The sequence below is a fragment of the Chondromyces crocatus genome, assembly GCF_001189295.1.
Lineage (GTDB): Bacteria > Myxococcota_A > Polyangia > Polyangiales > Polyangiaceae > Chondromyces > Chondromyces crocatus.
On sequence record NZ_CP012159.1, the window covers coordinates 5,411,831 to 5,469,501 of the forward strand.

The 57,671-nt window shown below is 67.5% G+C and carries 42 protein-coding genes and 1 pseudogene (2 of these 43 running past the window's edge); 24 read left to right on the plus strand and 19 right to left on the minus strand.

All coding sequences use genetic code 11. The features are described from left to right. From nuoE to CMC5_RS19940, 9 genes are all read left to right on the plus strand, one after another. Positions 1-26 carry the end of an NADH-quinone oxidoreductase subunit NuoE gene (gene nuoE, locus CMC5_RS19900; protein ID WP_050431894.1) on the plus strand. It extends 454 nt beyond the left edge of the window, so the window shows 26 of its 480 coding nt (coding positions 455-480); its start codon lies off the left edge, out of view; it ends in the stop codon at positions 24-26. A 4-nt stretch (positions 27-30) separates the two neighbouring features. After that, complete coding sequence (gene nuoF / locus CMC5_RS19905; RefSeq protein ID WP_050431895.1) at positions 31-1,383, plus strand: NADH-quinone oxidoreductase subunit NuoF; 1,353 nt, start codon at positions 31-33, stop codon at positions 1,381-1,383. After that, positions 1,380-1,988, plus strand: a complete 609-nt coding sequence (locus tag CMC5_RS19910) for an NADH-quinone oxidoreductase subunit J family protein (RefSeq protein WP_050431896.1) — start codon at positions 1,380-1,382, stop codon at positions 1,986-1,988. Before nuoF ends, CMC5_RS19910 begins: the two co-directional genes overlap by 4 nt. Next, positions 1,985-2,296, plus strand: a complete 312-nt coding sequence (gene nuoK, locus CMC5_RS19915; protein ID WP_050431897.1) for an NADH-quinone oxidoreductase subunit NuoK — start codon at positions 1,985-1,987, stop codon at positions 2,294-2,296. Before CMC5_RS19910 ends, nuoK begins: the two co-directional genes overlap by 4 nt. A gap of 1 nt (position 2,297) precedes the next feature. Then, positions 2,298-4,856 (plus strand): NADH-quinone oxidoreductase subunit L, encoded by a 2,559-nt coding sequence (gene nuoL, locus CMC5_RS19920; protein ID WP_050431898.1) that lies wholly within the window; start codon positions 2,298-2,300, stop codon positions 4,854-4,856. Beyond that, on the plus strand, positions 4,853-6,745 hold the full coding sequence (locus CMC5_RS19925) for a complex I subunit 4 family protein (protein WP_050431899.1): 1,893 nt from the start codon (positions 4,853-4,855) through the stop codon (positions 6,743-6,745). Before nuoL ends, CMC5_RS19925 begins: the two co-directional genes overlap by 4 nt. Next, positions 6,742-8,274 carry an NADH-quinone oxidoreductase subunit N gene (locus tag CMC5_RS19930; RefSeq protein ID WP_050431900.1) on the plus strand — a complete coding sequence of 511 codons (1,533 nt, stop codon included), beginning with the start codon at positions 6,742-6,744 and terminating at the stop codon, positions 8,272-8,274. Before CMC5_RS19925 ends, CMC5_RS19930 begins: the two co-directional genes overlap by 4 nt. Before the next feature lie 231 nt (positions 8,275-8,505). Continuing rightward, positions 8,506-9,453: a hypothetical protein gene (locus tag CMC5_RS19935; RefSeq protein WP_050431901.1), complete on the plus strand. Its 948-nt coding sequence runs from the start codon at positions 8,506-8,508 to the stop codon at positions 9,451-9,453. Positions 9,454-9,874: 421 nt separating this feature from the next. Further along, entirely contained in the window at positions 9,875-11,275 is a 1,401-nt protein-coding gene (locus tag CMC5_RS19940) for an IgGFc-binding protein (protein WP_050431902.1), read from the plus strand. Between the two features lie 68 nt (positions 11,276-11,343). Here CMC5_RS19940 and CMC5_RS48580 read toward each other — a convergent pair whose 3' ends face one another. From CMC5_RS48580 to CMC5_RS19960, 4 genes are all read right to left on the minus strand, one after another. Next, positions 11,344-12,519: a tetratricopeptide repeat protein gene (locus CMC5_RS48580; protein ID WP_156338737.1), complete on the minus strand. Its 1,176-nt coding sequence runs from the start codon at positions 12,517-12,519 to the stop codon at positions 11,344-11,346. Further along, positions 12,516-13,691 carry a hydroxymethylglutaryl-CoA reductase, degradative gene (locus CMC5_RS19950; protein ID WP_082362634.1) on the minus strand — a complete coding sequence of 392 codons (1,176 nt, stop codon included), beginning with the start codon at positions 13,689-13,691 and terminating at the stop codon, positions 12,516-12,518. Before CMC5_RS19950 ends, CMC5_RS48580 begins: the two co-directional genes overlap by 4 nt. 195 nt (positions 13,692-13,886) lie before the next feature. Continuing rightward, on the minus strand, positions 13,887-14,939 hold the full coding sequence (locus CMC5_RS19955; protein ID WP_050431905.1) for a hypothetical protein: 1,053 nt from the start codon (positions 14,937-14,939) through the stop codon (positions 13,887-13,889). A gap of 299 nt (positions 14,940-15,238) precedes the next feature. Continuing rightward, the gene (locus CMC5_RS19960) at positions 15,239-16,174 is read right to left on the minus strand and encodes a mevalonate kinase family protein (RefSeq protein ID WP_050431906.1); all 936 of its coding nucleotides are present in this window, start codon (positions 16,172-16,174) and stop codon (positions 15,239-15,241) included. A 60-nt stretch (positions 16,175-16,234) separates the two neighbouring features. Between CMC5_RS19960 and CMC5_RS19965 the strand changes: the two genes are divergently transcribed. Both CMC5_RS19965 and CMC5_RS19970 read left to right on the plus strand, forming a co-directional pair. Next, positions 16,235-18,295: a hypothetical protein gene (locus CMC5_RS19965; protein WP_050431907.1), complete on the plus strand. Its 2,061-nt coding sequence runs from the start codon at positions 16,235-16,237 to the stop codon at positions 18,293-18,295. A gap of 170 nt (positions 18,296-18,465) precedes the next feature. Further along, positions 18,466-18,948 (plus strand): hypothetical protein, encoded by a 483-nt coding sequence (locus CMC5_RS19970; RefSeq protein WP_050431908.1) that lies wholly within the window; start codon positions 18,466-18,468, stop codon positions 18,946-18,948. Positions 18,949-19,053: 105 nt separating this feature from the next. Here the strand turns inward: CMC5_RS19970 and CMC5_RS19975 are convergent, their stop codons facing one another. Further along, positions 19,054-19,587 carry a hypothetical protein gene (locus CMC5_RS19975; RefSeq protein ID WP_050431909.1) on the minus strand — a complete coding sequence of 178 codons (534 nt, stop codon included), beginning with the start codon at positions 19,585-19,587 and terminating at the stop codon, positions 19,054-19,056. Between the two features lie 386 nt (positions 19,588-19,973). Between CMC5_RS19975 and CMC5_RS19980 the strand changes: the two genes are divergently transcribed. The 3 genes from CMC5_RS19980 to CMC5_RS19990 all read left to right on the plus strand — a co-directional run bounded on the left by CMC5_RS19980 (position 19,974) and on the right by CMC5_RS19990 (position 25,846). Then, positions 19,974-20,414 (plus strand): hypothetical protein, encoded by a 441-nt coding sequence (locus tag CMC5_RS19980; RefSeq protein WP_050431910.1) that lies wholly within the window; start codon positions 19,974-19,976, stop codon positions 20,412-20,414. A 730-nt stretch (positions 20,415-21,144) separates the two neighbouring features. Next, positions 21,145-22,002: an SDR family NAD(P)-dependent oxidoreductase gene (locus CMC5_RS19985; protein WP_050431911.1), complete on the plus strand. Its 858-nt coding sequence runs from the start codon at positions 21,145-21,147 to the stop codon at positions 22,000-22,002. Between the two features lie 481 nt (positions 22,003-22,483). Then, the gene (locus CMC5_RS19990) at positions 22,484-25,846 is read left to right on the plus strand and encodes a S8 family serine peptidase (RefSeq protein WP_082362635.1); all 3,363 of its coding nucleotides are present in this window, start codon (positions 22,484-22,486) and stop codon (positions 25,844-25,846) included. A gap of 106 nt (positions 25,847-25,952) precedes the next feature. On the opposite strand, the gene CMC5_RS19995 is transcribed toward CMC5_RS19990, so the two are convergent. The 7 genes from CMC5_RS19995 to CMC5_RS20025 form a co-directional block, all read right to left on the minus strand. Continuing rightward, complete coding sequence (locus CMC5_RS19995) at positions 25,953-26,612, minus strand: S8 family serine peptidase (RefSeq protein WP_245678537.1); 660 nt, start codon at positions 26,610-26,612, stop codon at positions 25,953-25,955. Between the two features lie 8 nt (positions 26,613-26,620). Further along, on the minus strand, positions 26,621-27,283 hold the full coding sequence (locus tag CMC5_RS20000; RefSeq protein ID WP_050431914.1) for a hypothetical protein: 663 nt from the start codon (positions 27,281-27,283) through the stop codon (positions 26,621-26,623). Beyond that, positions 27,280-29,109 carry a peptidase domain-containing ABC transporter gene (locus CMC5_RS20005; RefSeq protein WP_050431915.1) on the minus strand — a complete coding sequence of 610 codons (1,830 nt, stop codon included), beginning with the start codon at positions 29,107-29,109 and terminating at the stop codon, positions 27,280-27,282. Before CMC5_RS20005 ends, CMC5_RS20000 begins: the two co-directional genes overlap by 4 nt. 1 nt (position 29,110) lies before the next feature. After that, on the minus strand, positions 29,111-32,086 hold the full coding sequence (locus CMC5_RS20010; RefSeq protein ID WP_050431916.1) for a DUF1611 domain-containing protein: 2,976 nt from the start codon (positions 32,084-32,086) through the stop codon (positions 29,111-29,113). 34 nt (positions 32,087-32,120) lie between these two features. Beyond that, complete coding sequence (locus CMC5_RS20015; RefSeq protein WP_050431917.1) at positions 32,121-32,360, minus strand: hypothetical protein; 240 nt, start codon at positions 32,358-32,360, stop codon at positions 32,121-32,123. A gap of 175 nt (positions 32,361-32,535) precedes the next feature. Then, positions 32,536-34,692 (minus strand): hypothetical protein, encoded by a 2,157-nt coding sequence (locus tag CMC5_RS20020; RefSeq protein WP_156338738.1) that lies wholly within the window; start codon positions 34,690-34,692, stop codon positions 32,536-32,538. Positions 34,693-35,800: 1,108 nt separating this feature from the next. Then, entirely contained in the window at positions 35,801-36,430 is a 630-nt protein-coding gene (locus CMC5_RS20025; RefSeq protein ID WP_050431919.1) for a hypothetical protein, read from the minus strand. A gap of 64 nt (positions 36,431-36,494) precedes the next feature. Between CMC5_RS20025 and CMC5_RS20030 the strand changes: the two genes are divergently transcribed. Next, positions 36,495-36,998, plus strand: a complete 504-nt coding sequence (locus CMC5_RS20030; RefSeq protein ID WP_050431920.1) for a hypothetical protein — start codon at positions 36,495-36,497, stop codon at positions 36,996-36,998. Further along, positions 36,995-37,825 (plus strand): hypothetical protein, encoded by an 831-nt coding sequence (locus CMC5_RS20035; protein WP_050431921.1) that lies wholly within the window; start codon positions 36,995-36,997, stop codon positions 37,823-37,825. The genes CMC5_RS20030 and CMC5_RS20035 overlap by 4 nt, the downstream gene beginning before the upstream one ends. A gap of 36 nt (positions 37,826-37,861) precedes the next feature. Here the strand turns inward: CMC5_RS20035 and CMC5_RS20040 are convergent, their stop codons facing one another. From CMC5_RS20040 to CMC5_RS20065, 6 genes are all read right to left on the minus strand, one after another. After that, positions 37,862-38,635 carry a hypothetical protein gene (locus CMC5_RS20040; protein WP_156338739.1) on the minus strand — a complete coding sequence of 258 codons (774 nt, stop codon included), beginning with the start codon at positions 38,633-38,635 and terminating at the stop codon, positions 37,862-37,864. A gap of 74 nt (positions 38,636-38,709) precedes the next feature. Then, positions 38,710-39,429, minus strand: coding sequence for a hypothetical protein (locus CMC5_RS20045; RefSeq protein WP_050431923.1), 720 nt, complete (start codon positions 39,427-39,429; stop codon positions 38,710-38,712). Between the two features lie 140 nt (positions 39,430-39,569). After that, positions 39,570-41,396 (minus strand): outer membrane protein assembly factor BamB family protein, encoded by a 1,827-nt coding sequence (locus CMC5_RS20050; protein ID WP_050431924.1) that lies wholly within the window; start codon positions 41,394-41,396, stop codon positions 39,570-39,572. A 56-nt stretch (positions 41,397-41,452) separates the two neighbouring features. Continuing rightward, a complete protein-coding gene (gene mvaD / locus CMC5_RS20055) occupies positions 41,453-42,448 on the minus strand; it encodes a diphosphomevalonate decarboxylase (RefSeq protein ID WP_050431925.1) in 996 nt (331 codons plus the stop codon). After that, a complete protein-coding gene (gene mvk / locus CMC5_RS20060) occupies positions 42,445-43,449 on the minus strand; it encodes a mevalonate kinase (protein WP_050431926.1) in 1,005 nt (334 codons plus the stop codon). The genes mvaD and mvk overlap by 4 nt, the downstream gene beginning before the upstream one ends. Next, positions 43,446-44,561, minus strand: coding sequence for a polyprenyl synthetase family protein (locus CMC5_RS20065; RefSeq protein WP_050431927.1), 1,116 nt, complete (start codon positions 44,559-44,561; stop codon positions 43,446-43,448). The genes mvk and CMC5_RS20065 overlap by 4 nt, the downstream gene beginning before the upstream one ends. 795 nt (positions 44,562-45,356) lie before the next feature. Here CMC5_RS20065 and CMC5_RS20075 point away from each other — a divergent pair. From CMC5_RS20075 to CMC5_RS20115, 8 genes and pseudogenes are all read left to right on the plus strand, one after another. Further along, the gene (locus CMC5_RS20075; RefSeq protein ID WP_050431929.1) at positions 45,357-46,643 is read left to right on the plus strand and encodes a hypothetical protein; all 1,287 of its coding nucleotides are present in this window, start codon (positions 45,357-45,359) and stop codon (positions 46,641-46,643) included. Between the two features lie 332 nt (positions 46,644-46,975). Continuing rightward, positions 46,976-49,018 carry an AGE family epimerase/isomerase gene (locus tag CMC5_RS20085; RefSeq protein ID WP_156338740.1) on the plus strand — a complete coding sequence of 681 codons (2,043 nt, stop codon included), beginning with the start codon at positions 46,976-46,978 and terminating at the stop codon, positions 49,016-49,018. 226 nt (positions 49,019-49,244) lie between these two features. Further along, positions 49,245-49,817: pseudogene (locus tag CMC5_RS20090) on the plus strand (GTP-binding protein); the annotation flags it as partial. Between the two features lie 731 nt (positions 49,818-50,548). Beyond that, positions 50,549-50,803, plus strand: a complete 255-nt coding sequence (locus CMC5_RS20095) for a hypothetical protein (RefSeq protein WP_050431932.1) — start codon at positions 50,549-50,551, stop codon at positions 50,801-50,803. Positions 50,804-51,031: 228 nt separating this feature from the next. Beyond that, positions 51,032-52,630 (plus strand): serine/threonine protein kinase, encoded by a 1,599-nt coding sequence (locus tag CMC5_RS20100; RefSeq protein WP_050431933.1) that lies wholly within the window; start codon positions 51,032-51,034, stop codon positions 52,628-52,630. A 28-nt stretch (positions 52,631-52,658) separates the two neighbouring features. Then, the gene (locus tag CMC5_RS20105) at positions 52,659-55,475 is read left to right on the plus strand and encodes an FG-GAP and VCBS repeat-containing protein (protein WP_082362636.1); all 2,817 of its coding nucleotides are present in this window, start codon (positions 52,659-52,661) and stop codon (positions 55,473-55,475) included. Then, complete coding sequence (locus CMC5_RS20110; RefSeq protein ID WP_156338741.1) at positions 55,472-56,743, plus strand: PEGA domain-containing protein; 1,272 nt, start codon at positions 55,472-55,474, stop codon at positions 56,741-56,743. The genes CMC5_RS20105 and CMC5_RS20110 overlap by 4 nt, the downstream gene beginning before the upstream one ends. Before the next feature lie 35 nt (positions 56,744-56,778). After that, the gene (locus tag CMC5_RS20115; RefSeq protein ID WP_245678538.1) at positions 56,779-57,543 is read left to right on the plus strand and encodes a carbon-nitrogen hydrolase family protein; all 765 of its coding nucleotides are present in this window, start codon (positions 56,779-56,781) and stop codon (positions 57,541-57,543) included. Between the two features lie 7 nt (positions 57,544-57,550). Here CMC5_RS20115 and hemW read toward each other — a convergent pair whose 3' ends face one another. Next, a protein-coding gene (hemW, locus tag CMC5_RS20120) for a radical SAM family heme chaperone HemW (protein ID WP_050431937.1) crosses the window boundary here: on the minus strand, positions 57,551-57,671 show its end. Its footprint extends 1,064 nt past the window's final position; 121 of the gene's 1,185 nt are visible here — the last part of the coding sequence; the start codon falls outside the window, past its right edge; it ends in the stop codon at positions 57,551-57,553.

The window sequence follows — 57,671 nt, forward strand, 5'->3', positions numbered from 1 at the left end:
CGATTCTCGACCGCCTCACGAGGTGACCGGATGCTGCGCCAGACGAAGTATCTCTCCAAGCACTACGACGTTCCGGATGGTCATCGGCTCTCCGTGTACGAGCGTGACGGCGGGTACCAGCAGGCGAAGCGCGCCCTGCAGATGAGCCGCGACGATCTCGTCACCGAGATGAAGGCCGCGAACATCCGCGGACGTGGCGGTGCCGGGTTCGCGATGGGCGTGAAGTGGAGCTTCATGCCCTGGCCTCCCAAGCCAGAGCGCCCGCACTACCTCGTCATCAATGCGGACGAAGGCGAGCCGGGCACGTTCAAGGATCGCACCTTGATGGAGAAGGCGCCCCACAGCGTGATCGAGGGGTGCATCATCGGCTGCTTCGGGATCGGTGCACACGCCGCGTACATCTACGTGCGCGACGAGCTTCACCTCTCGAAGGAGCGTCTCTGGGGCGCCATCGAGGAGGCGCGGGCCAAGGGATATCTGGGGAAGAAGCCGTTCGGTCTCGACTACCCGGTCGAGGTCTACGTGCACACCGGCGCTGGCGCCTACATCTGCGGTGAGGAGACCTCGCTGCTCAACTCCCTGGAAGGGAAGCGCGGCGAGCCTCGGCTGAAGCCGCCGTTCCCTGCACAGTATGGCGCCTTCGGCATGCCCACGACGGTCAACAACCTGGAGACCATCGCGGCGGTGCCGCTCGCCCTGGAGATGGGCGGTGATGCTTTCTCGAAGCTGTCTTCGCTGCACGATCTCAAGGATGGGGGCTGCCGCCTCTATGGCGTGAGCGGTCACGTCAAGAACCCTGGGGTCTTCGAGGCGTGCGTCGGCCTGACGCTGCGCGAGCTCGTCTACGATCTCGGCGGAGGCGTGAAACACGGCGAGCTGCTCGGCGTGATTCCGGGCGGTTCTTCCTGCCCCATCATCCGCGCCGACGACATGGTCGACGCGCCCGATCCCAAATCGCCGCTCCACCCGTGGCACGGCAAGAGCGCGCTCGACGTCCCGATGGGCGTCGATACGTACCGCGCGCTCGGGACCATGCTCGGCACCTGCTGCGCGATCGTGCTCAGCGACAAGACCGATCCGGTCCTCGCATTCCACAACCTCATGCGCTTCTACCGACACGAGTCGTGTGGTCAGTGCACCCCGTGTCGCGAGGGGAGCGCGTGGCTGTTCAGGATCCTCGATCGGATGGTCGCCGGACAGGCGACCATCGAGGAGCTGGACCGGCTCCACGAGATCGCCGACAACATCATGGGCAACACCATCTGCGCCTTCGGCGAAGGGACGGCGATGCCTGCGATGGGCTTCTTGCGGAAGTTCCGCAAGGAGATGGAGCAGTACATCCGGACGAAGGGTAAGTCGTCCACTGGGGTGCTAGCGCCGTGAAAGTATTCGAACTTGCCTTCTTCGGCCTCGCCTCGCTGATGGTGTTGCTCGGCGGCGTCTCCACGGTCGCCGCGCGCAACCCGATCCGTGCTGCGATGGGGCTGCTGTCGACCATCGTGGGCATCGCGGGGCTGTACCTGATGCTCGCGGCGGAGTTCCTCGCGGCGATCCAGATCCTGGTCTACGCCGGCGCGGTCGTCGTCCTCTTCCTGTTCGTGATCATGCTCCTCGGCCCGTCCGCCACCTCGGGTCGGGACACGCGCAGCGCGGTCCCCCGCTACCTCGGAGCTGGCGTGCTCCTGGCGATCAGCCTCGGATCGCTGGCCCTCGTGCTGTCGGCGAGCGCTGGTCCCTCCGCCCTCCCCGAGGCGCCCAAGTCGCTGGGTACGGTCGAAGGGCTCGGGCGTGAGCTGTTCACCCAGGCGGTCGTCCCCTTCGAACTCGCGGGCGTCTTGCTCCTCATCGCCGTCATCGGCGCCGTCGCCGTGGCGCGAGGTAAGCAGGCGGATTCCACTGGCGTCGCCCCCTCGCCGGAGAAGGACGAGGACAAGGCGTCCACGCCGGCCGTGCTCTCCACCCAGAAGCCCAAGGACGTCCACTCATGAGCAGCGTCCCGATCGAATACTATCTGGTGGTCGCCGCGGTGCTGTTCGTCACGGGAGCGACCGGGTTCCTCCTGCGCAGGAACCTGCTCATTCTGTTGATGAGCATCGAGCTGATGCTCAACGCGGTGAACCTCACCCTGGTCGCGTACAACCGGATTCACCCGCTGAATCACAGCGGTCAGATCTTCACCTTCTTCGTCATCGCCGTTGCTGCCGCCGAGGCGGCGGTGGGGCTCGCCATCATCCTGGCCTTCTACAGGGTCCGACGGACGATGCGCTCTGACGAAGCCGATCTGTTGAGGAGCTAGCGTGGAAGCCCTGAGGACTCTGTTCCCCGAATCGGACTTCACCCTGCTCGCCGCCATTCTGTTGCTGCCCGCTCTGGGCGCGCTCGTGAATGGACTCTTCGGCAAGCGACTGGGGAAGGAGGGCGTCCGTTTGATGGCGCTCTCCGCGCTCGGCGGGTCATTCCTGGCGAGCGTGCTGACGTACCTGCTTCTCCCTGCAGAGGGAAAGCTCTCCTGGAACGCGTGGCGATGGATCACGGTTCAGGGGTGGCACGGTCAGTCGATCCCCATCGACGTCAAGTTCTCGGTCGACGCGCTGAGCGGCACGATGATGCTGGTCATCACCGGGGTCGGCTTCCTCATTCATCTGTACTCGAGCGAGTACATGAAGGAGGACCCCGGCTATCACCGCTTCTTCGCGTACCTGAACCTGTTCTGTTTCGCGATGCTCGTGCTCGTCATGGGCGACAACCTGGCCATGCTCTTCGTGGGCTGGGAGGGGGTCGGCCTGTGCAGCTACTTGCTGATCGGGTTCTGGTACGGCGAGGACAAGAACGCGTCTGCGGGTAGAAAGGCCTTCGTCGTCAACCGCATCGGTGACTTCGGCCTGCTCGTGGCGATGGCGCTCATCGTCTATTACCTGGGCACCGTCAGCTTCGACGGCATCCAGGCCAGTGCGAACGGGCTGCTCCAGAACCTGCAGGTCTGGCCGATCGGCAACCTCTCCGTGAGGACGCTGCCGAGCTGGCTGCACTTCCTCATCCCCGATCAACCGATCACGATCCTGGCTGCCACGGCGGTCGGCTTGACGGTCTTCCTCGGGTGCGCGGGCAAGAGCGCTCAGATTCCTCTCTACATCTGGCTGCCGGACGCGATGGCCGGCCCGACCCCGGTCTCCGCGCTCATCCACGCGGCCACGATGGTCACCGCCGGAGTGTACCTCGTCGCTCGGATGTCGGCGGTGTTCGTGCTGTCCCCGGCAGCGATGGCCGTGGTGGCCGTCACCGGCGCAGCCACCGCCTTGCTGGCGGCCTCCATCGGGCTCTTCCAGAACGACCTGAAGAAGGTGCTCGCCTACTCCACGGTGAGCCAGCTCGGGTACATGTTCATGGGCGTCGGCGTCGGCGCGTTCGCCGCCGGCTTCTTCCACGTCTTCACCCACGCCTTCTTCAAGGCCTGCCTCTTCCTCGGGGCTGGCTCGGTCATCCATGCGATCCACGTCCGTATCCACGACACGGATCGGTCGCAGGACATGAAGAACATGGGCGGGTTGAAGGCTTACATGCCGATCACCCGATGGACCTTCCTGGTCTCCTGCTTGTCGATCGCCGGGTTCCCGTTCCTGGCGGGGTTCTGGTCGAAGGACGAGATCCTCTGGAAGGCCTTCTCGGTCGACGTGCTCGTCGCCAGCGCGCCGGGGATCGCGCCCTGGACCTGGCCTTCCTGGCTGGGCCGCGCGATCTACTGGGCTGGCGTGATCGGCGCGATGCTCACGTCGTTCTACATGTTCCGAGCCTACTTCCGGACCTTCCACGGCGAGTTCCGCGGCTGGAAGATCGATCCCCTCTGGAAGGACCCTGGGCACGGCCACGACGACCATGGTCATGACGACCACGGCCACGGTCACGAGGAGGAGCACGGTGAGATCACCGGGCCCGTCCCCCACGAGTCTCCTGTCGCGATGACGATCCCGCTCATCGTGCTGGGCCTCTTCGCCGTGGGCGCTGGCTTCTTCGTGGCCGAGCCGATCCACGTCGCTCCCCTTGCGCACAAACTCGAGCCCGTGTTCGCGCTGAGTTCCCGAGCCATCGGGGTGCGTGCCGGGGCCGAGGGCTTGATGTGGCCGATGATGCTGCCCGGCGTCGCCGCGTTCCTCATCGGCACCATGGGAGCCATGGTCGTCTACCTGAACCGCCGCGGCGAACCCGAGCGTCGCTTCGCGGCGTCGTTCCCCCGGCTGCACGCCCTCATCTACGACAAGTGGCGCATCGACGAGCTGTACGACGCCACCGTGGTGGGGATGGTGGACGCCCTCGCGGACATCTTCACCATCGCCGACAAGTGGATCATCGACGGCATCCTCGCCAAGTTCACGGCCGCGCTCGTGGGCTTCCTCGGCACGATCCTGCGCGCCTTCCAGACGGGTCGGGTGCAGGTCTACTCGGCCGCGATGGTGCTCGGCCTGGCAGGGGTGGGCTGGTTCATGGTCCGACCGCACGCCACCGCGACCGTGAATGAAGAAGCGCTCCGTCGCAGCGGTGAGGTCAAGCTCTCGGCAGCGCCCGGCTTCGGCTACTCCTACCGCTGGGACGTGCCCGAGACGCCCGAAGGGGCCTTCGCCGCCACGCCAGAGCAGCTCGTGACGCTCAAGCCGGGTGAGACGAAGGAGGTCACGCTGCGTGTTCGCAACGCCTGGGGCAGCGAGTCCAGCAAGACCTTCACGTTGAGCCGACCGACAGGTGGAAACCGTGGCCCGGTCGATCCCGCTGCGCTGCCGATCCCCAAGGTCCCCACGTTGCCCACCGGCACGATACCGGCGGAGCAGATCCCCAATCTGATCCAGCCGAAAGGCCTGCAATGAGTCCGTTCGACCTGGTCATCAAGTACTGGCTGGCGCTCGTGGCCGGTATCGTTGCGGGAGTTCTCCCCCGCGGCGATTTCCCGGCACGCAGGCGCCTCGCGCTGGGACTCATCACGGCGTTGACCGTGGTGAGCGTCCAGTGGCTGTGGCCCGTCGAGGCAGCGGCTGGGCAGGACACCGAAGAGTGGCCGCACCTGCTCAACCTGCTCATCGGGCTCCCCATCGTGGGCGGGGTGGCGCTCCTGTTCATCCCCCGCCAGATGCTGTCGCTCATCCGCGGCTTCACCTTGGCCGTCCTCGGCGTGGGCTTCGTCGCCTCGCTGGCGCTCCTCACCGTGCCCATGACCGCGGGTTGGCACTTCCAGTACATCAAGGACTGGATCCCCTCCGTCGGCATCCGCTGGCACGTCGCGGTGGACGGGATCAGCCTCTGGTTGATCCTGATGACGACGTTCATGGCGCCCATCGCGGCCTATGCGTCGTTCGGATCGATCAAGACGCAGATCAAGGAGCTCGCCATCTGCCTCCTGCTCTTGCAAGGAGCGATGCTGGGCGCCTTCGTCGCGCTGGATCTCTTCCTGTTCTTCGTCTTCTGGGAGCTGATGCTCGTACCGATGTACGTGATGATCGGCATCTGGGGCGGCGCCGAGAAGATCAAGGCCGCGTTGAAGCTCTTCATCTACACGATGGCGGGCTCCATGCTGCTGCTCGCCGGGATCCTGTACGTGGTCTGGGCGCACCAGAAGCTGACGGGAACCTGGTCCTTCGACTACCTCGCCCTCTCTCGGGTGGCGCTCCCCTGGACCGCTCAGGTGGTCTGCTTCTTCGCCTTCTCGATCGCGTTCTTCATCAAGGTTCCCATGTGGCCGGTCCACACCTGGCTGCCTGACGCACACGTCCAGGCGCCCACGGGGGGCTCCGTCATCCTGGCGGCCGTGATGCTGAAGCTCGGGACCTACGCCTACCTGCGCTTCTCGATGGGCCTCTTCCCTGGACCTGCCTGGAAGTACGCCGCGAACATGGCCGCCGTGGCGATCCTGGGCGGCATCCTCTACGGAGCGCTGGTCGCCTGGAAGCAGACGGACGCGAAGCGCCTCGTCGCGTACTCCTCCGTGGCCCACCTCGGCTTCGTGATGCTGGGTCTGTTCGGTGCGACGGCGACCGGCATCCAGGGCGCGGTGCTGCAGATGGTCAACCACGGCATCTCCACCGGCGCGCTCTTCCTCCTCGTCGGCGTCATCTACGACCGCCGCCACACCCGGCTCATCGCCGAGTTCGGTGGGATCGCCAAGGTGATGCCCATCTACGCGGCGCTGTTCGTGGTGGTCACCTTCTCGTCGATCGGCGTCCCCGGGACCAACGGCTTCGTCGGGGAGTTCATGGTCATCATCGGGACGGCCACCTCGAAGGCGCTCGACAGGTTCGCCGGCATCCAGACCATCGGCGCAGCGGCAGGCGTCATCCTCGCTGCCGTGTACATGCTCAGCATGGTCCAGCGGGTGTTCTTCGGACCGCTCACCCACCCGAAGAACAAGGCCTTGAAGGACATCTCTCCCCGAGAGTCCGTCGCGCTCGCTCCGCTCGTGCTGATGATCTTCGTGATTGGCCTCTTCCCGTCGATCTTCCTCGACCGGATGAAGGACTCGGTCGCGATGGCCAGCACCCAGTTCAAGGAACTCTCGGAGCAGTCGATCGTGTACGCGCGTGACACCGCGCAACTCCATCCGGTGGAGGCCTTCCCTCCGGCCTTCCTGAAGGGGGCTCCCGGGTTCGACGGAGCATCTGACGAAAAAGAACCGGAGCACCCGGACGACCATGATCATGGCGCGCATGGTGCGGTTCCTGCGAAACGGGACGGCGCGCTCGCCGAGCGCGGAGGCAACCGATGATAGCTGATGCGTTCCTCGCGGCAGCCCCCCTGCTCGTGGTGGCCCTCGGGGGCTGCCTCCTCATGGTGGCCGAGGCGTTCTCCAAGCACGGCCGGGACGAGCAGGACTCGCGGAGCAGTGGCCCCAGCGCGGATCTCGCGCTGGGGACGACCATCACCCTGCTCGCGGGCGCCATCTTCTCCGCAGGCGTCTGGTTCATCGGGCCCGATCAGCTCCCGGGCGCGAAGATCCTCGCGCCTTACCTGATCCTCGATCGGTTCAGCCTGTTCTTCTCGTTCATCCTCTGCATCGGTGGAGCCCTGTCCGCGCTGCTCGCCGGGGGCTACCTGCCGGAGCACAAGCTCGACCGCGGAGAGTTCTACCCGCTGCTCATCTTCTCCACGATGGGCGCCATGATGCTTGCGTCGGCCGGGGATCTGCTCTCGCTCTTCATCGGGCTGGAGACCATGTCCCTCGGCGTCTACGCGCTCGCCGGCTTCCGCCGCGCGTCTCCGCGGAGCACCGAGGCTGCGCTGAAGTACTTCTTGCTCGGCTCGTTCGCGGCAGCGCTCCTCCTCTACGGCGGCGCCCTCATCTACGGCGCCACGGGACACACCGACCTTGCCGGCATCCGGCAGGCCGTGACGGCGCCCGTCACCTCGGAGAGCGTGTTGAACCCCGCCGTGCTGCTGATCGGCGTGGCGCTGGTCATCGTCGGCCTCGCGTTCAAGGTGAGCGCGGTGCCGTTCCACATGTGGACCCCGGACGCTTACGAAGGAGCGCCGACACCCGCCACGACCTTCATGGCCGTCGCGGTGAAGAGCGCCGCCTTCGCCACGCTCGTCCGCGTGCTCCTCGAGGCCTTCGGCGATCCGGCGCTCGCCTCCTGGGGAGCTGGCTGGCCGCCCATCGTGGCCGTGATGGCGCTGGTCACCATGACCGTCGCCAACCTCATCGCCGGGCGACAGGAGTCGGTGAAGCGCATGCTCGCCTACTCCAGCATCGCCCACGCCGGCTACGTGCTGGTGGGCGTCGTGTCGGCGATCAAGCTGGGGGGAGACGCTCAAGCGAGCGTGCTGTTCTACCTGCTCGCCTACACGGTCTCGACAGTGGGAGCCTTCGGGGCACTCATCCTCTGCGGCAGCCGTGGTGCCGAGGCCGTGAGCTACGAAGACCTGTCGGGCCTGGGTCGACGCCACCCCGCCGCGGCGATGGCCTTCGCCTTCTTCCTGCTCTCGCTCGCCGGGACCCCGCCGACGGCCGGCTTCTTCAGCAAGTTCTACATCGTGAAGTCGGCGATCGGCGCGGAGCACTACGTGCTGGCCGTGGTGCTGGTCCTGAACAGCGTGCTGTCGGCCTACTACTACCTGCGTGTGCTGGTCTTCATGTACATGCGTGAACCCGTCCCCGGCGCGCCGCTGGCTCGACCGATGCGCTCCGGTTACGTGAACACGGCACTCATCGTTGCGGCGGTGGTGGTGCTGGTGCTCGGCGTGTTCCCGTCGACGTACCTGGAGATCGTCGCTCAGTCGGCGCTTGCTTCCCGCTGAGGGAAGTCCCTCCTCTTCGATCCTCCACTCACTCCGGCAGAGCGTGGTAACCCCATGCTTCCAGGTGGCACCTCCCGAGGGACGCAGCTCCGGCGGTGTCGCCACTCACGTCGGTGAAGACCAACTCACCTGGCAGTGTGCCAACAGCGTTGACGCCTTCAGTGCCTCGATGAGGCACGGCAGCCAAGGTCGCAGGTGTGGACCAAAGGTTGCCAGCGAGGAACCACCCCCATGAGCATGCGCAGCCATCATCACGAAAGCGGGAGCAGGTCGGCACGTTCGAGGAACGCGCTTCATCTCGGCGGTGCCGCCCTTCTCTTCGCGGGGCTCGTCGCGTGCGAAGGCAAAGGCAAGGACACAGCTCCCGGCGAAGCGACCTCTCCCTCGGCTTCCGTTGCGCCTCCTGCAGCCGTCGCCTCTTCCGCATCGGCATCGGCCACCTCGCTCGCCGAGATCCCGCTCGCGCCCGACGTGATCAGCAAGGTGGTGAACCCGAAGAACGAAGCGCCTTACAGCGGGCCGACGGGCACCCTCAAAGGACGGGTCACCATCAAGGGCTCACCGCCGCCGGAGACGCCGCACACCTATCCCGTGGGCAAATGCGGTGAGGCTGCGGCGACGTACGGGCGCCTGTTCCGCGTGGGCCAGGACAATACCCTCGCCGACGCGCTCGTGAGCGTGATCGGGTACAGCGGCTACGTCCCCGCGAAAGAGAAGGCCGCGAAGATCACCATCCACGGTTGCGCCTTCGCTCGCAGGACCGTCGCTGCCACCTTCGGCCAGCGGATCGAGGTCTCGAACCTGGACGTCATCGAAAGCTACATGCCCTACCTCGACGGCGCCCGTACGCACGCGGTGCTGGTGGCCATCCCGCGAGGGGACTCCGTGAAGCTCTACCCGCCCCAGGCTGGCCACTACATGCTTCGTGACCAGATGCCGAAGCCGTTCATGACGTCGGACGTCTTCGTCCTCAAGTATGCCACCCACGACGTGACCGAGCTCGACGGCACCTACGAGATCTCGGGGATCCCGGTCGGTAATGTCACCGCTGTTGCCTACCTGCCGGTGCTCAACGACGAGACGCAGAAGGAGATCGTCATCAAGGAGGGCGAGAACAAACTCGATCTCGAGCTCACCTTCGATCTCGACAAGTGGAACGCACGACAGAAGAAAAAGTAGTCGTCACGCCGCGCTGACGGCCCACGAATCCATACCCTGTGCGACACCTCTGCCCGCTGACGCTTCCCTCACCGACCCTGCGTGATTTCGTCCCCTGACCTGCGCGAGGAGCAGCCGGGCCGGACATCGATGCGCGTCAAAAGCCTGCGCCTTCGAGGTTCTTCCTGTGACGAACGCTCAAAAGGGCGATAATCCTCGCATGCCGCGATCGCTTGCTCTTCTCGGTTGGCTCCTGACGGCTGCGACCGTCGCAGCAGCGGGAGCCTGTCTCGGAGACAACCGGGTCCTACCCGGGCAGGGTGGAGGCGGTGAAGGAGGCGGGGCTTCGGGGGATGGCGGGGGAGGGGACTCCTCGGATGGCGGCGGTGCAGCTGCTCGCGAGCCGACGACCTGTGAGGAGGCCGAGAAAGCGCCTTCTCACATGGGATGCGAATTCTGGCCGACGGTTGGGCCCAACCCGGTCTGGAGCGTCTTCGACTTCGGCGTGGGTGTCGTCAACGTGACGGACGAGGAAGCCTTCGTGAAGGTGACCCGTGGCGGACACGAGGTGAGCACCGAGCTGCTCCCGCCCCGCTCATCGCGCACCCTCTATCTGCCCTGGCTTCCAGCGCTCAAGGGCGATGACTGGAACTCGTGCACCAACATGACGCCAGCGAGCCAGAGCCACCGGGCGCAGAACGGGGCCTACCACCTGATCAGCTCCCGCCCCGTCAGCGTCTACCAGCTCAGCGCGGTCCAACCCGGCCCTGCCGCTGGCCCTGAAGGGAAGGACTGGAGCGCGTGCCCGCCAGCGGACAACATGGGCTGCTCCGGGACCCCTTGTTTCTCGTACTCGAACGAGGCGTCCCTGCTGCTCCCGACCAGCTCCCTCACCGGGAGCTACCGGATTACCGGCTACAACGGCAACATCCTCTACAACACGGCGCCCTACCTGACCGTCACTGCGACGGAGGCGAGCACCCTGGTCAGCATCCGCCTGTCCAGCACCGGCCACATCGCCGTTGGGAACGACATCCTCGCTGCGGGCCCTGGCGGATCCATCTCGCTCACGCTGCAGCTGGGCGAGGTGGCGCAGATCCTCGGGACGCCCACCTCCGACTTCAGCGGCAGCTTGGTGAGCGCAAACAAACCCGTACAGGTCCTCGCTGGCCTCCCGTGCACCATGATCCCCATCGAGGAGTTCGGCTGCAGCCACATCGAAGAGGTCGTCCTCCCCGCCGAGACCTTCGGTCGCCGCTACGTCGTCCCTGTCCCCGTCCGACCTGACGGAGAGCCTGCGAGCCACATCGTGCGCCTCTATGGCCATGTCGACGACACCAAGCTCACCTTCACCGGGATCACGCCCCCCAATGCTCCCTCTTCCCTCGATGCAGGAGACATGGTCGAGCTCGGGCTCGTCAGCGACGACTTCGAGGTGAGCGGCGACCACGCGTTCGGCATCTCCATGTTCTCGCTCGTGCGTTCGGAGCTGGACCCGGAAGACGCACCAGGAGGCCCGACGCAGAGCGCGGTGATCCCGGTGGAGCAGTACCGCGCACGCCACAGCTTCTTCACGCCGGCGGGGTACGACGTCGTCTACGCCAACATCGTGCAGCCCCTGGGGGCCACGGTGACCATCGACGGCGCTCCCGTGCACGCCGTCGTCACGCCGATCAACGACGACTTCGGCGTCGCGCGCGCCCTGCTCGGTGCCGGGCAAGCCGGCATGCACGTGGTGGAGGCCTCCGAACCGATCAGCATCCAGGTCCAGGGGTACGGTACACGCGCTGGCTACCAGTACCCCGCGGGGCTGCGTCTCGAGCACCTCGGCGCGAAGGACTGAGTTCGGAGGCTCGCGTCTCTCTGGCCAGCTCGGCGGCGAGTTCGGCCCGAGGGGGTCGGTGCTCGACTCTAACTTCCGCCGGCGGCGCTCCGGATGCCTTGCCCAGCAAGCCGCCGTCGCACCCGCTCCGCCACACCCACCGTCAGCGCATCCCCCGACCCCTCGGGCACCGGCCCCAGCCACGCCTTCGCCGCCTCGCCGTCCACCCGACGCGCGAGCAGCTCGGCGAACAGCAACCTCGCCAGCGTCGACGGGGGCGTGAGGACCTCTCCAGCTCCCGGCATCCCCCTCCACGCCTCGCGGAGTCCCGCTTCATCGCCGACCAGATCCGAGGCCACGGCCAGCGCAATCCGCGCCGAACCGCTGGCCGGATCGGCCCCGAGCACCAGCTCCGCCTGCGCGTGTGCCTCGGCGGTCCGACCCAGCGCCGCCGCGCGGACCGACAGCTCCGCAGGCGACAGCCGCGCCTTGCGAGCGCAGCGCCGCGCCTCCTCCAGATCCCCGCGCTCCAGCGCCGCATCCACCTGGAGCAGCGGCGCGAACCCCGGCAGCTCCTGCGCGAACCCGCCCGCATGACGCGGTGACAGCGCCGCTGCCCGTCGCGCCGCGAGCGTCGCCTCCACCTCGTCCCCCTGCCTCCGCGCGAGCTCCGACAGGGCGACCCATCCCGTCACCGAGCGCGGGTGCCGCACGGTCCACCCCCTCAGCGCTCTCCGCGCCTCATCACCGCGCCCCTGCTTCTCCAGCAGCTCCACCAGCAGCAGCCACGCTTCTTCCTGATCCGGATCGAGCGCCACCGCCTGCTCCGCGAACCCCAGCGCCTGCGCGAACCGACCCCCCTCCCGAGCGCACCGTGCCCGCTCTCGCCACAGCGGCTCGTAACGCGCATCGCGCCCCATTGCCTTCTCGAACGCAGCCTCGGCGTCGCCCCCCAGACGGCACCGCAGCGCACCGATCCGCGTCCAGATCTCCGCGCTCCCCGCGTCGGCGCGCTCCGCCCGACTGAACGCTTCGAGCGCCTCGGAGAACTCCCCTCGCGCCTCGGCGTTCGCCCCGATCGCATAGAGCGTGTACGCGTACGGCGAGATGAAGCGCCCCTCGATCAGCTCCCCACCGATCGACCGGGTCACCGTCGGCGCCGCGCAGCCCACCGCGACCAGCGCTCCTGCCACGCCGATGGCGCAGTGAAGCCCGCTTCCCCAGGAAGACCTGGACCGTGGCCCGCGCGAGGAGCAACCCGTCACGGCGTGATCCTACCCGTCGACGCCCGGTGATGGAGGGACATGTGACCCCGCTGGATCCCCTCCGTCGACAGCGCGCGCAGCGCGGCCAGGTTCGTTGCCAGTCCTGCTGCACCCATCACCATCGCCAGCTCCCCGGCCGACCGCGTCCCGATCAGCTCCAGCGCCAGCCGCGCCCCACGGTGTGCCCGCAGCGCCCCGCCCACGACCCCCACCGACAGCGGCATCTCCAGCTCTCCCACGAGTTCCCCGCCCGCGAGCCGCCACGTCGCCAGCGGCTTGTAGACCCCACTCCGCGCCGCGTACGCGTGGGCTGCCGCCTCGATCGCCCGCGTATCGTTCCCGGTCGCCAGCGCCACCGCGTCCACCCCGTTCATGACCCCCTTGTTGTGGGTCACCGCCCGGTACACATCCAGCTCGGCGAAGCGCGACGCCGACGCGACCCCGTGCGCCGCAACATCCCCCGCGGCCCTGCTGCACCCGAGGGCCTCGAACGGCACCCGCGCCCGGACCCGCACACAGCGCCGATCGCAGTAGTTCGACAGGATCCGCAGCCCCAGCGTCCCCCCCGCGAGCTCTGCCACCCGCGGCCCCAGCGCCTCGGCGATCCCGTTCAGCAGATTCGCCCCCATCGCGTCACAGCAGTCCACCAGCACGTGCACCACCAGGAACCCGTCGCCCAGCGCGCGGAACTCCAGCTCCGTCGCCCCGCCCCCGCGTTCCACCAGCCCCTTCGCCACCTCGTTCGCCCGCCCCAGCAGCTCCGCTTGCGCCTCCCGCAGCCGCCCCAGCGCCTCCTCGGGCTCGGACACATCGTGGACCTCGATCTGCGCCGCCATGATCGACCGATCCACCGATGCCTCGAACCCACCGCCGGCCCGCGTGCGTTTTGCAGCGTGCGACGCCGCCGCGATCACGCTCGGCTCCTCCGTCGCCATCGGCACCAGCACATCGCGCCCGTTCACCTGGAAGTTGAGCGCCACCCCGAACGGCAGCCCCAGCACCCCGATGGCGTTCTCCACCATCGCGTTCGCCGTGGCCTCCTCCAGCCCCGCGTTGGCGAGCGCCGTCGCGAAATCGCCGGGCTCACGCCCCAGGGTCTCGGCCAGGCAGCGCAGACGCTGCTCCAGGGTCATCGTGCGGAAACCGGGGAGCTGGGAAGTGGAGACACTCATCGCTGGCCCCGTATAGCGCAGCAGCGAGGTGTTTTCTTGGAGACTCCGTGGCGTTTCCAGGCAGCGGCCGTCAGACCGCCGCCCGTCTGCGCGCTCAGCACCCCCTGGCGGGCCAGCTCACCTGTCCGGAAAGCCCCACCCCACCAGCGCGCCGTGCGTATCGCGCCTCGCGGCTAGCGCCTCGCGCCTCGCGCCTCAGGGCTGGACCACGTGCTGCCGCCGCGCGCGCATGAACACCCCCACGCTCCCTTCTTTCTTCAGCCTCTCGTCGTTGCACGCCTCTTCCAGCGCCATCACCTCTTCCAGCGCTGCCTCCAGCGGCGCCGGCGCTGCCACGCGGACCGTCGGCGGACATGCCCGCACCTGAGGAACCTCCTCCGACGACAGCGACGCCAGTTCACGCAGCGCGCCCTCGCTCTCCTCCAGCTCGCGGATGAACCGGTCGATCTCTGCCCCCTCGATCGGCGTCTCGTCCGGCGCCAGCGACTGCTCGTGCATCAGCTGAGCCAGCTCCACGATCGTCGCCAGTTGCTGGCCGATCGCGTCCATCCCCTCGCGCGTGCTGCACCAGCAGGCGATGCGCCGGTAAGCCACCGACAGCCGACGCTCCGACAGCTCCCGCATCCGGTCGGTGGAGGACATCCTCACCGTCTCCAGGGACCGGATCGTCTCCATCAGCTCGTGGAAGCTCGTGAGCGCCAGCGACTCTTGCCCGGCCCGGTGCGCGATCGCCAGCCGGATGTAGCTCGCCGTCAGCCGCGACCCGTCCGGCATCTGCCCTGGCCCGAGGGCCCCTCCGGCGCGCCGCGAAAGGTTCTCTCGCGTCCGCTCCAGGAGCCGCTCCATCTTGCAGAACTCCTGCTGATGACGCGGTTCCATCTGCTGCACCAGCGCATCGCGCGCCTGGTCCGTCGTCGCCCGATCCAGCAGATCGAGGTGACCGTCGAGCCGGCTCCTGATTCCCTTCGCCCAGGGGGCGAGCCCGATCAGCAGGCCCTCCAGCGCGAGCCCCACCATCAGGACGGGCAAGCTCCACCCGATGAATGCCACGAGGAGCACGCCCAGGAGCAGGAGCAAATTGCACGGATGGGTCAGCGCCCACCTCATGTAGAGCAGCGGCGTGCGGCGACGGCTGCGCATCTGCAGCAAGGCCTTCCGGACATCGGGGTCGAGCGCCAGCCGCGTGTCGGTCAGGGTCGCGAACATCACGTCCTCGGCGTGGCTGTGCCGTCCGTCACTCCGCGTCATCTGTTCCCCCCTCCTCACCCGATGTGCTGACGGCGCCCCTGTGACGCACCCCTCTCCACCCCAGAGCGGGCGCCGTGCCAGCGCCCCTCCGGCACCGCGCAGCCCAGCTCGTTCCTACTGGAACGAACGCGCGCGCCAGCTCGACGACGCGCGGTTCGCTGCGTCCCCCCGGCGCTGCGCGTCCAGCCGCACTCGCCCCGGACGCGCTGCCCCTGCTTCGTGCAGCCTCTGCTTCGTGCAGCCTCTGCTTCGTGCAGCCGAGTGCCGCCGTCGCCGAGGCGCACGCCGCGAGCGCTCTCTCAGCCTCCGTCGTCGAGCTGAACGCCCCGCGCTCCCACCCGCATCGGCTCCGGACTCAACCCCAGCTCGATCGCCCGAGCGAGGAGCGCGCGTGACGGCGCCTCTTCCCCCACGAGCAGCGTGACGTCACCACCGCCCGCCCCGCTCGGCAACGCCACAGCCCCTTCGGCCGCGGCCACCGGACGCAGCGCCCGGACCGCGGGCGTCACGATCGGTGCCCCCGCGCGCTCTCCCAGCACCTCGAACGCGCGCGCCTGACGCTCCAGCGCTTCCACCAGCGCCCGCACACTCCGTGCCTCGATAGCCGCTTCCGCCCCCCGCGCCACCTCGCCGAGCAGCGACCTGTGCCCTGCTGGATCCACCGCCGCGAACGCCCGCACCTGCGCCAGCATCGCCGACGTGCGCGCCTCCGACGCGCTGGAGAGCACGGTGAACACCACCCCCTCGGGCAGCGCGTGCGGCGCCACCTCGACCCGCGGCCCAGGCCCACCTGCGGCGGGAACACCGAGCCGCAGCGTGCAGCGCATCACCCCACCGAACACGCTCGCCGCCACATCGAGCCCGCTCCCACCCCCTTGCGCCACCCGATGCGCCCACAGCGCCGCGTCGAACAGCGACCCCTGCTCGAGCGCCTCACCCCGCGCCGCCCGCGCCGCTGCCAGTGACGCCACCAGGATCGCCGCGCTCGACCCGAGCCCCAGCTTGCGGCTCCCGCCCCCGGGCACCGCCGCGCGGAGCGCGCTCGCATCGAACCAGGGGACCCTCTCGAGCATCCCCAGCTCCTGCGCTGCCTGCACCTCCTCCGTGAGCCGCTCCCCCACGCGGCGCGTGTCCGCGATCACGTACCGGTCGACGGCCGCCACCAGCGAAGGCGCTCCTTCCAGCACCACATAAGCCCCCGACAGCACGAGTTTTCCAGGCGCACGCGCGATCACGCGGGCACTCTAGTGCAGTCCGCACGAGTTTTCAGGTCAGTCGGAGCGCCTCGACGCGGTTTGCAAGGAGCCCTGGCAAACGCCCTCTTCCTCCTGGTGCGCACCGGCGAACGCATCGTCTCGCCCTCGATCGAACCTGCCGGCCTGCTCGACCCGCTCCGTGACTATTCTGCGACCCCGATGGGCTCCTGGCTGCTTCTCCTCGCCCTCACGACCCTCGCAGCGCTCGCCGCCCTCGCCCTCTCCCTGCGCGCAGAGCCAGCGGGACGCGCAGAGACCGGCGTCCTCTTCACCGCCACCTTCTTCGCCCTGATCGTCACACCCGTCTTCGCCCTGGGCTACACCCACGCGCTCCGCCCGATCCCCCTCGCCATCACCTCACTCCTCCTCTCCCTCAGCACCCTCCTCGCCACCGCCCCCGATCGCAGCGCCAGCGGTCTCCACGCGCACGCCACCACGCTCGCCCGCGCCGCCCTCGCGCTCGCCGGCCTCCCCTTCGTCGCCATCGCCCGCGCCCTGCGCGAGAGGAGCTTCACCGCCCTCGGCCTCGCCGTCGCAGCGCTCGCCATCGCCTTCTCCGCGTGGCTCACGTACCTCGCCCCCTCCGAGTCGTGGGACGGCTTCTTCTACCACGAGCCGATCATCGGCTTTGCCCTCCAGCACCACGGCTTCCGCATGGTCGACCTCCCCCCGCACATGGTCGTCCAGGCCGCCAACGGCTACCCCCGCGCGTGCGAAGCCTTCGCCCTCTGGTTCGTCCTCTTCACCGATCGCACCCTCATCGAGATCGGCAACACCGCCGCCGCGCCCGGCTTGATGCTCGTCACGTTCGTCCTCGCGCGCCGCTACACCTCCGATCGCGTCTCCGCCATGGGCTGGTCCGCCGCCCTCCTGCTCATGCCGGCCATGCTCACCCAGCTGCGCACCTCGCTGATCGACGTGCAGGTCACCTTCTTCCTCCTCGCCGCCGTCCACCACGCCACCCGCCCCACGCTTCGCTTCCGCGACGCTGCCGCTTGCGTCCTCTGCCTCGCCTTGCTCCTCGCCTCCAAGAGCACCGGCCTCGCCTGGGCCCCACCCGTCGCCCTCGTCCTCTTCGGCCGCCTCTTCCTCCACCATGCCCGCACACGCCTCGCCCCCGCGCTCGGCCTCCTCCTCGCCAGCGCCGCCTTCCTCCTCGGCACCGCCGCGCTCACCTTCGCCCGCAACTGGACCGCCTTCGGCAACCCCCTCTGGCCCGTCAGCTACGAAAACCCAGCGCTCCACATCGACTGGCCTGGCCTCGTCACCCTCGACGAGCTCAGCCCGAAGCTCTCCCTCCGCGACCTCATCCAGCTCAAGTACGGCCGCCCCATCCCGGGCATCGCCGACGCCCTCGTCCACGACTACGGTCACGGCGTCCCCTGGATCGTCGTCCCCCTCGCGCTCCTCGCGCTCCTCGCCACCCTCCTCACCGCCCTTCGCGCGCGCCTCACCCGTTCCCCCGAACCCCGCACGGACAACCTGCTCCTCGTCATCGCCCTCGGCGCCGCCCTCCTCGTGGCCTCCCCCAGCCTGGCCATCGCCCGCTACAACGGCCATCTCGTCGCCATCGCCATGGTCACCATCGCCGCCTGGGCTGGCCGCCGCCGCACCCGATGGCGACTCCACGAAGGCGCCATTGCCGCCACCCTCACCTTGACCCTCCTCCCCTGGCTCTGGACCGGCTGGTTCTTCGGCCTCGACCTCGAACCCCGCCACCTCCCGGACCTCCTCCGCAGCACCCCGGAAGAGCGCGCCAGCATGAACGTCGCCACCTTCCAGATGCCCCCCGACGTCGCCCGCGCGCGCGAACAAGAGCTGGGCCCGGGCACGCTCGTCGTCTTCACCCAGGACCTCGCCTTTCCTGGCGTCCTCTGGAACCACGCCATGTCGAACCGCGTCGAGCACGTCCGTTACGACGACGTGGCCAGCTTCCTCTCCCGCCTCGACACCCTGAAGCCCACTTGGGTCGTCGTCGCAGACGGCAGCGCGGCGCGCACCGCACTGAACGCCGAAGCCCACCGCTGGGAGCGCGTCGGCGTCGCCACGAAGGAAGGATCGACCGTCGCGTTCAGGCGTCGAAAGCCGCGCCTCCCTTGATGGGGCATCAACGCCACACCTGCCTTGATGGGGGATCGACGCTGCGCCTCCCTTGATGCGTGCGGCGAGGGCCACGCTTTCCTGCCAGCCACCGTGCCTCCCGGGATCCCCCGACGCCCGTGCGGAGCCTCCCGCTTGCGTCTGCCTCGCCGTGAGCGCATGCGTTGGACATGCGCATCCGCGAATGCCTCGCAGTCTTCATGGCCCCGTGGTTCGTCGCCGGCTGCTCGACCCAAGATGCTTCCCGGGACGACGCCCCCGCGACGACGACCACGACCACCACCACCCCGCCCGTCGGCGCAGACCAGGCCCCGGTCGCCACGGCCGCGGGTGCCATCCCGGTCATCCCGCCCGCGGTCACCGTGACCACCACGGGCACGACGACCACCACGACCACCACCACAACGACGACCACGACCACGCCGCCCGACGCCGGGACCACGCCGCCCGACGCCGGCACGACGCCTGACGCTGGCAGCGGGACGGCGTCCACCGACACCGCCGCGAAGATCAAGGCCTGCTCCGACAAATGCCAGCCCGCCCTCACGAGCTGCCTCACCCCGAGCTTCTCCGACGCAGGCCTCCCGCAGGTGAAGGATCCCGCGGCCTGTCAGTCGGCCTTCCAGGCCTGCATCCAGGGCTGCTCGCCGTAGCCGCGGTGCCCACCTTCAGGGAGCCACGGTGTTCACCTCGAGGGCGCTGCGGTGCTCTCCTTCAGGGGCAGCTCCCGGTGCAGCTCTCCAGGAAGCCGCTGCCCCTCAACCACCCACGATCGCGGTGAGCTCTCCCTGGAGCTGCGGCGCGAGATCCTCGACCCAGCCGAGGCACTCCTCGGGATTCACCTCGATCCCTCGCTGCGCCAGAGGAACGAACGCCTCCGGAATCCAGGACAGCAGCGCCTGCTCACGGCTGCCGTTGCCGAGACGAATCTCTCCCAGGAACTCCACCCAGAGATCGCAGGGCGGGAAGTTGAACTCGCCGTAGAACCCGGCGCTCATGACGTTCGCGGCTCCATCCACCAGGTTCAGCGACGTCAGGAACAGCAAGAACCGCCCCGGCAGCCACGTCGACCGCCAGGATCCAGGCCATCCGGCTTGCTCCAGCAGCGCGGTGCGCCGCTCGACCAGCGCCCGGACGGCGGGTCCTGGCTCGTGGACCGCACCCTCCTCGTCGACCACGAGCCGGCCACGGCGCTGGACGTTACCGCCTGGCTGAACCACCAGAGGCTTCTCCAGCGTCCACCAGACCATGGTCTCCGCGACGTGCACCGCCAGGTTCTCCGCGTGCGTCATCCGTACCTCGTGCGCGACCTGACCGCTCGCTGGCCCGGTCGTGCGCCCAGCAGGGGCCCGTACCCGTGCTCGGCGAGGACCTCCGCGGCGGCGCGGAGGATCGCGTCATCGAGCGTGGGACCGCGGCGGCGTGTGGTGGCGATGGTCGCTCCCTCCTCCAGTCGGTCGTTGAACCTTGGCCGGCGTCCCGTTGTTCCTGGGCTCGAGCTCCAGGTACGGTGTCCACCCTATTCACCCTCGACGAGGAGATCCGTGCTGCGCCGACGAGGCATCACCCACGAACCGGGTTTCCTGAGCGGAGGCGGCACGAGCGGCCCGGCCGTCCTCCTCGCCGAGCGGAACCGGCCCCATGACCTCACGGGCCAGCCCCGTGTCACGGCGGGCGCATGAGCCGTCTCCAGCTCGGTGACCAGAGCTGGACGCTGCGCAAAGCGTCCCTCACCATCTACCACGGCGCTGCCGCCGAGGCCGACTGGAACCTCGCACTCGACCACGCTGGCGAGACGCTCTGGCTGGCCGGCACCATCACCCCTGGCCCGCACGCCCCTGAAGCGCTGCTCGGCGCCGAGGTCACCGTCGATCTGCGCTCGCTCGACGAAGTCGTGTCCCACCTGCTCGGCCGCGCCGTCACCCTCTACCCGAACGGTCAAGAGGTGTGCGCTCTCGTCTTCCGTCTGACGGCCTCGCCGCAAGGGGTCCATTTCGCTGCCACCGCGCCATGCGACTGGGATCGTTACCTCCAGACCTTCGACCACGACCACCCGGTCACCCTGGAGCTGGACATCGACGCCGCCCTCACCGCGCTGCATCCCGGCCGGCTGCCCTGAAAGAGCGCTCCGCGCCGCACGATGGCCACCCGGACCTGGTGGACCGACGCTCTCGGCTCGCTCCGACACCGACTGCAGCATCGAAGGCTGGACCAAGGCCGTCTTCCAAGGAGCGCTGACGGCGAGCCCGACCGTATGGACATCGCCGTGGCGCAGCGGCCTGGCAGGGAGGCGAGACGCGGTGCGCTTGCCGGTGCCGAGGGCTGCGTGTCCTCGATCCACACAGCATCGACCCCCAGCGCCAGCGCGTCGAAGAGGACGGCCCACCCCTTCACCAGGGATGGGTTCGCATCAGAATTGTTGTTTTTCTTACTTCGACGAACGAGCGAAGACACTCTGGACCGTTCCCCGCTGCCTTCACTGCACCAGCGAAGGCGCTCCGGACCGTTCCCTGCTGCCGTTACTGCATCAGCGAAGACGGTCCGGAGCGTTCCCCGCTGCCGTTACTGCACCAGCAAAGGCCCTCTGGACCGTTCCCTGCTGCCGTTGCTGCACCAGCAAAGGTCCTCCGGACCGTTCCCCCCTACGGATACTGGACCAGCAAAGGCGCTCCGGACCGCTCCCTGCTGCCGTTACTGCACCAGCAAAGGTCCTCCGGACCGTTCCCCCCCTTCGTTACGGCATCAGCGAAGGCTTTCCGGACCGTTCCCAGGTGCTCTCCTTCCAACCACCCCCACCCGGCCCGCCGACGGACGCTTGCGCCATCCCGCCCTTCGGCGCAGGGTCGGCCATGACCCAACACCCCGCATTGACCCCCGGCCGTGTCGCCGTGGTGACCGGCGCCGCCAGCGGCATCGGCCTCGCCGCCGCCCAGCGCTTCGCCCGCCTGGGCCTCAAGGTCTGCCTCGCCGATCTCGAAGGACCCGCCCTCGACACCGCCGCCCGCAGCGTCGCCGCCCTTGCCCCCGGCGGTGAGGCCGACGTGCGCGCCGTGCCCACCGACGTGGCGCGCCTCGACGACGTCCAGCGCTTGAAGGAAGCCGCGTACGGCGCCTTCGGCGAGGTCGCGGTGCTGATGAACAACGCCGCCATCGGCGGAGGCGGCAAGCTGTGGGAGAGCCCCGAGCGCTGGCGCCGGCTGATCGAGGTGAACCTCTGGGGCGTCATCCACGGCGTGCAAGCCTTCACCGAGGCGATGACCGCGCAGGGGACGCCGGCCGCCATCGTCAACACCGGCTCGAAGCAAGGCATCACCACGCCGCCGGGCGACACCGCGTACAACATCTCCAAGGCCGGGGTGAAGGTGCTGACCGAGCAGCTCGCCCACGATCTGCGGGGCCTCGCGGGCTGCCAGGTGACGACGCACCTGCTGGTGCCCGGCTACACGTTCACCGGGATGACGGGTCGGACGGAGAAGCCCGAGGCGGCGTGGACTGCCGATCAGGTGGTGGATCTGCTGCTGGAGGCGATGGGCCGCGGGGAGTTCTACATCCTGTGTCCCGACAATGCGGTGACGCGGGAGATGGACGAGCGGCGGATCCAGTGGGCGGCGGATGATCTGATCAAGAACCGGCCGGCGCTGTCCCGCTGGCACCCGGACCACGCGCAGGCCTTCGAGGCGTTCATGGCGGGGGTGAAGAAGCCGTGAGGGGCCGTCCAGCCCCTTATGCTCTCACCCGTCGTGTGAAAACGGCCCAGTACACATTCTAGAGGCGAGGCTGGGGGGACTTCGCAAGTACGCCTGCGAACATCATCGCTGCGTCGTATGACGCGCACGTCGTACTGTTTTGGTGCTCAGGGGCCACTGGCATATGCCCGAACCGCACCCGAGATTTTCTTTTGATTCTGACAGCGTGCGACGGTTGGTGTGCTTGTTTGAGGACGAGCCGACTCCGCTACGCGCAGCTGCCCTAAGGCTGGTTGCGTCCCTTCTCATCACTCCTTCTTCATGCTGAGACCGCGTTACGAGCCAACGTGGACCATGAAGACGAGCCGCTGTGGCAGCCGTGGGTCGAGTATGTACCGGGAGGGACTGTTCTGGTATGCTGGCGCACCTGGCGCTCATGGCCCAGGAAGCACCGTGAGAGCGCCGCCTGACCGACCTTCTGTGATCGCCTGTGAGGTGGTGCATGAACGTCTGCTCTATGTTTCGCACCCTCGGAGTGGTCGTTGGCTCGAGTGCGCTGGTCGCCTGCGGGGAGGCTGAGGCGCCACCCGCTCAAACCTCTCCAAGTCAGCATGCCGATCCGCGCGCTCTCCGGAACGCCTCGGTACATTACGAGAAGCGCATCATCGAAGTCGGTGCCGCCGCCACCCTGGAGCGCCTGCGCGAGCAGGAGGTCTTGGTCGAGGCGGTGGACTACGGCAGCTTTCACCTCGTAATTCTCGATACGAGGCAAGCAACCCAGTCGCTCGGAGAGTCCTATGGCGCGCTGCGGGACGACTTCGACTACATCAAGCTCCACGGTTACACCCTCGATACCCGCCGCCCCCACGAGGTTTACGAACGGCTCCCAGCCGACCTTCGTGCGCTCAACGAACCCGCTGCTCTAGATCCGCTGCGTGATCGCCAGGCCGGACTCTATCTCGTCCAGTTCATCGGTCCCATTCAGTCCTCCTGGGTGGACGAACTCTGCTCCGACGGGATCGAAGTCGTCAGTTATCAGCCTGAGAACGCTTACGTCGTGCGCGTCGATGCGCGAAATTTTGCCCGTCTCGTCGATATCTCGCAGCAACATCACGTGCAGTTCGTCGGGGATTATGCACCGGCGTTCCGTCTGAGCCCCGAAGTTCGCTCCTTGCGTGACGCGCCTCCAGATCGAAACCTGGATCTCACCGTGCAGGTGGTCGACAGCCCCGACGTGCAAAGCGTCATTCGCGACCTTGGGAGGATTGCGCTGGAGCGCGTCCAGGTCCACCACGTGGGGAACCTGTGGAACGCGAGGATCTCGGCGTCACCTTCCAGGCTCACGGAGATCGCGCAGATGCCTGACGTCTACAACGTCGAATTGCGCAATCCCATCCAGCCTCTCGACGAGAGGCAGGGACAGATCCTGGCCGGGAACCTGGCGGGCAATGAACCCAGCGGTCCCGGATATCTGGCCTGGCTCGCGAATCGCGGCTTCTCCAGCGCGCAGTTCACCTCCTTCTCGGTCAATGTCGTTGACGATGCCTATTCGCTCGCAGGTCATCCTGATCTGCCTGCTGCGCGCATTGCTTTCGAGAACAACCCCACATTCCAGCCAGGCCCGCAGGGGGGCCATGGATTCCTCAACGCACACATCGTCGCCGGCTTCAACAATCAGGCCGGAGCACCATACGAAGATGCCAGCGGCTACAACCTCGGCCTCGGCATCGCTCCCTGGGCGCGGGTCGGCGTTACCGCCATCTTCGGAGACTTCTTTTTTGCGACCAACCCAACCCTCTGGGAGTCCGCAGCTTATGCCCAGGGAGCCCGTGTCTCCACGAATGCGTGGGGTGGAATGAGCGGTACCACCTACGATGCGTACGCCCAGGAGTACGACCGCCTCGTACGCGATGCACAGAGCGACACCCCCGGGCTGCAGCCGCTCATCATCGTCTTCGCTGCTGGCAACGACGGAGCCATGGCGGGCACGATTGGCAGCCCCGGCACGGCCAAGAACGTGATCACGGTGGGGGCCAGCGAGAATGTGCGCTCTGGGGGCGCGGATGCCTGCGTTTCGTCCATCGATGATGACGGCGCGGACAGCGCCAACGACATCATCGAGTTTTCCAGCCGCGGTCCAGTCGCTGCCATCAGCGGAGATCTCCGGACCAAGCCCGATCTCGTCGCTCCTGGCACGCACATCCAGGCTGGGGTCCCTCAATCGGATTACGATGGAGCGAGCACCTGCGGCAATCTGAACTGGCCTCCCGGACAGACGCTCTACAACTGGTCGAGCGGCACATCGCACGCGAGCGCATCGGTGGCAGGTAGCGCCGCGCTCGTCTACCAGCACTTCCTCAACAAGGGACGACCAGCCCCCAGCCCAGCCATGGTCAAGGCGTACCTCATGAACGCGGCGGCCTACCTGAGCGGAGCAGGTGCGGGTGATACCTTGCCCTCGAACAGCCAGGGTATGGGCCGGGTGAATCTCGGGCGCGCCTTCGACGCCACCCCACGAATCCTCGTCGATCAGACGCATCTTCTCGGCGCTACTGGCGAGATCTTTACCTCCACGGGCGTGATCGCCTCTGCGAGCCAGCCCCTCCGGGTTACCCTGGCCTGGACCGATGCGCCCGGTCCCACGAACGGCGCTCCTCCCGGCGTCAACAACCTGGACCTCGAGGTGACCGTCGGAGGCGTCACCTACCGCGGTAACGTGTTCTCGGGTGCAAGCTCCACGAGCGGCGGTACGGCGGACGCCCATAACAACGTCGAATCGGTTTTCCTGCCGGCGGGCCTCACGGGGAACTTCACCGTCAAGGTGCGGGCGGCCAACATTGCCGGCGACGGTGTACCCGGGCATGGCGACAGCACGGATCAGGACTTCGCGCTGGTCATTTACAACGGTAACCCCAGCGTCAGCGTTCCTTGCGGAGAATCTGTCTCCAATGGCGGCTTCGAGGTGACGCCCCACCCCTGGGTGCTCTCGGGCAACTCGTATTTCACCACCTCCCCCGCGTGCTACCCAGGCTCGGGCGCTGGCTACAATTATCTCGGAGGCGTCAACTTCGCCTCCGGGAGCACCTACCAGACGATCTCCATCCCTACGGGCGGCAGCCCTGTCCTGAGCTTCGGGCTCAACGTCAACTCCGACGAGAGTGGCTGGGGCACGCTGGAGCATGACCGCCTCTGGGTCGAGCTGCGTGACACCAGCGGCAACCTGCTCACCACGCTGGCCACGTACAGCGATCGCGACAGGGGTCTAGACGGCGTCTACGTCCAGCGCGGTCCGTTCAATCTAGCGCCCTATGCGGGACAGACGGTGCGCCTGCAGTTCCGCGCCACCACCGACGACATCAAGCTCACCACCTTCCGCATCGACAATGTGAGCGTCAACTGCGGCAACCTGGTGAACAACAGCGGCTTCGAGTCGACCTCCAGCCCTTGGGTACTCTCTGGCAACTCGTACTTCACCACCTCTGCCGCCTGTTTCCCCGGCTCCGGCGCGGGATACAATTTTCTCGGGGGTCTCAACAATGCCTCCGGGAGCACGTCCCAGCTCATCTCCCTCCCGACGGGAGGCCTCCCCAGCTTGAGCTTCGGGCTCAACGTCAACTCCGACGATAGCACGCCCACGCAGCAGCGGGACATGCTCTACGTCGAGCTGCGCAGTGTCAGCGGCAACCTGCTCACGACGCTCGCCACGTTCAGCAACCTCGACAAGGGGCCCAACGGCGCTTACCTCCAGCGTGGCCCGTTCAATCTAGCGCCTTATGCGGGGCAGCCAGTACGTCTGCAGTTTCGCGCCACCACCGACAGCGCCGCCATTACCACCTTCAGGATCGACAACGTCACCATCTTCTGATGCCGGTCCTTGTGCGCCTTGAGGATGACATCGCCATCGCCGTGTCGCCGATGCTGTGAACATGGCACTTTGCTGTCGACGTGGAGGGGCAACCGGCGTGATGCTACTACAGCGGCTCACCCCGAATCACTTGGGCGGCCGCCGCAGCGCATGCATAGCTGGTCGTCATGGGCCGCTCCACCCACCGACCCTTCTCGTAGATGCGCACCGCGTGCTCCGTGCGCACATGGTCGATCTTGATGTCGGCCCCCGCGCTCCTCGCCAGCGCTCCATCGGCGACGGCGACGACCCCTTCGAGCTGCGCTGGCCACGTGGGTACGCCGCCAGCAGCACACACGAGCGTCACGCCGCGCGCTACCGCCCGGTTGATCAGCCCCTGCATCCTGTCCGCCAGCGCCATGTTGGCCGTCCCGAGGCTCAGGTTCACCAGATCGACACTCTCATCGTCGACCAACCACGTGAGCGCTTCGACGAAGCATATCGAGGATCCTCGCAGGTGCTCATCGAGCATTCTGGCCACGTAGAGCTCGACGTCGGCAGCGGGGCGGGCCTGGTCGTGGAGGATGCTCAGAATGGCCGTGCCGTGCCCGTGTGTGTCGTTCAGCTCGATCTCTGCCCCACCGCGCTGCCACGCCAAGATCTCCTCCCGACCGTACACGCGGGCTTCGAGGTGCCCTGTTGCCGCCTCCAGGGTGAAGCTGGCGCCTCTCACGAGCGGGAGCGGGTGTCGCCGCAAGAACTCCCGCGCCACCCCGCTGTCGACCACGCCGATCCTCACCGGGGGCCTTCGCTGGTCCGAGCCTGTGCGCCTCGGGAATCGCGCCGGTACAGCCACCCGGTCAGGCTCTCCACGAGGTAGTCCTTCGCGGTCATCGATCCCAGGGTGATGTCGGCATCCACGGGGCGCGCGCTGTCATGCTGGAGCAGGATGCCGACGACGGCATCATCTCGCTCGGGAGCCGCCTCTACGACGACGCGATGGACAGGGGCGGCTTGCTCCTCGGAGCCAACGGCTCCCCCGGTCTCCTCTGCAAAGCCAGCGATCTGCCCGTGAAGCGTCAGCCCTTGGGGCGGCACCCGCAACTTCACCGGCGCTCCGGCGGAGAGGCGCTCGCGGACCGCGTCGTCGACCCAGAGTCGGGCGCACCATCGCTTCCCCGGGCTTTCTCCTTCCGGTGCTGGCATGCGCGGCTGACGCTCCACACCGTCGGTACACGCCGCGGCGCCACCCTCGATGAGCCCTTGAGCGTGGATCGCAATGGTGAGACGCACTGTAGAGCCGAGGAAGAACACCAGTGAGCCCATTGCGGCCAGCAGCGCGATAATGGCAATCCCCACATGGCGGACCAGCAGAACTCCCGGATGCTTTGGATCCGCGAGCACCGGCAACATCGACGCCCGCTTCCGTGCGACGTCGGCCCGAGAAGGCGACTTCATGCGACGCGTTCCTCCGGCATCTCGTCCCCCGCGAGAGAAGCGGTGCCCGTCGAGAGGCGGTGCAGCCGCTGGTACAGGGGCGAAGTCTGGAGCAACTCCGGATGCGTTCCCCGAGCCTCGACGCACCCTTCGCTGACCACCCAGACCTCATCGGCCAGCGCCGCGTTGCTCAACCGGTGGGTCACGAAGAGTACCGTCTTCCCCCGCCTCCGCGCCTGATCGAAGAGCTGACCGACGATGAGCGCCTCCGTCTCCACATCGATGTTGGAGGTGGCCTCGTCGAGCAGCAGGATCGGCGCCTCACGCAGGAGTGCCCGCCCGATGGCCAGCCGCTGCCGCTGCCCACCGGACAGGCTCGCGCCCCACTCCGCCACCATCGTCTCGTAGCCCTTCGGCGCGCTGGCCACCACCGACTCCAGCCCCGAGCGGCGCACCACGTCCTCCAGCGCCGCGTCCGTGACTCCGTCGAGCCCGATCTCCAGGTTGTGGCGCAGGGTGCCGCGGTAGAGTTCGACATCCTGCCACACCACCGCGATCTGCCGCCGCAGGTCTGACAGGGGGATGTCCCGCGCATCCCGCCCATCAAAGAGCACCCGCCCCTGCTGCGGGTCTTCGAGCCGCAACAGCAGCCGCAGGAGCGTCGTCTTCCCCGAGCCGCTCGGTCCGACCACGGCGATGACCCTCCCCGGTTCTACGCTGGCGTCCACGTTCGCGAGCACCGGCGCTCCGGCCGTGTAGCCGAAGGATACGCCTTCCAGCCGGATCCGTCCGAGGAGCCGCTTCGTCACGACTTCCCGCGCCTGCATCGCCCCCGCCGGGTCCTGCTCCGGCGGGTGATCGAGGTGCTCGAACACCCGGTGCAGGTTCACCGCCCGTTGCTGAAGGCTGAAGAGGAACCCGACCGCATCGATGAATGGCCCGCGCAGATAGCCGACGTACGCGACGAAGGCCACGTAATCGCCCAGGCTCATCTCCCCCGCGAGGATCAGACGCCAGCCGAGCCAGGTGAAGAGCGCCATGCCTGTGGCATCCAGCACGCGCTCGACGACGCGCAGGCCCGTCTCCGTGGTCTGGGTGCGCAGGTGCGCAGCCAGAATGGTGTCCACCTGCGCCCGCGCGCGCACGAAGGCAAAGCGCTCCAGGGCGAGCGTCTTGTGGGTGCGGATCTGCCGCAGGGTCTCGACCTGGAGAGACTCGAAATCGGCATAGGCGCGCACCGTCTCTTCCCACACCCCGCCGAGGATGCGCCCGCTCGTGAGCGGGATCAGCGCAGTGAGCGGGACTGTCACCACCGCGACGAGCGCGAGCTTCCATTGCAAGGCGATCAGGAAGGGGGGCACGAGGAGCACGTAGATCCCCTGCCCGAAGAGCAGGCGCAGCAGGCTCGCGACGATGGCCAACCCGCTCTTCATGTCCTGAAACCGGCTCAGGATGTCGCCGCTCTGGCGGCGGTAGAAGAATGCGTCAGGGAGGTGCTGGAGGTGGTTGAACAGGTGGAGAACGGCGGTGTTCTCGATCTTGATGTGGAGGTACGAGGAGTAATAGCCGAGGAGTGACTCGGCGAGCAGCGCCGCCAGGGACGCGGCGAAGATGCCAGCGACGAGAACCTTCATCAAGCCCACGTCATGGCTGACCGCGACGTCGTCGAAGAGCAGCTTGGTCAGATATGGGGCGGCCATGCTCGTCAGGCCGATGGCAGGCCCGAGCAGCGCCCCTTTGATGAGTGACCACCAGTACGGCCGCAGCAGCAGAATCAGTGCCGCGAGCTGACGGAAGATTGCGTGTCGTGTCGGTCGGACCGGCGGCTCGGAGGCCTTGATGGACATGTCACAGACGCCCGAGGACCGCGCGGGCGAGGTGCTGCGTCTCTTCGGGGATCGCGTAGATGGAGAGGCCAGTCGCCCGTTCGAGCCGGCGCCGCGCGGCTTCCAGGATCTCCTCGCGGACGCCGAGGAAGTAGGTCTCGGTCCACCGCCCCCCGTGGAGCTTGCGTCCGCCCATCATGGCCAGTCCGATCACCTCGCAGCGGACGCCGTGGCGCTCAGCGAGATCGCGCAGGTAGGCCATGGTCTCGAGCACGGCTGCGGGCTCGGTCTCGATGGCGACCGTCAGTACGATGAGGGGCGGCAGGAAGGTTTCATATATGTAGGTCGACGCATTGTCCGCGCGGTTGTAGCCCGGAGGGGCGAAGAGCATGGCGTTCTGACCGCCGGTGATTACCAGATCGCTCGTGCGCGAGAGGCCGAGCATCAGCCCGCGCTCCACGGAAAGGCGTTGCGTGAGGTCGATGCCCAGGATGCGCGAGTATGCGATGTCGGCCCCGAGGAGGAGGCCTGTGGGTTCGGTGGCGAGGTGCTTGACGCGGAGGTGCTGCCGCAATGCCTCGCGCAGGTAGATCTGGGTCGTGAACTTCCCTTGCACGGTGTCCGTGCCGAAGACTCCAAGCAGGTTCGCGACGTGGTAGGGCTCTGCGCGCAGAGCGGTGGCTGGCTCGCCTTCGGGGATGGCGATCCGATGGAACGCCGAAGTATCGACGCTCATGTCGAGCAGGTCGTAATGGAGGATGTCGTCGTAGAGCGAGACTACGGGGATGTGGCGGCCTACGGCCTCGTCGAGGAGCGCGCGTACGTACGCCGTCTCGGACGCGAAGTTGAGCGAACAGGTCAGGATCACCGCGTCGAACGAACGCAGCGCGATGTCCTCCAAGGAGGCGCTGACCGGGATGGAGGTGTCGTCGCCACCCATGTACGCGGCCGACTCTTGCGCGGCGAGGCCGTCGTCGAAGACGATGGTAGGGGTGGCAAGAGCCAGGTCCCGGAAGCGCAGCAGAGCGTAGCCCTCCTTGTTGTACTTGAACACCGCGGCCGATCTGCCGCCGAGGACGGGGGCGAGCGCCTCGCGCGTGTACACTTGGTGGCTCCGACGCGACGGGCGGGTCCGGACGGGAGCGCTCGGATCCTCTTCCCAGATGGCCGCAACCTTCCGGTACAGCTTCTCGTGATTGTACTTGGGGACTGGCCGCAGGTCGGTCCCGATGAGCAAAGGGATCCCGAAGTCCGGCGTGTCGATCGTGCACCTTTGCTCCGTGCCGTCGATACGGAGTTCGTACCGGCTTCTGGGCCGCAGAGGGAAGTACTGGAAGTAGATCTGGTATCCCGCAGCGCTGTGGTGCTCCGGTTCGAGGGTCACCTGCCGGGGAGTCGCCTTGCTCCCCTCCGGCAGGGCCAGATGGAGATGGAACGAGGGAGTAGGCTCCGGAACACGCCGGGTCACGTACACGAGCAGGTGTTTGAAGGGATCGACCGGAAATGCCGTGACGACTTCCGAGGCGTGCATGTCCATCTGTTCGATGGTCGCCGTGAAGAGTTCCAGGAACAGCCCTCGGGTGGACGCCTGCTGCGAGGGATCGGGATACATGAAGAGGTAGTCGCTAGCGCTCAGGCGCTCGAAGCTCCGGAACAGCGCGGGATCGGCGTGCGCGTCGAGCTGAGACTCGACCAGCTTGACGAGCGCATACATCCAGCAATTGTCGCGCGTGAGCCAGTGCTCGCTGTAGAAGTCCTGCCCCCACGTGGAGTAATGGAGCCGCGGCACCATGGGGAGGGTGGCAGGCTCGCTGGGCGTTTCAGCGACGGGTGTGGCAGGTTCTGGCGCAGCATCGAGTATGCCTTCGAGCCAAGGGATCCCCTCGTGCCACCAGTGTCCGAAAAGCTCGGTGTCGAAGGCCAGGACGAAGGTCCTATGGTCGTGAACCCATGGCCGGTGACGGTCGAGAAGGTCCCAGAACTCGGGGACGTGATGACGCGCTTGCGCGCGTGCCGCCTCTGGGTCGTAAAGGCGCTTGTCACCCAGAGACACCTCCGCGCCGCTCACGGCATGGTACTTGATGCCTGTCCAGCAATGTCCCCGTCGATGGGCAGGTATCTCGATGCCGAGTCGATCGAAATACTCAGGCACCACATCGAAACCGAGGTCGCGAAAGAACTCACGGTAGAGCGGGTGCGCTGGCAAGGTCTCGCTCGGGGCTTTCCAGAGGTGTAACGCGATCCGGAAGTCGTGGATGAGCACGTCGAGCGCGCCGGCGCGGTAGATCCCGCTCACACTCGTGGGGGCGTAGCTGCCAATTGCATGCAGGCTGAGGGCGGTCCGCGGTACGCCATGGCGGACGAGGGAGCGTTCGATTCCCGGGTAAAAGGCGCACTCCGGCAACCAGAAGCCATCTGGATGGCGGCCGAAGATCTCTGAAAACTCCTCCACGCCGCGGGCAACGAACCGATCGGCTGTCTTGGCGCTGAAAAAAGGCAGGTAGTTGTGGTGTGGGGACGAGGTCCAGAGTTCCAGGCCGTCGATGCATGCCAGCGACCGGAGTACGTCGGCGAAATCATGCTGCGCGATGAAGGCGAGACTGTCCTCGATGCGCTGGACGTAGAAGCTGGCCGAATGCTGGAGGCAGCGTAGCTCCTCCGTGGAAAGCTGCTGAGGGTGCTTTTGAAAGCGATTGAATTCCTCGCGACTTGCGGTGCGCTCGACTTCCGCGCGGGCAATGGCGTGGAGGACGCGAAGGTAGCCGAGATAGCGTTCGCGGGCGTCGCAGAGCTGGCGCGCAAGGCACGGCGTCAAGGACAGCACGAGCTTCCCCGGAAACCGTCGGGGGTCCCAGCGGGAAAGCATCTGGAACAGGGGGATGTAGGTTTCGGTGATGGCCTCGAAGAGCCAGCTCTCGGGTTGGTCGAAAAGAGGGGCACGACCGAGCACCCACGGCATGTGGGTGTTGAGGACGAGGGTCAGCGCAGCGTCACCCAAGGGCGGCGTACTCAGGAGAGGAGCGAACCGCTACTCAGCAACGTGGGGTCGGGTTCGGGTTTGCGCAGGGATTGTTGTCCCCAGGGGTAGCGCACGACGCGCCATCCTCGGAGCAGAGGGCCACGCCGCCGCCCGACCAAAATGTGCAAGGCCCGCTCGTGGTCAGGGTGAGAGTGCCGGGACCGAACGTGGAGGTGGTGGCATGGCCGAAGACGTCACGGTCGCCGCCGACCTCGGCGAGCAGCTCGGAGATGTCCTTGCGCGTGAACTTCATCGTCGCACTCCTTCGCTGCGCGGGGGCTTGCGGTACAGGTGGTCCAGCCAACGATGGAGGTTAGGAGAGGCTTCTGGTGGCTGTCAATCGGCCCTTGAGGGAGAGGGGCATGAAGGGAGCACTGTGTCTCCCTTCATGCGCTTTCAGGATGGGAGAGGCACGTCGCGGGGAGGGCTCACGGCTCCTGCCAGGCCGAGTGCGTCACCGCGCCCTTGATCAGGGTGAAGCTCCGGCTGAAGTTTGCCGACAGGTTCACCCATCCGAATCCGTCGATCACGCGTGAGGGGACGCTCAGGGAAATGACGATGTTTGCGACGTCGCAGTCCTCGACGAGATGGCCGACGCGAATGGGTTTGTTGGCGCTCGTCTTGGTTTTCTGGTGGAGCGTGGGGGAAGGCGTAACGGACCCCGTCTCTTTCAGCAGCGGCAGCGCCTTGCCGCCTTTGGAGACGCTCAGCGTGTATTCCCCTGCGGCCTGTGGCTGCCACGCGCCGAAATCGATCTCGACCAGATCGTTCTTGGTGTCGAACGACACGCAGCCGCAGTTCGTCGCAGGATTCGGGTAGACGTTCGCCGCCGGAGCGGCGGTGTTCGAGCCGACCCGCGGGAACTCCAGCCGGCCACCATACCGGGTGTTGTCGATGAGGATGAGCCTTTCGAACGTGCCATTGGGAACCACCTGCATGTTCGCATTGAGGAACTCGATCTTGAGCACGTTGTGACCATTGTCGCTGGTGTTGGTGGCAATGATGGTGCCGAGGTAGGGACTGAACCAGAGTTCATTGGGATTGCGGATTGGGTAAGCGTTGTTCGTTGCCGCGGTCACAGTGGGCTCGAAGCGGGGCGGAACGAAGTTCGAGTTCCAGATCAAATCCGTGAACGAACTGGTGATCGTTCGCCCCTGCAAGCTCTCCACTTTGCGCAGGGAGACTCGGTAGAACCGAATGGCGCTGTTCCACGCGAGTTCGTGGTTGATCATCAGGCTCAAATTCCCCCCGAGGGGCAGGTTCGGGTATTGCGAGAAGTAGTAGCCAGGTGCTGAGCTGGTGTTCACCTTGCCGTCGTCAGGCGCCGGTGACGAAGGGTTGGCTTCTGAATTGTTGATGTATTGGAATGGGATCACTCCAATCCCAAGTGGTAGCACGCTGGTGACTGTGAGAGAGCGTGAGTAAAGTCCGATCTCGGAGTCGCTGGCGATGTAGATGTCATTAGGCGAAATAACCTCCACGCTCCAAGGGATCGGAGGCGTGGACGTCTCCGGAACTACGTCTCCCGATGCCAGATCGAGGCGCAGGACCCGGTTGCTGGACCGATCCGTGACGTAGATTGCTGTATGCTCTTCGTCGGCCCAGCTCATGAAACCCGGCGCAGCACCAATGGAATACACTGGAGGGGGGGCTGGGAGCGGGAAGCTGGCATAGTCGGATAGGCTCACGATGCGTATGTCGCCCGCGCCGTCGATGATGTATGCGCGGAGGACGCTGTCACGCGTCTCGAGCAGCAGCCCGATGCCTCCTGAGAGTCCCGACACCAGCTCCTCCTGGATGCCTTGGGAAGGATCGCACCGCCAGACGGACGTCTTGTCCACCACGTAAACGAAGCTCCCCTCGACTGTGAGTTGCTGAGGCTCGTCGAGCGGATCGACATTGACGTAAATGGGCGACAGTGTGTACTGGGGGTATGGACCACCCACGAGACGAGTGAACCGGGCGACATAGCCGCCGCTTGGTGACACGCCGGAAATGTAGATGTCCGACTCGTACTCAGAAACGACGATGTCGCGTGGATCGTCATAGTTGGGGCTGACCCGGATTGGGTTTGCTCCGAACAGTAGCGTGGCCCAGTCGATCCGAACGACTCCACTGCTCGAGTATACGCGGACCTTGGCGTAGTTGAAGGCATTGATAGTACCGATGGTAGTGGGAATTCTCACGACATAGAACGTGTCCTTTACGACACCATTGTCGGTGTCGATGGTGACGATGTTGTTGTTGGTAATCGAGGACCAGTTCACGCTGAGCATCTGGTCGCTTGTGATCGCGCTCAGAGCGTTGACATCGGTCAGCTTGGCGACCCGAGCATTGTTCATTCCCTTGAACTGGAAACCCGGCTGGCGTTGAATGTCGACGGCGCCATGGCTGTTCAGGTTCACCGAGCCACTTGTGAACGTGATGCCGAATCCCTCCGCGACCAGCGTGGAAGGGTGAAGGGGAAGTCGATAGACTTCGCCAGAAGAGCCATTGCTCCTGACGTAATAAAGAAAATTCGACTCCTTGGTGTAATGAGTTCCGCGGACGCCAGTGAGGTCAGGTAGCTTCGTTGTGTAAGGCATTGGTGGATACTCCTCCGGATGCGTGGGTCGTTGGGGGTTGAATTGAGCAGAACATCGTTTCGTACGCAGAGCGGGCGCGGTGCTCTGACGTCAAGCTAGTGGCAAGACTTGGCGATTGTTTCGGCTGCATGCCATTGCGGCATGAATGCATGGAAGTGGTGCAAAATCGAATTCGTGTTCGAGCGATTTGGAGTTGGTCCTCTCTACGAAAACCAAAGTGTCGATATCAGCAGTGTCGAAACTACCGAAAACGAGTAGGCTGGGAACCGCTTCGAGCGATTTGGGGATGAGAGTCGACTGTCTAGAATGCGAGCGGCTGCGTGCCCGTATGATTCTTATGGCGTGATTCTCGGCTCGCCCCTGTCTGTGTATGAGCCGACCGTTTCGATGGTATGAGAGTTCGTCAGCGCGTCGGCTTGGAGGCTCCGAGGTACACGCTAGCTTCACCCGCGTGCGGTAGGCTGATTCGGCCTCTTGCAGGAAATGCTGTGCCAGATGCTCTGCGCCATCGCTCTCGAGCCCCGCACGAACTTCCTTATAAGGTGTCTCCCCTTACCAGATCAACCCGCATGGAGCACTGGTAGGACATTTTGCGTCAATGCTATCGGCGCATGATCGCATCGTGGCATGCTCGCGAGCGCGCCCGAACGAACAGCGGGGATTGCCGAGGAGAAACCGATGCCTTGAACCGCATCATTGTGAGGATACGGGGATGACCTCGGACTGGAACCGTTATCAGCTCTGATCGTCTTTGGGGGCGATGACATCCGGCGATTCAGATGCAGGTAGACGCATCCCAAGGCGGGAATGGGGCACTCCGCAGTCGCGTCTGCGAGCGTAACCGCCGCGTGGGCGCATGAGCCCCCGGTGGACGATTCCCTCCGGGCCTCACTGGCGGTGCGCGAAAGCGTTTGCATGAGCGCCGAGGAAGTGCTCCCACCAGAGTTCGGGGCACCCTTCTCCTGGCCCGCTTCCACGGACACCACCTTGCTCTGGGCGGAGTTGCGTGCCTGGTCGGAGGCACCGCACTGGGGGCTTGTACTGGCGAGACCTGGGACTCGGCGTGTCGACTCCTCGCGTAGTCGAATACGTGCTCGAACTCGACCCCTCAAGCGAGCCGGGCGAAGGCTCCTTGCGGCGTGGCAAAGCCGTCGAGCAGGAGCCTCCCGTGATCGCTCGGGTGGAGCACCAGCGCGCAGAAGTAGCCTGGTTGCAGCATCCCCATCTGCACCAGCGAGACGTGCTGCTCGAAGGCCACCTGCGCGGCCACCCGGGTCCCAGCAGCGTACGGGCGAGGCCCCTGCGTGGGCCGCGCCTCGTGTGCAGCGAAGGCTTCGACCACGAGGTACACGTCCAGGTAGCTGCGCGCGTGGCCACGGCCCTGGATCGGAGCGGCCTGCACGATCCTCCCCCAGCAACGGATCCCGGTGTGCGCGACCTCTTCATCGCGGCGCTTGCGACGGGCGTTCTTGAGCAGGGTGAAGACGCCGATGAGGCTCACCGCGAACGCGCCCACCCCGGGCGTGACGAACACCACCAGGAGGTCGATCGAACGGAGGGCGTCGAACGCCACCACGAGGTAGGCCGCGACCAGGGTGAGCAGCGCGCCGCCGAAGAGGAAGCCCCAGCCGAGGGCGTGGTCACGGCTTCGAGGCAGCACGCGCGGCTCGGGTTCCGGATAGGGCCAGGGAGGGCCAGCGCTCGGGGCCGCGGCACCGTGAGGAAGCGATGTTTGCATCGAGGTCGGGCAGTCTAGGCGCTCGCCTCGACGTCGCAACGAGCCGCGAACCCAGGCTGATGTCGTGAGCGGCACTTCGGGTAGCATCGGCGTGGCCATGGCGACCGATGTGTTCTTCACCAGCCGACTCACCGGGCATCAGCTCTGGCGCATCCGGGTGCGTGATACGCACGCCCAGGTGATGACGTGCAAGGTGCTCCAGGATGCTGCCCGCTGGCGTGGGGAGTCGACGCACCGGGGGGGCACCCTGGAGACGGTGGTGCAGGCCCCACCCGTCTATGGCCAGGTGACCTTGAATCCCGGCGAACACGCCTGGATCGTGGTGAGACGCTCTCGCGAGACGTGGCACGAGCATCCCTGGAAAGGGCACTGGCCGATCGAGCGGGTTGGGGACGAGGAGGTCGTGACGTTCATCGCGCAACGAACCCTCTCGCCCGACTTCGGTGAGGTGCCTGATCGCTTGCGGCCCCACAGCCGCCTGCACCCGACCCTCCGTCATGCTGTATGGATACCTGCCGAGCCGTTCGCTCGGTATCTGAAGATGCTCGTGAAGGAGGAGGCGTCATGACGGCCAGCGCGGATGCAGTTTCCAGCGAGGCCGTGCTGCGCGCGCCTCGTGTTCTCGAACCTTCGCGGGGGCTGCTCGAAGCACTCACGCGGTGCGCGGCCGTCCGGAAGGAGCTGCGCGAGCTCGATGGGATGCGGAACTCCGAGAACGCCGAGGAGGAGGTGCCGCTGTTCGGTGCGCGGAGTCGTGAGCCGGTGGTGGATCTCGCCGCGCTGGTCCTGCTGGAGCGCGAGATGGGTTGTGTGCTCCAGGACGATCTGCTCGTGCTCCTGGCGGTCCGTGATCCGGTGGCGCGGACGTTCACCGGGCTGCACGACCTCGCCTCGGTAGGGGATGCCGAGGACGCTGGCGCGTACGAGTCGGAGACCCATGCGTGCATTGCCATGGCGTACTCGGATCCGATCGCGGAGATGGTCGATGGGGCGCATGGAGGGGCTTACGTCCATCTCTGGGTGCCGCGTGGGAGTGCGCCCTCGGCGACGGTGGTCGTCTCGACGGGCGACCCGAGCGAGGGCACGGAGATGACGGTGGGGGAGTACTTGATGCAGCGGCTCGACGAGGCGGTGTCGGCGGGCTGGCTGGGCGCGTATGGCGAGAAGCGCGTCGCGCTCTTGCGGACGCCGGCGAGGTTGCAAGGGAGCGCCCCGGCGCCTGTGCTGCAAGGGAAACGGATGCGCGTCCGTCACGCCAGGTTCGGGGAGGGGACCGTCGTGGAGACGAACCACGATGGGGAAGAGGTCAAGGCGGTCGTCGCGTTCGCGGACGGCCAGCGCACGCTGATGATGCGCTTTCTGACGGTGCAGGAGGCCGACGAGGCGCCGGTGTGACGTCGGCCTCGCCGGTGTGACGGAGGACGGTGGGGTTCAGGCGAGCCAGGCGAAGGCGCCCTGCGGGTTGGCGAAGCCGTCGATCAGGTACTTCCCCGGGTCGGTCGGGTGGAGCAGCAGCGCGCAGAAGTAGCCTGGTTGCAGCATCCCCATCTGCACCAATGAGACGGACTGCTCGATGGACACGGGCAGGGCGACCCGGGCGCCGGGGGCGTACCGGGAGGTGTCCTGCATGCCGCGCGGGTCGTGGGCAGCGAAAGCTTCGAGCTGGAGCTGGACCCGCATGCGCGTGCGACGATCACTCTGGATCGGGGTGGCCTGCAGGATGCGCCCCCAGCACCGGATGCCAGAGGCCGCGACCTCTTCGGCGATGCGCTTGTGGCGTGCTGCGGCGCGCATCATGAGCGCCCCTCCCCCGAGGCAGAGGAGCGCGGGGGCGACGACCAGGGGGAGCACCATGAACAGGGCGCGATCGTCCTTGCCACCCCCGACGAACAGCACGAACCCGATGGCCATCAGCGCGAAGACCGCGCCGGTGAAGAGGAGGATCGTACCGAGGAGCTGGCCGTTCGGGTCGTGGAGCACCCGCTGGTTGGATTCCGGGTAAGGCCAGGGCGGGCCAGCGGCTGGCGTCGCGGCTCCAGGGTGGGCGTGGGACGGCGTGTCGTGGGGCGAGGCGCCGGAAGGCACGGCGTGGCCTGCGTTCCCTGGCGCTTGCTGCTGGAGAGGCTGGCCACACTGGGCGCAGGACCAACCCGCAGCGGTCAGCGGCGCGGCGCATCGGGGGCATGAGGCGAGGGGGGACTGCATCGCTGGCCGAGTCTAGTCACACGCGGAGCACGTCACCCAGGGCAGAGATTGGAAGAGCGTGGTTCCTGTTCGGGTCACCACGCGAGCGGAACGAAGTCGCCCTTGGAGGTGGCGAGACCGTCGAGCACCACCTGACTGTGGTCGGTCGGATGGAGCAGCAGCGCGCAGAAGTTCCCGGGTTGCACCATCCCCATCTGCGCCAGGGAGATGTACTCCTCGATGGAGAGCTCCGCGATCAGGCGGGGGCCCTTCTTGCGCCGCTTCCGGGGTCGCTGTGGATCGGGGGCAGCGTAAGCGTCGACCTGGAGCCGGACCCGCGTGTGCGTCTGGCGGTAGACCGGCTGTCCGATGGCCGTCCCGGTGCTCCACGGGGCTGGGCCGACCTGCAGGATGCGTCCCCAGCAGCGGATGCCCGAGGTCGAGAGTTCTCTGGCGACGCGCTTCCGGTGTGCGGCGTTGTTCAGCGCGTAGCCAGTCATCGCCCAGGACATGAGGGCGATCACGCCTGGGGCGAACGCTCCGGACTGCGAAGGCGAGAGCACGAAGAGCAGGCTGAAGGCGACCGCGCTGCCGATGTAGACGTAGGTCATGGTTGGCTTGGGAGAAGCCCACCTGGGCTGCGTGATCTCCGGGTAGGGCCAGGTCGGCCCGGCGCGCGGGGCCTCTTCATCCGTGGAGATGGGAGAGGGCTCGGAGGAAGGGGACTCCTCGTCCGAGGCCTCGTCGCTGCGTGCCGCAGCGGAGAGGACGCGCAGCCGCTGCCCGCATTTGGCGCAGAACCGGTCCGAGGCCATTCGTGGAGCGTCGCACTGCGGACAGGAGATCCTGGGCGTCTGCGTCATGGCCAGGGAATCTAAGGGATGCGGTGTGACTTGCCGAGTCTCGATCGGCGGGTCGGGACTCGGGAGGATCGGAAGCGCTCAGCGTCCCACGATCAGCGCTCCACGAGAGGCCAGAACCCGAGGGCTGTGCCATCCGCGATGCGGACGATCTGCGCATGCTCGCGTGACCAGACGATGAGGGCATCTCCCAGCAGGTCATGGCCGGTCCAGCCCGTGATCGCGAGGGACCAGCGAGGCACGCCGCGCTCCGCGTCGATGCCCGTGATCTGCGTCGGCCCATCGGGCGTCGTGCCCGTGGCGACTGCGGCGAGCGTGCCGTGGATGCGCAGCGCGGCGCCTGCGGGGCTGTCCGGCGTCGGGCCAAGGTCTCTGGTGTCCCAGCGCAAGGCGCCGATCGAGGGATCGAGCGCGAGGAGGCGCACCCGCCGTTCGCCACGGGCGTGGACGAGGGCGAGCACCAAGGCGCCGGCTGGTTCGAGGGCGTCGACGAGCAGGTCGGGCTCTGGGAGGGCGATCGTGGTGGTGTCGTCGACGCGGCGGCCCAGGAGGCGATCGACGAGACCTGGCGGCGGTCGGTCGGTGATGCGCACGAGCGTGCCAGCGGCCGCACCGGCCCACACATGGTGGCGCTCCAGCGTGGCGGGGGCGGGGCGGGCCTGCACGTCGGCGCGCACCGGAGGGCCGATGGGCTGGCCGGTGAGCACGTCGATGCGGAGCACGCTGCGGTCGGCGCGAGCTGGCGGTTGCGGGAGCGCGGGGCTGCCAGAGAAGGTACCGGAACCCACGGGGGGCTGCGGGGGCTGGGCGCCTCCAGGGAGCGGGGCGCCTCCAGGGAAGACGCCAGGGCCCAGCGGCGGCCAAGGAGGCGTCGAGGTGCCCTCTGTGAGCAGCAGGAGGGCGTGCCGGCCACGAACGGTGACGGCTTCGACTTGCGGTGTGGCGTCGGCGAGGCGGCCGCCGATCGTCCAGCGCGCGGCGCCGGTCCAGGGATCGAGCAGGGAGACCCACTGGCCCGTCACGTCACGGGCATGGACGAGGACGCCGAGCCCCGTCACCTCGTGCAGGCGTGCGCTGCTGCCGAGCGGGATCTGCCAGCGCACGTTGCCGCTCTCGCGATCGAGGGCGATGAGCGCAGGCGTCTGGGTGCGCACGAGCACGACGCCCGCACTGTTCGCGGCAGAAGGGGGACCGCCTCGGGTCGCGTGCGGGGGCTCGGGGAGCGGATCGAACAGCGCGACCCGGCCCTCGTCGTCGTGGGCGATGGGAGCGGGCAGCGAGGCGGCCCAGTGCAGCGTGCCCGTCGCCAGGTCGGCGAGGCCGATCCGGGTCTCGTGCGCGAAGAACAAAGCGCGGCCTCGCGCTGCGTAGCTGCCCCGCGCGGGCGGGGAGTGCCAGGTGCAGAGGGACGTGAGCCCTTCCCAGACCACCTGGCCGGTCGCGAGGTCGACGGCGCGCAGGGCGGGTGGTGCGGCGCCCCGCAAGGCGTACCCGAGCGCCCACCAGGCGCGGCGCGGCGCGCTTGCAGAAGTGGGTGAGTCCGGGGCCGTGAGGATCGTCGCGCCAGGCTCCAGCGCGTCGCGGCTCACGGGGCCTGGGCTCGAAAGGAGCTGCGCGGCCTCGGTGCGCACGTCGAGGCGCTCGGACCAGAGGTCGTGGCGGGCGCGGACCGAGGGCTGGTGCAACAGCCCGATCCAGCGGCGTTCGAGGTCGGCCCAGCGGGCGGGATCGAGGCCGACGTGGTGCAGTACCCGGGCGGTGTCACCGACGGCCTCGATCAGCTTGCGCACCCGCAGCCAGGCGGAGAGGGAGAAGGGATCGCCGGCGAAGCGGACGTCGGGATCCTCCGCGCCGGCGAGCACGGCGCTCCGGGCGGCGTCATAGGCGCGTCGATCCGCGTCGGCGTCGGGGAGCAACGGCATGATCGAGGTGTACTCCCGGGGTCGGGGAGGGGGGGCGCGTGCCCCCGCCGTGAGCGTCAGACGGCGGGGTCGACGACGTGCGCCCCGGGACCGGGGGTCGCGCTCAGGGTGCGGAGCACGCCAGGCACGGCGGCGAGGGCCGTGGTCACCTCGTCCTCGGCTTCGGGCACGGTGAAGACCTTCACGTGGGGTCCTGCGTCGATGGTGAAGAAGGCCGGGATGCCGCGCGCCCGCAGGCGGCGGACCTCGGAGAGCACGTTCACGGTGGCGCCGGTCCAGTAGAGGAGCCCCGGAGCGGCGGCGATGGCGGAGGCGTGCATGCGCAAGGCGCTCGCCTCTGCTGCGCTGCCGAGGGCCTGGAAGTCGCGGGCGAGGACGGCGGCGCGAACGCGCTCTTCGAGGGAGGGAGCGTCCGTGACCCAGGCGGCATAGTAAGGGCTCGTGTCGACGGTGAGCTTCATGCCTTCGCTGGAGCCCACGTCCTTGGGGCCTTCGGCGGTGACGGCGATGATCACGCGGAGGGGCCAGTGGTCGGCGGGGGCGACGGGCGTGGCGGGCAAGGTCTCGTCTCCCGGAGCGCCCGAGCGCAGCGCGACGAAGCCACCGAAAGCAGACCGGGCTGCCGAGACGCTGGTGCGGCGCGCGAGATCGCTGATGCCTTCGGGCGAGGTGGAGAGGCCCGCGGCGGTGCTGGCGGCGAGCGCGAGCGCGGCGAAGGCCGAGGCGCTCGAAGCGAGCCCGGCGGCGGTGGGGAAGTCGTTGTCGCTGGTGACGCGGGCGCGCTCCGTGCGGCCCGAGGCGGCGCGGACGCGATCGAGCAGACCGCTGACGCGGCGGGTGGGGCCGGCTGCGGCAGGGTGTCCGCCGAGGTGCAGCTCGTCCTCGGCGAGCGCGTCGTCGAAGGCGACGGTGGTGCGCGTGGCGAGGCCCGCCAGGGTGACGGAGAGGCTGGGGACGGCGGGGAGGTTGTGGCCGAAGGGGCGCTTTCCCCAGTACTTGGCCAGCGCGATGTTGGGATGGGCCACGGCCGTGGCCTTGCCTGTGATGCTCATTCGGGATCCTCGGTGACGGGGGGCGCAGCGGGCGAGGGCTGGCCCGTCGATGCTGGGCGGGGCTGGGCGCTGATGCGGGCGAGGAGGCCGTCGTACCCCGCGCTCCTCCACGCGCCGAGCACGCGGGCGGCGGCCCGCTCGGCCTGATCTTCGTCGTGGGCGTCGAGCAGGGCGATCATGGAGCCGCCGCCGCCAGCGCCGGTGAGTTTTGCGCCGAGGGCACCCGCGTCACGCGCCAGGTTGCACATGCGCTCCAGGTCCTCGGTCGAGACCAGGAGGCCGGCGAGGAGCATCTGGTTCAGGACCATGAGGCGACCGAGGCCCTGGAGATCACCGGCTTCCAGCGCGAGGGCTGCATTGCGCACCAGCGCGGTGATCGCGGGGAGGGTCTGGTCCTTGACGTCGGGCTTGCGCTCGAACAGGCGCGCCACCGACTCGACCATGAGCCGGGTCGACCCGCTCGTGCCGGTCGATCCGATGGCGAGCCACACGTCGCGACGCAGCGCGAGGGGGCTCGCGCCCTCGGCGCGGGTGTAGAGGAAGCAGCCGCCGAGCGCTGCGGCGGTGGTGTCGATGCCGGAGGGGTTGCCGTGGAAGACGCGCTCCCACGCGCTTGCGGCGGCGAGGATGCGGGCGTCGTCGATGGCGTGCACGCCGCCGTCGAACGCGCGGACGGCGCGGGCGATGGAGACGGCGAGCGCCGCGGAGCTGCCGAGGCCGCCCCCGGGGAGGAGGCGGCTCTCGGCGGTGACCCGCAAGGGAGGCGTGCCAGGGAGTTCGGCGAGGAGGGCGCCGAACGCGCGGCAGAGATCACCGCCGGTGTCGCCGGCGATGTGCTCGGCAGCGCCGAGGAGCAAGGTGCTGCGCCCGTCCGTCGAGGGCTCTGCGGTGGCCTCCGCGCCGTGCTCGATGCCCGAGGCGATGGCCGGGGTGCCATGCACGACGGCGTGCTCGCCGAGGAGGATGACCTTGCCGCAGGCGGCGCCTCGGGCTGGGCTCACCGCTGCCTCCAGCGGAGCGCGGCCGCGGCACCCGCGAGGATCTCTCGAGCGCGTGCGGACACGGGCAGCTCGGCGGCGAGGCGCTCGGCCTCGGTGCAGAGGGCGTCGAGCCGATCCTCCACGGCGGTTCGCGCGCCCGCGGTGACGAGCAGCGCCGTCGCTTCGGCGACCTCGTCGGGCGTCGCTTCGCTCTTGCCGAACGCGCGGTCCAGGATCGACTGCCCGCTGGCGTCGAGGCGCCCGTCGATCCAGGCGATCACCGCGGTGCGCTTGCCGTTGCGCAGATCGTTGCCCACGGGCTTGCCAGTCTCCGCCTCGCTGCCGAAGGTGCCGAGGAGATCGTCGCGGAGCTGGAACGCCACGCCCACGGGGGCCGCGTACCGCTCCAGCGCGGCGAGCACGTCGCCCGAGGCCCCGGCGAGCGTGGCTCCGAGGAGCAAGGGACCCCGCACGGTGTAGCTGCCCGTCTTGAGCGCGTGCATCTGCTCGACGTCTTCCGCGCGCCCGAGCACGTCGAGGTGCTGTCCGACCACCACGTCCTGGTGGGTCTCGCAGAACGTGCGCAGCGTGGCGAGAACGAGAGAAGGGTCGGCGGGAGCCGCCGCGAGGAGGCCGACCGCGAGGCTCCAGGTCAGGTCACTGGCGAGCAGCGCGCTCACTGCGCCGAGCCGCTCGTTCTTCAGAGAGCGACCCAGCGCGGCGTGGACGCTGGGGCCGCCGCGGCGGGTGTCGTCCTCGTCGATCCAGTCGTCCTGGATGAGCAGGTAGGTCTGGATCAACTCCAGCGCGGCGGCGGTGTCGTAGGCGGCGTCGAGCGGAGCTTCCGGCGCGACGCCCAGGTGCGCGGCGACGACCAGGCCTGCGCGGTAGCGCTTCCCGCCGCGCAACGTCAGGCTCCGCGCCTCCGCCGCCATGGCTTCGATCTCGGGACCGTAGCCTTTGATGCGGTCGATCTCGCGCTGCCAGCGGGCCTCGAGGCGCGTCTCCACGGCAGGCCGGATGGAGGCCAGGAAGTCGAGGAACGCACGCGCCGCGGCGCCGTGTGCGCCTTCGAGCGTGCGATCGGCGCCGGAGGTGGGTTCGGTGGTGGCTGCTGCTGCGTGCTCTGGCATGAGGGCGCGGGAGCCTAGCACCGTCACTGTTCCAGATAAGGCGGGATCTGTTCGTCGTTCGCGGGAGGGAGCTCGTCGCTCGGGGGTTGCCGAGAGGGTCCAGCACACGCACCGCGCGCGTCCAGCACGGGGCCGCGTCAGTCCACCTCGGCCTCGCCGCTGTGCCGTGACGTCCAGAAAGCGCCGACCCGAAGGCGCCGAGAGGCGCCGACCCGAAGGCGCCGAGAGGCGCCGACCCGAAGGCGCCGACCGCATCGACGCTCCACCAGGGTCCCAGCTCGGCGGAAGCGGCGCTGACCGCATGCCTCCGAGCGGTCATCCCGGAGGCGCAGTCCGCATCGACGTTCCACCGAACCATCCACCGTGAGGGAGCCGACCGCATCGACATTCCACCGGAGCGAACACCCAGAGGCCACGCTCGCATCGACGTTTCGTGCCGTCCCCGAGCCGAGGGAAGCGCCCGCATCGACGTTTCGCCCCGTCCCTGACCCGAGGGAAACGCCGGCATCGACACCTCTCCGAGCGCCGATCCCGGAGGCGCCGCCCTCATCGCGCCCTCGCTGTGCGCCGCGGAGCGCCTTCATCCTCGGTGTGGACGCTCGCCGGCGCCTTCCCACCCACCTTGTCCCACCAAACACGAGCGATCGTTCCCCAACCCGAGAAGAAATTTACGCGCCCCTCGTCGAACACGAAAACGCGGCGTGTCTGCGCCCGATCCTCACCTCCGCCTGGAGCCGCTTCACGAAGGCGACCCCCTGGCTGGAGACCACTCTGAACGACCTTCCAGAGGAACCCATGCAGCTCCCCCCCAGGACGGCATCCAGCCAGGTCCACCTCGCGCATGCGACGCACTTCGACGCCACCGAGGCGGCGTGGCGCACCGCCGAGATCCTCGCCCCGGAGCAGCGCGACCTCCTCCAGGAGGCCGGAGCGCCGCTCCGGGCGCAGGCCAGCGCGCTCTCGGCGCGGGTCGCGGCCAGGGTGCAGGCCGAGGCGGCGACGCGTCAGGCGCGAGCGCGGTTCCGGGCGCGGGACCACGTGCTCGGCCAGCGGTTGATGGCGTGCAGCGACGGCTACCTCAACGGCCCGGCGCAGCGGAGCCGAGACGATGCGGTCTACCGCGCGGTGATGCTCGGGCGCTCGGCCAGCTCGATCAAGAAGGCGCGGCCTCGCGAAGAGCCGGAGCTCGTCCTCCGGGTGCGCGCGCAGCTCGCCGTGGCGCCAGACTTCCTGGGGAAGGCGCACCTCCTCGCCGATCTCGACGTGGCCGTGACGCGGAGCCTCGACGCCCGCGCCGCGCTCGACGCCGCCCTCACGGCCGAGCGCCTCGCGGCCGATGCGGAGGTGGCAGCGCGGAGCGACCTGCGCCACGGCCTCGAGCAAGCGTACGGCAGGTTGCGCACGGCGTTTCCAGGGCAGCGCGATTTCGTGGAGTCGTTCTTCGTGCGCAGGAGCAGGAAGACGCCGTCCAGCGAGCGCGCGAAGGTGGGTCCGCCCGGTGGCGACGAAGGGGGAGGGAAAGGGAACCGCGAGCGCACGCCGGACGCGCCAGGAGGAGCGGCGAGCGAGAGCGGGGCGGAGGCACCCCAGGGGGCAGCAGACGAGCACATCTCGGGAGTCGCGGCAGATGCGGCGAGGGAGAGGGGCACCGTGTCGGCAATGCACCTCAGGTCTCGTCGGTCGCGAGGGACGATGCGATCCTTGGCTCGATCGAGGCGCGGGCGTCACCCGAGGGGCGAGCGCTCGCTTCCTCGATTGAAGTGTGGCCATCACCTGAGAAATGCTCGCTCGCTTCCTCGATTGCGGGTCTTGTCTCTACCCGACGGTCGAGCGCTCGCTTCCTCGATCGAGGCTCGATGTCAGGTGGATGTGCTCGCCGCACCCTGCGCTCTTTATGAGCGGCTCGTCGACTTCGAGCCAGCCAACCACTTGTGTGGACCCGTTGGTCTGTTTCCACCCACCCTCCGCTTGCTCGGTTCCTGTTCTGCCTGGAAAGCAGGACCTTCTGACCTTCCGTGGCGTGCTCGGCCTCTGTTCTCCATGGAAAGACGGCGTCGCCAGGTGCTGATTGACCGCGGGTGAAGGCGTCGAGGCGAGGGCGAGCGCGTGCGGGATGGGGGCCCGGAGAGATACGGCGCAGCGACATCTCGATGCGCAGAGCAAGCCCGTCGATTGCTGTTTCTTTCCCGGTTCCGGGCTGCATTCCATGCTTCCACGGCGTCAATCCAGGAGATCCCGTGGGCTGCCATGCCACCTGAGCGGATCACGCTGGACGTGATTCAGGGCGACACGTACAGTCGGGACCTCAGCTCGTTATCGGGCATGGCCGGGGATCGTTTTCGGGCCCCGCGCACGCCGCGGTAATGCAACCGCCGCTGAAAAAGCGGCGCGCCGATTACATCACGAGAGGGTGAATGCGCATTGCAATGTGCCTGGGTCTCCTTGCGCTCGCCAGCTGCGCGGGCGACCCCAGCGGGGCGGTGGCGCGAGGGAATGGCGACTCCGAGGGCCCGGATGGCGAGGCGCCGTCGGAGCCGGGAGGGCTCACCGGCGGTGGCGGTGACGAAGATCCTGGGGTCGGAGTGACGGTTCACCTCCAGCGCGCCGTGGAGGGGGGCTCGGTGCTGTCCTTCGGCCTGCCGTTGCCGAAGGCGGCGGTGCAGGACGCTGCGGGAATGCAGGTCCTCGTGGCGAGTGCACCAGTGGCGGCGACGATCCGCGAGACGCTGGCCTACCACGACGCGTCGGGGAGCCGGACGGGGACGCGGGCGGTGGTGGTGCAGCTCCCGGCGTCGCTGATGTCGGCCGACGGGCTCGACGTGGAGGTGCGCTGGACGGGAGGTGCGGGATCCTCGGCCGGAGAGCCGCTTCCCTTCGCCTCCGACGAGGTGAGCGCGGTGGCCACGGCGACGGCACGGACGACCACGCGGACCATCGTCCAGCAGGGCGGGTCGTATGCCCTCTCGGAGGGGCCCGTCGCGCAGAAGCCGCTGTTCACCGCCCGCGAGCCGCGGGTGCTGGCCACCTTCCCGGAGGGCTACCTGGCGCGTACGGGCATCCTCGGCCCGCAGGTCAGGGCCGCCGACGCGCAGCCGGGGCTCGCGTTCTTCTCGTCGGCGCTCGATGGCTTCGCGAGCTCCGCGATGTACCGCGAGAGCTATGCCCTGAACCCGGATGCCGACTCGGTGGTGGATCCGATCGCGGACTTCAGCGCCTGGCTCTACGATCGCTGCGCGACCTTTCTCACGGCCCACACCCACCTCGGTGATGTGGAGACGCTGCGCCACGGCTTCCAGAACTGCAGCTACTACGCGGGCAAGATCGAGCTGTCCGGCGCGAACCGAGGCATCTTCACGGGCAAGCCCACGGCCGACACCAAGTACTCTCACCTGAGGGGGCTGTACGCGTACTACGCCTTGACCGGAGACGAGTCGGCCCTGGAGGCTGGGAAGGCGATCGCCGACATGTGGTACGCCGATCCGCTCTTCGTGGTGCCTTACCGCGATGGGCACGTGCGGGGGCGCGACAAGCTCTGGACCGAGCGCCTCCTCGGGACGAGCATGGAAGGGCTCCTTTATGGCCATCAACTGACCGGCGACCTGAAATACAAGGAGGCGCTCGGCGAGATGGTCGACACGGCGCACCGCCACATCACGGGCGACGCGGGCGCGCTCGCCGAGGTGAACCCCGGGATGACCTTCCCTCCGCAGAACTGCTTCATCCATTCGGGAGAGCAGCACGCGGACGCGATGGCGGGGGATCCGTGGTGCTCGCCCTGGATGAGCGCGATGATCATCGATCCGCTGCTGGGCTGGGAGGAGCAGACCGGGGACACGCGTGTGGCAGAGATCTTCGTCCGCCTGTCGCGGTTCCTGCGGGACGTGGGAACGAGCTACTTCACGAACGACCTGCTCAACGACTCCTTCCTTTCGCCATCGGTCTGCGACAACCCCGGCGCTGGCGACAACCGGAGGCGGCTGGTGCCGCTCTACGGGGCTGGGATCCGGTCGAACGGTGGGCGCGCGACGTTCGGCGAGTGGGACGACTGGCAGCACTGCGCCGACGCGACGGCGATCACGGCCGCCGGGCTGCGGGCGCTGAAGCAAGCGGAGATCTACGACGAGGGGGCGATCGGTCCCTTCGCGAGCGAAGGCGAGGCGCTGCTCGCGCTCCACCACGAGCTCGTCGCCTGCGCAGAGCGTGGCTTCGCCGAGGCGACACGCACGCGGCGCGATCCTGCGAACTGGACGAGCGCAGAGCTGGCTGCAGGGGCAGGGAACCCGACGGCATTCATCACCCAGAACCGGATCGGATACCCGCTGCACGTGAACAATCCGCAGCGCCGCTTCAGCTGGTGGTTCAACTACGCCATGCTTCAGCAGAAGCTGCTCGCCGAGGCGGGGATCGAGATCGGGGAGATCACGCCCGGCGCAGTGCAGCCGGCTGGTTGCCCGTAGCGACGGATCCTCTCGCGCAGGTGCCGTGTCCGCGCACGTCCCGCCCTGGCCACTCCTGGTGATTGCGTGCACGGCGCCTCGCCCCCGTTCCTGCTGATTGCATGAGCGTGAGCGAGGCACGTGCTCGCCCTGGTCGGCTGGCGAGAATGCGTGCGCACTCCATTGCACAGTGGGGTGGTGCGACGCATCTTGTGGGCAGACCTTCAGCGTCCCGCGGAGCCAGAGCATGCCCTTCGTGAACTATCCCCTCCGGGAGATCAGCTGCAAAATCGTCTATTATGGCCCCGGTCTCTGTGGAAAGACCACGAACCTGAAGTACGTGCATGCCCACGCGGACCGCGCGACGCGGGGCAATCTGTTCACCCTCGATACGGCGGCGGAGCGGCTGCACTACTTCGACTATCTGCCGCTCGATCTCGGGGCCGTGTGGGGCTTCAAGGTCCGGATGCAGCTCTACACCGTTCCAGGGCAGCTTCTCTACAACGCCACGAGGCGGCTCATTCTCGGCGGCGTGGACGGCCTGGTCTTCGTGGCCGATGCACAGCGCGTGCGCTTCGACGCCAATGTCCTGTCGCTGGACAACCTGCGCGACAACCTGTCGGCGCAGGGGGATTCATTGCAAGAGGTCCCGCACGTATTTCAATACAACAAGCGAGACCTGCCGGACGTGGCGGCGCTGGAAGATCTCCGGGCTGCGCTCAATCTCCATGGCGCTGCGGATTTCGAGGCATCAGCCCGGGATGGGAGCGGTGTGTTCGAGCCGCTGAAGGCGATCGCGCGCAAGGTCGTCACCAAGCTGCTGAGGACGGGGGCGTGTCCGAAGATCGATGTGCCCCCTCCCGAGTCCGCGTCGGTCCCCATCAAGTCCTGGCCAGCCGCCGCGTTCCGACGTGGTGCGCTCGGCGGACGCCCCGCCCGTCCCATCGCGCCATTGAGTGCGCGCTGACACCTCGTCCCCTCGGCCCTTCCCTCCACCGTTCCGTTGGCCCTTCGCGAGAGACGCCCGTCCGTCGGTCCTTCGCGAGAGATGCCTGTCCGTCGGTCCTTCGCAGGAGACATCGGGGTGAAGTGGAGACGCCTGGATGCGGGGATCGCCCCGCATCCCCTGAGGGTCGCCCTGGCCCACCAAGGAGGGCGCTGCGATGGCGCTGCGGGATGGCAGGTGCAGGGATGAGGCTTCCAGATGGGTCGGGCCTCACGTTTCGAGATGGTGTGAACGGCCCCGTATACTTTTCACCACAGCGTGGCGCAAAGAGCTGTAGTGAATTTACTACACACCACAAGAGTTGACGGCGCGATCCTCATCGTTGTACGTACCGCACGTACGGCTCGGGGTTTGCACTACCGGCCGTAAGGCGATGCCCTCCATCTGGCGGGACAACTGAATAGGGGAGAAGCGGCGACCGTCCGAAAGCGCGTTCGTCGGAAGCGTGGCTGGATGTCGCTGGTCATGTGGCTTCCCTTGGCACTGGTACGTGTAAGGAGATGAGGACAATGAACTTCAAGACTGCTCTTTTGGCTTCTGGTCTGATGGCTTTCTCGAGCATCTTCGCCATGGGCTGCGGCGGCAACGCCTGTGACGACGCTGCCGACAAGGCCGAGGAGTGCGGGCTGACCTCTTCGGGCGGCAGCGGCGACTCCGGCGACGTGGAGTGCACCGGCACCGTCGAGTGTGCGGCGAACTGCATCGTCGACGCTCCCTGCGACGCGTTCGACGGCAGCAACGCGGACGCCTCGACGGCGTACCTCGAGTGCGTCACCGGCTGCAGCGGCTCGGGCAGCTGAGCCCCTGACGACAGGACGGGGATGACCCGTTCGTCGTCGGAGTGAACGGCCGCGATCGGTTTCGATCGCGGCTGTTTACTTTTGTACGGCCCTGGTCCCCGGGCGCTCACAGCGCCGTGCGCGTCACGAAGGCTTTTTCTTCGAGAGGGCTCGGTCTGGCGATCCGGCGTGCCTCGTGTAGTCTGGTGCGGCTCTTTCTTCACCGAGGCGCATGCCGTAGGTCTCTTCATGGCTACCTGCCCCCGCTGCCGCAAGCGTTATCCAGACGAGAAGACGATCTGCGAGGCTGACGGCGAGGTGCTGCTCCCGGACGAAGCGTTCCACGGGCTCGACGTCGAGCTGCTCCCCGGCAGGATGGTCGGGGAGTACCGGATCGAGGGGAAGATCGGGGAGGGGGGCTTCGGGGCGGTGTACCGCGCCGTGCATCCGCTCATCGGGAAGGCTGCTGCCGTCAAGATCCTCACCCGGTCGTACTCGGCGAGTCCGCAGATGATGTCGCGGTTCATCGCGGAGGCGCGGGCGGTCAACCAGATTCGCCACCGGAACATCATCGATATTTTCTCGTTCGGGGCCCTGGAAGACGGTCGCCAGTTCTTCGTGATGGAGCTGCTCGATGGGATGCCGCTGGATCGGTATCTCAAGCAGAAAGGGTGGCTGTCGCCCGAGGAGGCGATCGCGATCCTGCGGGGGGTCGCGCGGGCACTGGATGCCGCCCATGCGGCAGGGATCGTTCACCGGGATCTGAAGCCGGAGAACGTGTTCCTGCTCTTCGAGGAGGATGGGTCCATCTTCCCGAAGCTGCTCGACTTCGGGATCGCCAAGCTGCTCGGGGACGGGGAGGCGGGCGTGAAGACCCGGACGGGGCAGCCGATGGGCACGCCCTACTACATGTCTCCCGAGCAGTGTCGAGGGAAGCCGGTCGATCACCGGACGGACATCTATTCGTTCGGGATCCTCGTGCACGAGATGCTGACGGGACACGTCCCGTTCTCGGGCGACAGCGTGATGGATGTCATGCTGAAGCAGACGGCGGAGCCGCCGCCGGCCGCGTCGAGTGTGCGGAGCGAGCTGTCGACGCTCCTGGACGCGCCGATCCTGGCCATGCTGTGCAAGGCCCCCGACGATCGCCCGGAGTCGGTGGGGCTCGCGGTGGAGTCCCTGGCGCGCGCGGCGCAAGAGGCGGGCTACGATGTGCAGGCGCAGCCCGTCGCGCGGGTGTCGCGCAAGAGCGGCGGGTCAGGGGGAGGTGGGGTCGCCAGCGGGATGACGCCTGCCGAGCTGAAAGCCATCTCGGGGGCCGATACGCTCGTCGATCCTCGCTCGAGTGGCCGGACTCCGCTCGATGCCGTCGCGGATGTCGAGGTGTCCGGGCGCCGCCGGACCGCGGTGGTGGTGGCCGTGGTGTCGCTCGTGACCGGGCTCGCCGGGGCGACCTTCGTCGCCTCGCTGGACTCGACGCCGACCGGCGCGCTCCAGGCCGCGATGCACCTGCCTCCACCACCTCGCGTGGAGGTGCCCGCGAAGGAGGCCCCTCCGGAACCGAGCGTGGTCGCCGAGCAGGCGGATGTCTCGCTTTCGATACAGTCGTCGCCACGGCTGGTGGATGTCTACGTGGGGACGAAGAAGCTGGGGACGTCGGCGCAGCCACTCTCGCTCCCGCGCAGCAAGAGCCCCATCAAGCTGACGCTGAAGGCGACGGGGTTCGTCAGCAAGGATGTGGAGATCGTCCCGTCGGCCAACGTGGTTCTGCCGGTGACGCTGACGTCCGTTCCAGCCAAGAAGAGTCCGAGTCAGGTGGTGCCTGGACGTGGGGAAGTGGAGTGGTGATGTGGGGAGGAGCGAGGGACGCCACAGGATGAGCAGGAGGTTGCGGCGCGGCGTCTGGCTCGCAGGGGTCGTGCTGACCGTGGCTGCTTGCGTCGAGTTCCCTGACCGGAGCCGGGCGATCTGTGGCGACGGTTTTCTCGACGAGGGAGAAGACTGCGATGGTCATTCGCGCAGCTTCGACGGCAAGGACTACGAGTGTGATCTCCGACGTTGCCGCCTGGTCTGCGATCCCACGGATGTAGAGGCATGCCGTGAGGCGGCTGCCAGCCAGAGCGCCAGTACGTCCGAAGGGGCGCCCATGTGCTGCCCCGCTGGCTGGGGATGCGGTGTGGATGGGATCTGTCGCTCTGCGCAGAACCAGTACGTTCGTGGAGCCGCCGTGGAGATCACGGTGAGCCAGCTGGTGACGGCAGACTTCGATGGCGATGGCCTCCAGGACATCCTCTCCGTCAGTGACTCCGAGCTCGCCGTGCACCATTTCGCAGCGGGCAGCATGTCTCAGGCGCTGCGTCTGAACGTCTCCGACCAGGTGATCGCGGTGGGGAATGTGGTGAGGGTGGGGGAAGAGGGGGGGGAGGATCTGGTGCTGGCCATCGGCAACGGCGTGGGCGTGTTGCGTGGCGATCCGGACCATCGGTTCACACCGGAGATGTACCCGGTCCCTCTCCGCTTCGATCAGAAGCCGCTGGGGCACCAGCAATGGAAGATGGTGCTCGCAGACCGGGGCATCGCTCATGACGATTCGCTGGACGATGTGTCCGTCGTGACCCCCAATGAGGTCATTCTCCTCAGGGGCCACGGCAGCGAGGGGGGAGATTCGCTGGGAGGGAGCCTGCACGCGTCCCAGCTTCCGGGCGTCGCCGAACTCAGGTGGCCCATCGTGGCAGCCAACATCGATCGAAGGACGCCGTGCGAGGAGCTGATCATCCCGCTGATGTATCAGGGGACGCCAGCCGTTTACCTGCACAGCCCCTGTGATCCGGATCTGCCGTCGACCGGCTGGATGTTCCAGGGCGCCAGCGGGTTCGCGGGGCCCGTCCAGGTGTTCTCGATGAAGGACGATCCAGCGCAGCCCGTGGTGGCGCTCGGTCTACGGTACGGGGAAGGAGATGACGCCAGCACGGTGATTCGCGTCCTTCGCCATCAGGGGGAGCGGTTCGAGGAAGGTCCGTGCGTGGTGGTGTCCCCTCAAGGCCAGTCCACGAATGAGGACGAATCCTGCGTCAAGGACCCCGTGCCGCTGGCGATCGGGGATCTGGATGGCGATTGCATTCCCGATTATGTGGATCCGTGCCAGGTCGTCATGAGCGCGAATTCGGCGTCGTCGAGCGCGATGTGTGGCGCGGGCGCGGGTCAAGGGTCGGTATGTCATGCCGGGATGGCGCTCAATCCGAGCAATTTCCGCAACACGCAGCTTCCCTGGACGACGGCACTGATCCAGGACGTGAATGGTGATGGGAACTCGGATGTGCTCGCTGTCGCGGCGAGGAGCACGGCGCTGTCGTTTTATCGAGGCACCGGGAAGGCTCTTCTGAATCCGAGTTCCATCCCGGTGGGGGTGCCTCTGGGACAGCTCGCTACCGGAGATTTCGACGGGGATAGCATCACGGACATCGGGATCCTGGAGGAGACCGCGGAGGGGGCCGATGCCCAGGTGCTCGTCTCCTTCGGGCAGTATCTGACCAAGCCAGGCTCGCCCATCAGGATCGGGAGCGTGCGGGGAGGGTCGCAGCTCGTGACGGGCGATTACAGGCCCCTCTCGGCCGCGCGTGACGGGATGACGGACCTCGCTGTGCTGTCGGTGCCGTCCGAAGACACGCCGATGCCAGGGCCCCGGAGAGAGGACGCCATCCTGACCCTGTTCGCCGGGAATGCCGATCGTCTGATGCAGTCGACGATCAGCTTGACCGATGATGTGCTGAAGAGCGGTGACGTCCCCAAGCAGATCGCCATCGGTCGCTTCGCCCCTGACTCGGGATCGGATGCGAGGGGTGGTGAGCTCGCGGTGCTGGCGCTGGATACCGAAGGGTCGAACTTCGAGCCGCGTCTCTGGAGGTTGCCACTGACCCCCGGAGGGGACTCGGGTGGGCGTCGGCTCGAGGTGCCAGAGGCGCGATTGTCCAAGCAGATCGCGATTTCATCGCAGATTGCGACCCAGCACATGGCCGACGGGCAGGATCGGTTGGTGATTCTGACGCCCGACCTCGAATCGCCACCGGACGGGAACTGGCGGCTCTATACGGCCCGCGTGGTCGACGGTGCGTGGAAACTCGATGATACCCCGGTGTTTCTTGGCGGGAGGCTGGCGCCAGGGGGGCTGTCGGTCGCCGATATCGATGGAGACGGGATCGGTGATGTCTCGCTGGTGCTCGAGACGGGGACGGTGGGCAACGAGGAGAGCGAGCTGCAGATCTTCTGGGGCGAGCCGGGGGGGGTGAGCAAGAGCACCGAGGTGACGCGTATCCTGGGCTGTCCATCAGAGGCGGCAGGGGTCACGGGTGCGGTCTGGGCCAACATGGATGACGACAGCAGTCTGGAGGGGATCCTGCTCGCCGGGACGGCGTTTTGCCGGATCGATTTCTTGAATCCGGACACGTCCACGTCGTGCCCCGAGGCGGGGCAGGGGGGAACGAGGTGTCCCAGGCCTCACGCCTTCTCGACCATTCAGGGCCAGGGAGGGGAGCAGGTGCGCCCTACCGGCGGCGGTCTGTCGAACCATGAGGGCGTGGAGCCGCGTTGGACGGCCGTGGCGCTGGGCGATGTCAACGGCGATGGACTGCCGGACCTGATCCTCGGCGATACGAGCTCCTTCCAGCTCTTTCTTGCTCAGCCGGAGAACCCTTGACGAAGGTCTGGCGAAGTGTGGTCGCGGCGATCGCGATCTCGTTGATGACGTGGCCCGTCCAGGCTCAGGGCGATCCCGTCACGCAAGCCAAGAGCTTGTTCAATGCAGGGGCACAGGCCTACGAGCGAGCGCAGTATCCGGCCGCAATCCAGGCATTCGAAGAGGCGTACCGGCTGTCTCCGAGGCCGGGCATCCTGTTTTCCATCGCCCAGGCAGAGCGTCGGCAATACTACGTCGACAAGCAGCCCGAGCACGTCCTGAAGGCCATTACGCTTTACAATGAGTACCTGGCGTCGGTTCCTCAGGGGGGGCGGCGCAGCGATGTGGTGCAAGCCCTCGCCGAGCTGGAGCCGATCGCTGCGCGGCTGGAGGCTGCGCAGCGAGAGACGCCGGGGCCGGCGCCTGCTCCACCGCCCGCTCCACCCAAGCGGCAGACGCAGTTGATGATCTCGTCGACCATCGAAGGCGCCGTTCTGTCGATGGATGGGGGCGAGGCGAAGGAGCTGCCATTCATCGAAGAGGTGAAGGCCGGCAAGCACCGCGTCAAGGTCAGCGCGCCAGGGTACTTCGACGATGAGCGGGAGATCGTCGCTCCCGAGGGAGGGGTCGTCGCGCTGGATGTGACGATGAGAGAGCGACCCGCGAGGCTCTTCGTCAAGACGGATGCGCAGGCGGAGGTCTCCATCGATGGGCGGGTCGTCGGTGAGGCGCCCCTCGTGCAGCCCGTGGACATTCCGGCAGGGAAGCACCTCGTCACCATCACGCGAGGAGGGCGGAAACCCTTTTCGCGGGAGCTTCAGCTGGAGCGTGGTGAGTTGATGACGGTCGACGCCCCACTCGATCGGACGATGCAGCGCTATCTCTCTTACGGCCTCTTCAGCGTGGGCGTGGCTGGGCTGGTCGTGGGCGGTGCTTTCGGTGGTCTCGCGTTGCGAGAGCAGGGGATCGCCCAGGAGATCTACGACAGGACGGCCCAGGGCAATGTGCTGTCTGCGGAGCGAGAAGCGCTGCTGAGCGCGATCGAGCAACGAAACCGCTGGAGGGAGGTTTCCTCGGCGACGGCTGTCAGCGGGGCGGTCCTCGGTGCAGCAGGTGTGCTGCTGTACTTGCTGGACAACCCGACGATCGCTCGCACTCCGGCGCCCGAGGTGAGCCCGAAAGCGCCGACGCCGAGGAAGCCGCGCCGTAGCGAGCCCTTCATGGAGGTGTTGCCCGCTCCCTTGATCAGCCCCGACTTGAAGGGAGCGATGGTGGAGGTGAGGTTCTGAGCAGGGATGCGGCGCTCGAGGGCGCCGGAGCTGGGGTGACCGTCGGTGTCGTTCAGCTCCCCTATCGCTCTGGTGAGGCCGCCGGAGGGCTCGCGGCGCTGGAGGCGCTGCTGGAAGCGGGGGAGCTGCGTGGGGTCGAGCTTGCGCTTCTGCCAGAGGCGGCCCTGACCGGGTATGTGTCGCCCGAAGGCGATTTCGATCTGCGTCGCCATGCCGAGACGATGAGCGGGCCGACCGCGCGTGCGCTCGCGTCGATGGCGCGCACGTTTGGCCTGGCGCTCGCGGCGCCGCTGATCGAGGAGGCCGATGGCCGGTTTTACAACACCCTCGCGCTCTGGGACCGTGAAGGTCAGCGCATCGGGCACTGGCGGAAGCGTCATCCCTGGTTCCCTGAGCGCTGGGCGACGCCCGGAGATCTCGGTTCTCCTGTGGTCGAGGTGCTGGGTCTGCGGGTGACCGCTGCCATCTGCTTCGATATCCACTTCGTGAGCGAGGACGCGGGGGCAGCGCTCGATGCCGCTGACGTGCTGTTGTTCCCCTCGGCATGGGTCGAGGGCTCGGCTCGTGTCGATCTGCGGGGGAAGCTCCTGCCGGCGGTGGCCCGGCGGCATGGTGTTGCCGTGATGAACGCCAACTGGGGGCCGCCAGAGGGGGGCTCGCTGTGGGCGGTCGCCGGTCAGGGAGGGTCGCGGATCCTGGACGCTGGCGGTCGTGTGCTGGCGAGGGTCAGGCCTGGCGCGGGGTCGATCGTGGCGCGCGCGAGGGTGCAGGGGTCCGAGGCCTCCTCGGGGAGGAGGTGATGACGTGTCAGAAGAGCGATGCTGCGATGCCGTCGGCCAGCAACCAGGAGCGGCTCGGGATGGTAAGGCGTCCGTTGCGAATTTCGAGTCGTCCTTCTCGGCTGAGCCGATCCGCCGTGCGCTGGCGG

Coding starts and splice junctions, on each gene's coding strand:
- nuoF (WP_050431895.1), top strand. CDS start 31: ATGCTGCGCCAGACGAAGTATCTCTCCAAGCACTACGACGTTCCGGAT.
- nuoK (WP_050431897.1), top strand. CDS start 1,985: ATGAGCAGCGTCCCGATCGAATACTATCTGGTGGTCGCCGCGGTGCTG.
- CMC5_RS19925 (WP_050431899.1), top strand. CDS start 4,853: ATGAGTCCGTTCGACCTGGTCATCAAGTACTGGCTGGCGCTCGTGGCC.
- CMC5_RS19930 (WP_050431900.1), top strand. CDS start 6,742: ATGATAGCTGATGCGTTCCTCGCGGCAGCCCCCCTGCTCGTGGTGGCC.
- CMC5_RS19935 (WP_050431901.1), top strand. CDS start 8,506: ATGAGCATGCGCAGCCATCATCACGAAAGCGGGAGCAGGTCGGCACGT.
- CMC5_RS19940 (WP_050431902.1), top strand. CDS start 9,875: ATGGGATGCGAATTCTGGCCGACGGTTGGGCCCAACCCGGTCTGGAGC.
- CMC5_RS19950 (WP_082362634.1), bottom strand. CDS start 13,691: ATGAGTGTCTCCACTTCCCAGCTCCCCGGTTTCCGCACGATGACCCTG.
- CMC5_RS19955 (WP_050431905.1), bottom strand. CDS start 14,939: ATGACGCGGAGTGACGGACGGCACAGCCACGCCGAGGACGTGATGTTC.
- CMC5_RS19970 (WP_050431908.1), top strand. CDS start 18,466: ATGCGCATCCGCGAATGCCTCGCAGTCTTCATGGCCCCGTGGTTCGTC.
- CMC5_RS19975 (WP_050431909.1), bottom strand. CDS start 19,587: ATGACGCACGCGGAGAACCTGGCGGTGCACGTCGCGGAGACCATGGTC.
- CMC5_RS19980 (WP_050431910.1), top strand. CDS start 19,974: ATGAGCCGTCTCCAGCTCGGTGACCAGAGCTGGACGCTGCGCAAAGCG.
- CMC5_RS19985 (WP_050431911.1), top strand. CDS start 21,145: ATGACCCAACACCCCGCATTGACCCCCGGCCGTGTCGCCGTGGTGACC.
- CMC5_RS19990 (WP_082362635.1), top strand. CDS start 22,484: ATGAACGTCTGCTCTATGTTTCGCACCCTCGGAGTGGTCGTTGGCTCG.
- CMC5_RS20000 (WP_050431914.1), bottom strand. CDS start 27,283: ATGAAGTCGCCTTCTCGGGCCGACGTCGCACGGAAGCGGGCGTCGATG.
- CMC5_RS20005 (WP_050431915.1), bottom strand. CDS start 29,109: ATGTCCATCAAGGCCTCCGAGCCGCCGGTCCGACCGACACGACACGCA.
- CMC5_RS20015 (WP_050431917.1), bottom strand. CDS start 32,360: ATGAAGTTCACGCGCAAGGACATCTCCGAGCTGCTCGCCGAGGTCGGC.
- CMC5_RS20020 (WP_156338738.1), bottom strand. CDS start 34,692: ATGCCTTACACAACGAAGCTACCTGACCTCACTGGCGTCCGCGGAACT.
- CMC5_RS20025 (WP_050431919.1), bottom strand. CDS start 36,430: ATGCAAACATCGCTTCCTCACGGTGCCGCGGCCCCGAGCGCTGGCCCT.
- CMC5_RS20035 (WP_050431921.1), top strand. CDS start 36,995: ATGACGGCCAGCGCGGATGCAGTTTCCAGCGAGGCCGTGCTGCGCGCG.
- CMC5_RS20040 (WP_156338739.1), bottom strand. CDS start 38,635: ATGCAGTCCCCCCTCGCCTCATGCCCCCGATGCGCCGCGCCGCTGACC.
- CMC5_RS20045 (WP_050431923.1), bottom strand. CDS start 39,429: ATGGCCTCGGACCGGTTCTGCGCCAAATGCGGGCAGCGGCTGCGCGTC.
- CMC5_RS20050 (WP_050431924.1), bottom strand. CDS start 41,396: ATGCCGTTGCTCCCCGACGCCGACGCGGATCGACGCGCCTATGACGCC.
- mvaD (WP_050431925.1), bottom strand. CDS start 42,448: ATGAGCATCACAGGCAAGGCCACGGCCGTGGCCCATCCCAACATCGCG.
- CMC5_RS20065 (WP_050431927.1), bottom strand. CDS start 44,561: ATGCCAGAGCACGCAGCAGCAGCCACCACCGAACCCACCTCCGGCGCC.
- CMC5_RS20075 (WP_050431929.1), top strand. CDS start 45,357: ATGCAGCTCCCCCCCAGGACGGCATCCAGCCAGGTCCACCTCGCGCAT.
- CMC5_RS20085 (WP_156338740.1), top strand. CDS start 46,976: ATGCGCATTGCAATGTGCCTGGGTCTCCTTGCGCTCGCCAGCTGCGCG.
- CMC5_RS20095 (WP_050431932.1), top strand. CDS start 50,549: ATGGCTTTCTCGAGCATCTTCGCCATGGGCTGCGGCGGCAACGCCTGT.
- CMC5_RS20100 (WP_050431933.1), top strand. CDS start 51,032: ATGGCTACCTGCCCCCGCTGCCGCAAGCGTTATCCAGACGAGAAGACG.
- CMC5_RS20105 (WP_082362636.1), top strand. CDS start 52,659: ATGAGCAGGAGGTTGCGGCGCGGCGTCTGGCTCGCAGGGGTCGTGCTG.